The sequence below is a fragment of the Microbulbifer maximicatervae (SeqCode) genome (assembly GCF_052467695.1).
Window position 1 is genome coordinate 4,167,287 of the sequence record NZ_CP174320.1, and the last position, 57,671, is coordinate 4,224,957.

Annotated in this window: 37 protein-coding genes (1 of these 37 cut by a window edge); 16 read left to right on the forward strand and 21 right to left on the reverse strand. The window is 49.6% G+C overall.

The window, feature by feature from the left end:
• Positions 1-16 precede the first annotated feature (16 nt).
• The 13 genes from ACJJI8_RS18325 to ACJJI8_RS18385 form a co-directional block, all read right to left on the reverse strand.
• Positions 17-3,427 (reverse strand): ABC transporter permease, encoded by a 3,411-nt coding sequence (locus tag ACJJI8_RS18325; RefSeq protein WP_444933281.1) that lies wholly within the window; start codon positions 3,425-3,427, stop codon positions 17-19.
• The gene (locus tag ACJJI8_RS18330; RefSeq protein WP_444933282.1) at positions 3,424-4,311 is read right to left on the reverse strand and encodes an ABC transporter ATP-binding protein; all 888 of its coding nucleotides are present in this window, start codon (positions 4,309-4,311) and stop codon (positions 3,424-3,426) included. The genes ACJJI8_RS18325 and ACJJI8_RS18330 overlap by 4 nt, the downstream gene beginning before the upstream one ends.
• A 76-nt stretch (positions 4,312-4,387) precedes the next feature.
• Entirely contained in the window at positions 4,388-5,494 is a 1,107-nt protein-coding gene (locus tag ACJJI8_RS18335) for a Gfo/Idh/MocA family oxidoreductase (RefSeq protein ID WP_444933283.1), read from the reverse strand.
• Positions 5,484-7,757, reverse strand: coding sequence for a class I SAM-dependent methyltransferase (locus tag ACJJI8_RS18340; RefSeq protein WP_444933284.1), 2,274 nt, complete (start codon positions 7,755-7,757; stop codon positions 5,484-5,486). Before ACJJI8_RS18340 ends, ACJJI8_RS18335 begins: the two co-directional genes overlap by 11 nt.
• A 9-nt stretch (positions 7,758-7,766) precedes the next feature.
• Positions 7,767-8,918 (reverse strand): class I SAM-dependent methyltransferase, encoded by a 1,152-nt coding sequence (locus ACJJI8_RS18345; protein WP_444933285.1) that lies wholly within the window; start codon positions 8,916-8,918, stop codon positions 7,767-7,769.
• Complete coding sequence (locus ACJJI8_RS18350) at positions 8,915-10,015, reverse strand: saccharopine dehydrogenase NADP-binding domain-containing protein (RefSeq protein ID WP_444933286.1); 1,101 nt, start codon at positions 10,013-10,015, stop codon at positions 8,915-8,917. Before ACJJI8_RS18350 ends, ACJJI8_RS18345 begins: the two co-directional genes overlap by 4 nt.
• 4 nt (positions 10,016-10,019) lie before the next feature.
• Complete coding sequence (locus ACJJI8_RS18355; RefSeq protein WP_444933287.1) at positions 10,020-11,765, reverse strand: ABC transporter ATP-binding protein; 1,746 nt, start codon at positions 11,763-11,765, stop codon at positions 10,020-10,022.
• Positions 11,762-13,570 carry an ABC transporter ATP-binding protein gene (locus ACJJI8_RS18360; RefSeq protein WP_444933288.1) on the reverse strand — a complete coding sequence of 603 codons (1,809 nt, stop codon included), beginning with the start codon at positions 13,568-13,570 and terminating at the stop codon, positions 11,762-11,764. The genes ACJJI8_RS18355 and ACJJI8_RS18360 overlap by 4 nt, the downstream gene beginning before the upstream one ends.
• The gene (locus ACJJI8_RS18365) at positions 13,571-19,144 is read right to left on the reverse strand and encodes a non-ribosomal peptide synthetase (protein WP_444933289.1); all 5,574 of its coding nucleotides are present in this window, start codon (positions 19,142-19,144) and stop codon (positions 13,571-13,573) included.
• A gap of 48 nt (positions 19,145-19,192) precedes the next feature.
• A complete protein-coding gene (locus ACJJI8_RS18370) occupies positions 19,193-25,831 on the reverse strand; it encodes a non-ribosomal peptide synthetase (RefSeq protein ID WP_444933290.1) in 6,639 nt (2,212 codons plus the stop codon).
• Positions 25,809-27,224, reverse strand: a complete 1,416-nt coding sequence (locus ACJJI8_RS18375) for an isochorismate synthase (protein WP_444933291.1) — start codon at positions 27,222-27,224, stop codon at positions 25,809-25,811. Before ACJJI8_RS18375 ends, ACJJI8_RS18370 begins: the two co-directional genes overlap by 23 nt.
• The gene (locus ACJJI8_RS18380) at positions 27,221-27,550 is read right to left on the reverse strand and encodes an isochorismate lyase (protein WP_444933292.1); all 330 of its coding nucleotides are present in this window, start codon (positions 27,548-27,550) and stop codon (positions 27,221-27,223) included. Before ACJJI8_RS18380 ends, ACJJI8_RS18375 begins: the two co-directional genes overlap by 4 nt.
• 317 nt (positions 27,551-27,867) lie before the next feature.
• Positions 27,868-28,605, reverse strand: coding sequence for a thioesterase II family protein (locus tag ACJJI8_RS18385; RefSeq protein WP_444933293.1), 738 nt, complete (start codon positions 28,603-28,605; stop codon positions 27,868-27,870).
• A gap of 121 nt (positions 28,606-28,726) precedes the next feature.
• Here ACJJI8_RS18385 and ACJJI8_RS18390 point away from each other — a divergent pair, with 121 nt between their 5' ends.
• Positions 28,727-30,331, forward strand: coding sequence for a (2,3-dihydroxybenzoyl)adenylate synthase (locus ACJJI8_RS18390; RefSeq protein ID WP_444933294.1), 1,605 nt, complete (start codon positions 28,727-28,729; stop codon positions 30,329-30,331).
• An 84-nt stretch (positions 30,332-30,415) separates the two neighbouring features.
• On the opposite strand, the gene ACJJI8_RS18395 is transcribed toward ACJJI8_RS18390, so the two are convergent.
• Positions 30,416-31,174 carry a putative outer membrane beta-barrel protein gene (locus ACJJI8_RS18395; RefSeq protein WP_444933295.1) on the reverse strand — a complete coding sequence of 253 codons (759 nt, stop codon included), beginning with the start codon at positions 31,172-31,174 and terminating at the stop codon, positions 30,416-30,418.
• Between the two features lie 962 nt (positions 31,175-32,136).
• On the opposite strand from ACJJI8_RS18395, the gene ACJJI8_RS18400 reads away from it, so the two are divergent.
• The 4 genes from ACJJI8_RS18400 (at position 32,137) to ACJJI8_RS18415 (ending at position 37,512) form a co-directional block, all read left to right on the forward strand.
• Complete coding sequence (locus tag ACJJI8_RS18400; RefSeq protein WP_444933296.1) at positions 32,137-33,354, forward strand: CaiB/BaiF CoA transferase family protein; 1,218 nt, start codon at positions 32,137-32,139, stop codon at positions 33,352-33,354.
• Between the two features lie 118 nt (positions 33,355-33,472).
• On the forward strand, positions 33,473-34,663 hold the full coding sequence (locus ACJJI8_RS18405) for an AMP-binding protein (protein ID WP_444933297.1): 1,191 nt from the start codon (positions 33,473-33,475) through the stop codon (positions 34,661-34,663).
• A 61-nt stretch (positions 34,664-34,724) separates the two neighbouring features.
• Positions 34,725-35,696, forward strand: a complete 972-nt coding sequence (locus ACJJI8_RS18410) for a methyltransferase (RefSeq protein WP_444933298.1) — start codon at positions 34,725-34,727, stop codon at positions 35,694-35,696.
• A gap of 463 nt (positions 35,697-36,159) precedes the next feature.
• Complete coding sequence (locus ACJJI8_RS18415; protein ID WP_444933299.1) at positions 36,160-37,512, forward strand: lectin-like protein; 1,353 nt, start codon at positions 36,160-36,162, stop codon at positions 37,510-37,512.
• A gap of 272 nt (positions 37,513-37,784) precedes the next feature.
• Here the strand turns inward: ACJJI8_RS18415 and ACJJI8_RS18420 are convergent, their stop codons facing one another.
• The 4 genes from ACJJI8_RS18420 to ACJJI8_RS18435 all read right to left on the reverse strand — a co-directional run bounded on the left by ACJJI8_RS18420 (position 37,785) and on the right by ACJJI8_RS18435 (position 41,918).
• Positions 37,785-39,032 (reverse strand): DUF418 domain-containing protein, encoded by a 1,248-nt coding sequence (locus ACJJI8_RS18420; RefSeq protein WP_444933300.1) that lies wholly within the window; start codon positions 39,030-39,032, stop codon positions 37,785-37,787.
• Positions 39,033-39,343: 311 nt separating this feature from the next.
• On the reverse strand, positions 39,344-40,171 hold the full coding sequence (locus ACJJI8_RS18425) for an SDR family NAD(P)-dependent oxidoreductase (RefSeq protein WP_444933301.1): 828 nt from the start codon (positions 40,169-40,171) through the stop codon (positions 39,344-39,346).
• Positions 40,172-40,393: 222 nt separating this feature from the next.
• Positions 40,394-40,951: a hypothetical protein gene (locus ACJJI8_RS18430; protein WP_282932883.1), complete on the reverse strand. Its 558-nt coding sequence runs from the start codon at positions 40,949-40,951 to the stop codon at positions 40,394-40,396.
• 73 nt (positions 40,952-41,024) lie between these two features.
• Positions 41,025-41,918 (reverse strand): hypothetical protein, encoded by an 894-nt coding sequence (locus tag ACJJI8_RS18435; protein WP_444908217.1) that lies wholly within the window; start codon positions 41,916-41,918, stop codon positions 41,025-41,027.
• A gap of 199 nt (positions 41,919-42,117) precedes the next feature.
• On the opposite strand from ACJJI8_RS18435, the gene ACJJI8_RS18440 reads away from it, so the two are divergent.
• The 8 genes from ACJJI8_RS18440 to ACJJI8_RS18475 all read left to right on the forward strand — a co-directional run bounded on the left by ACJJI8_RS18440 (position 42,118) and on the right by ACJJI8_RS18475 (position 52,909).
• Positions 42,118-42,519 carry a hypothetical protein gene (locus ACJJI8_RS18440; protein WP_444933302.1) on the forward strand — a complete coding sequence of 134 codons (402 nt, stop codon included), beginning with the start codon at positions 42,118-42,120 and terminating at the stop codon, positions 42,517-42,519.
• Between the two features lie 193 nt (positions 42,520-42,712).
• Positions 42,713-44,251 carry an efflux RND transporter periplasmic adaptor subunit gene (locus ACJJI8_RS18445; RefSeq protein WP_444933303.1) on the forward strand — a complete coding sequence of 513 codons (1,539 nt, stop codon included), beginning with the start codon at positions 42,713-42,715 and terminating at the stop codon, positions 44,249-44,251.
• Positions 44,245-47,379 (forward strand): efflux RND transporter permease subunit, encoded by a 3,135-nt coding sequence (locus ACJJI8_RS18450; RefSeq protein ID WP_444933304.1) that lies wholly within the window; start codon positions 44,245-44,247, stop codon positions 47,377-47,379. Before ACJJI8_RS18445 ends, ACJJI8_RS18450 begins: the two co-directional genes overlap by 7 nt.
• A gap of 263 nt (positions 47,380-47,642) precedes the next feature.
• Positions 47,643-49,031 carry an ATP-dependent RNA helicase DbpA gene (gene dbpA / locus ACJJI8_RS18455; protein ID WP_444933305.1) on the forward strand — a complete coding sequence of 463 codons (1,389 nt, stop codon included), beginning with the start codon at positions 47,643-47,645 and terminating at the stop codon, positions 49,029-49,031.
• A gap of 339 nt (positions 49,032-49,370) precedes the next feature.
• Complete coding sequence (locus tag ACJJI8_RS18460; RefSeq protein ID WP_444933306.1) at positions 49,371-50,018, forward strand: hypothetical protein; 648 nt, start codon at positions 49,371-49,373, stop codon at positions 50,016-50,018.
• A gap of 92 nt (positions 50,019-50,110) precedes the next feature.
• The gene (locus ACJJI8_RS18465) at positions 50,111-50,401 is read left to right on the forward strand and encodes a hypothetical protein (RefSeq protein ID WP_282932890.1); all 291 of its coding nucleotides are present in this window, start codon (positions 50,111-50,113) and stop codon (positions 50,399-50,401) included.
• A 565-nt stretch (positions 50,402-50,966) separates the two neighbouring features.
• Positions 50,967-51,851 carry a homocysteine S-methyltransferase family protein gene (locus tag ACJJI8_RS18470; RefSeq protein WP_444933307.1) on the forward strand — a complete coding sequence of 295 codons (885 nt, stop codon included), beginning with the start codon at positions 50,967-50,969 and terminating at the stop codon, positions 51,849-51,851.
• Between the two features lie 488 nt (positions 51,852-52,339).
• Positions 52,340-52,909, forward strand: coding sequence for a DJ-1 family glyoxalase III (locus ACJJI8_RS18475; protein WP_444933308.1), 570 nt, complete (start codon positions 52,340-52,342; stop codon positions 52,907-52,909).
• 460 nt (positions 52,910-53,369) lie between these two features.
• Here ACJJI8_RS18475 and ACJJI8_RS18480 read toward each other — a convergent pair whose 3' ends face one another.
• Both ACJJI8_RS18480 and ACJJI8_RS18485 read right to left on the reverse strand, forming a co-directional pair.
• Entirely contained in the window at positions 53,370-54,074 is a 705-nt protein-coding gene (locus tag ACJJI8_RS18480) for a hypothetical protein (RefSeq protein ID WP_444933309.1), read from the reverse strand.
• Positions 54,075-54,201: 127 nt separating this feature from the next.
• Positions 54,202-55,200, reverse strand: coding sequence for a GlxA family transcriptional regulator (locus ACJJI8_RS18485; RefSeq protein ID WP_444933310.1), 999 nt, complete (start codon positions 55,198-55,200; stop codon positions 54,202-54,204).
• A gap of 108 nt (positions 55,201-55,308) precedes the next feature.
• Here ACJJI8_RS18485 and ACJJI8_RS18490 point away from each other — a divergent pair, with 108 nt between their 5' ends.
• Positions 55,309-55,611 (forward strand): putative quinol monooxygenase, encoded by a 303-nt coding sequence (locus ACJJI8_RS18490; RefSeq protein ID WP_444933311.1) that lies wholly within the window; start codon positions 55,309-55,311, stop codon positions 55,609-55,611.
• Positions 55,612-55,639: 28 nt separating this feature from the next.
• Positions 55,640-56,440 carry an alpha/beta hydrolase gene (locus tag ACJJI8_RS18495; RefSeq protein ID WP_444933312.1) on the forward strand — a complete coding sequence of 267 codons (801 nt, stop codon included), beginning with the start codon at positions 55,640-55,642 and terminating at the stop codon, positions 56,438-56,440.
• A gap of 43 nt (positions 56,441-56,483) precedes the next feature.
• On the opposite strand, the gene ACJJI8_RS18500 is transcribed toward ACJJI8_RS18495, so the two are convergent.
• The gene (locus ACJJI8_RS18500) at positions 56,484-57,353 is read right to left on the reverse strand and encodes a LysR family transcriptional regulator (protein WP_444933313.1); all 870 of its coding nucleotides are present in this window, start codon (positions 57,351-57,353) and stop codon (positions 56,484-56,486) included.
• Positions 57,354-57,493: 140 nt separating this feature from the next.
• On the opposite strand from ACJJI8_RS18500, the gene ACJJI8_RS18505 reads away from it, so the two are divergent.
• Positions 57,494-57,671, forward strand: the 5' portion of a protein-coding gene (locus ACJJI8_RS18505; RefSeq protein WP_444913131.1) for an S-(hydroxymethyl)glutathione dehydrogenase/class III alcohol dehydrogenase. It continues 953 nt past the right edge of the window; only the first 178 of its 1,131 coding nucleotides appear in the window; it begins with the start codon at positions 57,494-57,496; its stop codon lies off the right edge, out of view.

Here is a 57,671-nt window from a genome sequence, read left to right on the forward strand (position 1 = left end):
TCTATTACTTAGGCTATTAATTGATATTCGATACTTCAGAACTCTCAGCCAGTAAATTCTGTGCAGGGTCCCGCTGATAGGAAGGCCAGATATCCAGCGCTAGAACTTTCTCCGAGGGCAGACGCTCAATCAGCGTTTTTCCATTGATGACCTCAGAATCCAACTCATTGATATCGGCTAGCAAACGGTAGCTGGCCGTTTGTGCGACCGGTTGCCATCCACCCTTCTCCCAGCGCCAACGCTGTCCGTCCAGGCGTATTTGACCGGACTCCAGGTACTCGACCGTCAGAGCTGATGACAGAGGAGCCCCGAGCATATTTTGTGTCCGTGTCTCACCGACATAAGCGCTCAGTACATTTTCAATATTCTTCTGCTGCTTGATGTCATCGAGTAACGCGGACAGGGACTCAGGAGATTGCAGAAGCGTCCAGTCCAGTGCAGCCACCGGCGCGTAGTAGCGAGTCCAACCGGAAATCGGTGCGGTGCTTAAGCGCTCAACGGGTACCTCACTGCCAGCCAAGTCTCTGGTCGTCTTATCGGAGTATCGAACCAGCACATCATCAAGCACTTCAATGCCGTCGATTTCCGCTACACAAAGCAGGCCAATCGCTCCAGAAACTCCATCGCGGAGCCACGCGGAGCCGGCAATACGTCGTAAGTCCGAACTTTCCAGTAAATGCTGGCGGGCCAAGGCTCGGGCGATATCGACCCGTCGCAGCCAGCGCCCTGTACCTTCATCGGCGATATCCCAATGAGGCCCCTCGGACAGTTGCAGCAAATTACCGCTGGCCCGTGTCTCTCCAAGTCCTCTTGGCCATTGGGCAATCCGTTTAATTTCGATATCAGTACCCAGCCGCTGGCTCACGCAGGCCTGCATCTGCCCAACGTCTTTAGCAATGGCGGAAACCATATTTGAGCGATCGGAATCATGGGAAACATCAAACCCATCGAATACCGCTAGTTTCGTATTGGGTGCCCATTGAATGGAGAAATCCAAGGGGCCATGAGTGCTCCCCTGCTCACTAAAGACATTTTTATCATCCCTTTGGATTTGGATCTGCCAACGCCAGTCCCCCGATGGGGCCGCGCCCTCAAGGGTTGTGGCCAGTTGTGAAGCCGGCAGGCTGAACTCAGGGTTCAAGCCCAGCGCTTCACGTTCCGCTGACACACGCAAGATACGCTCGGGGTCAACACCGATACGCGGAACAATATCGCTCGCTTGTAACCAGACTCCACTGGCAGTCAGCCCTGAGGGCTCTCCCTCTGCGGACCACCCCGGCGCCGTCATTTGCCACAACAGTTTGATGTTACAACTCTGTTCAGAGCAGCCTGATATTGGCAGCGACATATGGTCGTAACGTTGATCCGGTGTGACTTCACGCCCGCCCACTAAGGCCTTAACCAATACAAATCCGTGGGGTAATTCAAACTGCAAGCCCTGCCCTTCGACATGAACTTTATGCAATAACCACTCACCTTCTACTGTTTGGTTATCCGGGTTGATATTGATATTCAATTCACCACCGGACACCTCAAACCCACTCGCTTTCGGCAGCCAATAAGATTCCCAGAGGGCATCTTCTTGTTTGAGTTGCTCTGGTGATTGATACCCGCCCTGCACTACCAGCCTATCTCCCAATACAGAACCGAGACCGAGAAGAAATAAAGCGGAACAAGCCACCAGGGCGCCCTGAGGGGCCATAAGACGTGAACGTATCAGGGCAAAACCCTGAGACATGCGGCTATCCAGTCCACGGGGAATCAAAAGAGCAGCCAGGCCGATCATCAATAGGGCAAGCGCAACTTTAAATCCATCCAAGGCCAATAAATAATCGATCCAGGGTTCCCAACCACTGAGTGCTGACAGTTGAATATGAGCAGTGATACCCACTTCATAGGGCGGGTAATGCACCAGCTCCAGCTCATGATTGAGGACCAGAATAAAGGTCACAAACATTGACATGGAATAGGCAAAGCCCGCATGGCGGAACAATGCATGCACCAAAAGCACCATCATCGACAACTCCAATAAAGGAGCTGTCACTATCAGCAATTGATAAGTGAACGCCTGTACGATATCGACAGATGCCGGAGCGGTGAGAAGCACAGCAATAATGCCCGATAGACCCGGCAACAGGGCCAACAGCACCGTCATGGCGAATACGGTAAGGGCAACGCCAAATAATCGTGTGTAGTCGGGCGCGGGGGTTGCAGACAGCATGTCGTCAAACCCGGGCACCTGATCCCTGCGGCACACCAAGCCAGTCAATGCGGCGATTACAAAAGCAATAACCAGGAAAATAACATCCTTGAGAAGCGGCAATAGCATTTCCAAGCGCGGTGCCATAGGCCCTTCAGCGTGCCAGATGATCTGGGTAAACGAGCTAGCCACCCCCATTATTACCAGGACCGCAACACCGACCCACCAAGCGCGACTACTCCATACGTGAAATAATCTCCAGCGGGCTTCCAGCATGAGTTGACGCAGGGAGCGGCCAACCGATGCGGTATCGGGCTTAGATGAAGAGAAATCTTTAACCTTGCGAGTGGCTGCCTTTTTAGCGGCCTTCGTCCGGGCAGGTTTGGCAGCCCCTTCCAGTACCAGTGTTTCCCTTCGCAAGTATTTCAGGCAAGCCGCCAAGGCAAGCAAAGGAACAAGACACCATAGAATTCGATTCAGTACCGAACCCAAAGTAAACGGCAATAGCGAGGTTGATTTTTGCAGAGGTGTCCAGGAAGTAACCTCCGTATAAACGAAAGTAAATAGCGAGGGGTCCATTACCGCAGCCAGCTGCGGATTAATATTGCCACCCCGAAGAACGATCACAGCAAACATCCACAACATCATTAAAGCCGCTGCGAGTCCAAAAGGACCGGCCAGGCTGCGGGTTCGCAGCGTAGCGACAAAATACAGAGCGCCAATACCGATGCTCGCGGGAATCTGTAACCAGATCCATGCAAATCCAAGGGCTTTCCAGGGCGCTGGGCCAATCGCTGTTTCGGGAAGCAAGCCCATCCACACCAATACCGGCGAGACCAAAAACCCTACCAGCGCAGATGCACTTAATATGGCTCCTATTACCGCAGCGCCAAGAAACCGCCCCCAAAGCATTACGCTCAGGGAATTCGGTGTTGTATAGATCACTTCATGCAGACTGGCTTTGCGGTCCCGCAAAATAGGCTGCGAGAAAACCCAGGCCCAGGCAAAAAACTGAAAGAACATACATCCCGCACCCATCAGGTAAATGAGCGATGGGGAGTTCCGGGGGATATCTGTAGCCCCCATTTTTTGCATATAGTCTGCATTCACCAGATTCAATAGCAGGTACATCACCAGGCCCCAAAAGGCCAAAGCCACAATGCCGCTGCTAAAACCGGCCCTTATTTCCAGCTTTGCCTCATGGGCAATAAGCGCCAGCTTGTTCATGCAGCCTCCCGCTGGTCTTTTACCTGCTCAATAGCCAGATGATAAATATCTTCCAGGCGAGGCGTGTGGGCAGTAAAACGAGAGTCTGCGGGTTTTTCCCCGTGAACGATTACCTGGGTACCATCGGGTCTGGCAATATTGTGCAGGGATGCGGGAAGTGATTCGCCACGGGGAATCAGTGCTTGCCACATCTTGCCTATATGAGGGTCTGTGACCTCCGGGGCTGTGCCCTCAACAACAATACGCCCAGAGGCCAATATGGCCAGGCGCTGGCACAGGTTTTCGATATCTTCAACAATATGAGTAGAGAGCAATACAATGGCATCCGCCGCGACATCCGCCAAAACACAGTGAAAGCGATTGCGTTCAGCCGGGTCCAGGCCAGCGGTTGGCTCGTCAACGATGATCAGGCGCGGCTCGCCAATCAATGCAATGGCAATACCAAAACGACGCAGCATACCGCCGGAATAGGTTGATACGGCTCGATCGGCTACATCGGCCAAATTGACCTGCTCCAATAGCCTATCCACTTCACGGCGTCTTGCGCTTGTTTCGGTGAAGCCTTTGAGCCAGGCAAAACGCTCCAGTAATGACCGCGCTGCAATTCCAGGATAGCCGCCGATATGTTGCGGCAAATAGCCCAGTTTACTGCGCATAAAGTCCGGCTTTGCCAGCACATCCACACCATCCAGCATGATCCGACCACTGTCCGGGGTTTGCAGGGTAGCCAAGGTACGCATCAAACTACTTTTCCCGGCACCATTAGGCCCAAGTAATCCGTACATGCCGGGGCCAACTTCCAAGTTAACGCCGTTTAACGCCTTCACCCCATTTTTATATGTCTTAAAGAGCCCTTCGATGATCAACCCTGATTGATTTTGCATCTCTCCTCCTAACCCCGTTTTATAAGTAAAAATTCCGTAATCACTTTTTTTGTGCTGTTCGTGTTTTCTTAAAACTCTAGTCGCAAGCCTGACCGACAATATCCGCGAGTGCCTGAACTGATACCGGCTCCGGTTCCCCTGGCTGGATCAAAGTCGGCATACCGATTCGGGCCGTTAAATCACTCCACGCCATTGAGACACTCAATGCCCATTGACCACTTTGCTTGCGCTTCTCGGGTTGTGCGATATCAGTACAAAGGGAGTGCAGAGCCTCAATAACCGCCTCCGGCCAAGTGAGGGCAAAAATATCGTGGTAACTACGCATTTCCGTATCGCCCAGGGTAACCATGCTGGGAACGGCTAGCCGCTCTGTACCCTCACCCTTTAAAATAAGCCGGCCGGTTTGGTCCCTTGGTGAATGCAACCTGGGATTCCAGAGCACGGGGCCGTGAGTATCAGTCAAAGTCAAAACCCCAGCCTCGCCACCTATAGCAAGCCGATGTAATAGTAGGGAATGATTATCAGGGTCCTGTGGATGAACCTGATTCTGAATACGCAAAGTCATGGGCACACCACCAAAGGTAGCCGACAGACTTTGAAAAGGATGGCCCTCTGGTTGCACCGGCTCGCTATAAGACCAGGGGCGAAGCCCGCCCACTGCACGACCAATAACATCCAATAGCGGATAGGCCATCTGGCTGTTGCAAATAGCATCGATCATTTCCAGGCGCTGGTGCCGACGCAAGTATTCTGCCGCAGCCAGGAACTGCCTGGTGGGGCGCAAATTGGGGTAGAGGGTGTTAACGGCATAGGCCGAATTTCCCTGCTTTGCAGCTAGCAGGTTGGCGGTAATTTCCTTGGTGTGGACCGGATGCTCCTGCAATACATGAATGCCTCGTTTAAGAAACGATTGTGCTATTTCAGAACCCTCGCCCCCGGTTGCACCAGAACGCACAACAACACACACAATATCGATATCATCGGGGACCTGCTCTGCCTCGGTATAGAGCGGTACTCCATATTGCTCGGCACAGCTCCTGGAATAATCACTGCCACGAGCCAATAATCCAGAGAGTTCAAAATATTCTCGGCCGGGTAATCTGGACGATGTCAGGGCTTCGAGATAAATACGACCAAAACCTGTCCCTGCAACGACAACCCGCTTGCGGTTATCAATTCCCATTTGACTCTCCTCGGTTTTCAGCCATGGACACGGCCCATTTCTCTAATTGGTCCTTATCTATCTGCCCCTCAAGAGTCAAAGGCAATTTGTCCAAAACTTCGATATAAATTTCTGACTTAAAGTGATCGAGATATTCGGCCAGGCAATCTGCTGACAGTCGCATTTGATGTTGCTTGGCTCTACAGGCAAAGAAGCGGTGCCCCTGCCTGGACAAAGGGTGTTCGGAGACAGGAAAATCCATGACCAGCTGTAAGCCGGCGGCATCCATGGCGTTGTGCCACTGGGAAAGTGACAGGAAGGTTGCACCGGTATCTATGCGCTCATCGACGGCATCCACCAACATAAACGCCTGTGATGCCATTACCCAAAACTCCTCACTGGTTGGCTCCGTCATAATGAACCAACCACCAGGGCGCAATAACTCGGCTGCCCTGCGCAATGATGCATCTGTGTCGCGGGCGGCGTTAAAAACACCGCCGGCAATAATTACATCGAAGCTATTGGGGGAAAATCCCTGGCTGCGCGGTGAACGATCAATATCAAACAATCCACGGTGCAACCAGGGGCGCTGCTCCTGATCCCCATGTTTTGCGAAAAAGCTATCGAGAAAAGCCGCAGAGATATCCGTAAACTGGTATTCAAAGTTGATATGGCCACTGACACCGTCCAACACTGGCAGTAGAGCCTGGGTAGTCGACCCAGTGCCAGCGCCAACTTCCAGTATTTTCAGAGTCTGTTGCTGCCCTTCCCAGTTATTTAAGATGGACTTCAATAAAGCTCTTACTGAATGCTGCTGGTACCTGGCCGCTATACCCTCCCGGTAAAGCGCACTCGCCAACTCAGTGCTACCACGGGGGAACAGCAGGTGCACAGCCTGGACTTTGCCCCGAATCAGATCCGGTAATTGTTCCGCGTTAGCGCGGGCGTAATTGATCGTTTTACTGGCTCCAGACAGCATCCGCCATTCCTGTTCCAGCCGAGTCCATGCTAGAGCCAGGGCAGCATCACTGTAGCTGTCTGGATCTACCTCAAGCGACCAATACTCGCCATCAGTACGAAGTAACTGCTGCTCCTGCAAAACCTTGATCCAGCGCTTGATCAAAGCTCGGTGCTGCTGAGCCACCGGAGGGGCTTCAAGTATTTCCGCTAAGCTGTGTACTGAATGTCGATCGCAAAACAATCCCAGGTGGCTGAAAGCATTCAGCATGGATAGCAAAGCAGTAGCGTTAAGTTGTTCCGTTACCTTTACCGCATGTTCCAAATCAATATGGGCAAATTCTGCATCCAGCTCGGTATTAATTCGCTCGAACAACCCTGCCATATCAAGGTTACTGGCCTCTGCCTGCATTTTGGGCTGCGCAAAGACCGCCCAGCGATTCTCTCCAGCAAGGGGAATTGTCACGGAGCTGGCGACCGCAGGGTGTTTCGCAACACTTTCAACAAGAGTCGCAAGCTTTTGGGTCTGGGCTTGCTGGGCCTTTGCAACAGGTTCTATACCTTTATCGGTACAGACCCAACCGGAAATATCGTTTGCCAATAAGCGTTGAATATCTTGCAACAGAGATTGTGATAGCAAGACATCGGTTTCATACAAAAGGCATTGCAGGCTTTTGAGATTGGTCAGGGCTAATGCCGGGTGTGCGACCAAGCCTTTTAGCAAAGTTGCCGTCAATACCACTCCGGAAAACCCTGAACGCTCCAGAGCAACCAGCGCTTTAGCTGGGTTGATAGCGGGGTCCTGCAATCGCACAGGTAGCCCACAACTCCATGCTGCGAAAATACCAAAGCGAGCAAATTCATTAAGCGGAGAAAATACGGCGACCTTTCCCTGAATAGGCCCCAAAGCTTCTTGCTGCGCTTCGAGTAAGGTAAGGTTTGTCTCCACGGTGGTGTTTTCTGCCAGCAATACCGAAAACTCACCTCGATGGCCTTCTAACGCATTCGGGATTTGTACCTCTAAGGTCAAGCAATCCTTCTCTGGGTTCGCCTCAGGCACAAGTTCAAACCCGATGCCCAGCCTTAGTGCCACCAAGTGCATCAGCAGAGGCAATCCATTCCCAGAATTATCAGCTTGCCAGAGTAGTGTTTTGCCTCGCTGTGAGCCCTGTTCTGCAAGCTGCTCACTGAGCTTTGCAACCACGGAACCAGTCCAAGTCAGCACCTGACTGCCACTCCAGTCACAGCCTTCAAGTGATAATGCGGAATCTTCACCCAACTGTTCCAAACCACTTAAAATATTTGCTGCTATTGCTTCTATTTTCATCACAGTCCCTTAAACCGCCCTTGCAACAAATAAGGTTTGGCCGGCTACTGATAGCGGCGATGTCGAGGGTGCCAGGAAGTACTTAATCTCAAAGCCTGCGCTTACCAGCTCTTCCTGCCAGGCTGCGCTATCGATAAATACCTGATCCGAGCCCCCTCGCCGATCTTCACTGCCCAAAAGAGTCCCGGATTCAGCAGGGGAAAGCAGAAACTGCATAGCCGTTAACATGGCGTGGTTATCCCGAGTGGATTCGCTAAACAATAGCCAGCCACCAGGGACAAGCGACCTGCGAATACGCTTTAGCATTTGGCCAATATGAGCAGCGTTGTGCAAAACATTGCCAGCCACAACGATATCGGTACTTGCCGGCGCAATTGACTGCGCAGAAAAATCGACATTGATATTGAGCAGGCTGCAACGCAAACCGATGTGATTGCGAAATTTTTTCTGTGCAGCATTGGTAAATACTGGCGATACATCGGTAAAGCGATAATTAACCGGCCTTCCGGCTAAAGTATCTAAAATTGCCGAAGTGGTTAGGCCTGCACCTCCCCCCAATTCAAGCACCCTGAGCATAGGCCCAGGCTTGACAGCCTGTTTTATGATGTACGCTGCGGCATAATTGAGATACGTCGTAAACCAGTTGTTCTGGTAGGCAGCCAGTGCCGTTAGTATTTCTCCATTCTCAAACAGCAGTTGATTAATGGAGACTTGATCCCGCACCAATTCAGACAAATGCCTCAGGAGCTTTTGGTGTGACTCGGCCATTTCAGGGGGGAATCCCAGCGCACCGTAGGCCTCCGGTAATTTATCTGCTCCAACTGCACTCTCAGGAATTTGCTCCCAGGAGTAGTTGCCATTACTGAGCCTCAAAAACTCTCGTTCAACCAAGGCCACCAGCCAGCGGCGAACCAGCCAATGGTGTCGGCAGGCGGTACCTAGCGTATTAATAATTTCCTCACTGCCGCGCCCAACACTCTCTGGAGTCAGCACTCCGCTGGAGGAAAATAACTCCATAATCGCCCGCAGGCTGATAAACTCAAGCCTCTGCATTGCAGCCGGCAGTTTTGCCAAACCACTGTCTGTAGCAAGCTCAGCGGGTAAAGCTGCCAGCCCAGCCTCATGGGCGATATCGGCGGGTGGAGGTGTTAGGTTTTTCAAATGGCTCCCTCCTCAAGGCACACCATATCTTCAATACTTGTTTCCAGGGTGGTTAAAAAACTCAATGCCCCAATCTTCGACATGCGTTCCATCGCCAATGCCGGCGGCAATACTTGGGCGCAGTAATGACAACCCGGTGGGATTTCATCGCGAAGTACAGCCATAGTGGTGACTGCGGCTACCGCTGCTGTTAGATCTGCATTGCCAGTGCCCCGCAACGCGGCTGTGCGCGTGCGCTCTTGCTCGTTGTATTTACCGGTAAGTTGCAAAAGCATCAGCACATAGGGATCGCGCCCCGCCAGATCCAATTCGCTAGCCCGACACAGGGCTGCACGCGCTTCATCGCGGCTCAAACCATGGGCAGTATTAAAGGCGGATAAAATATAAGAGCCGCTAACCGCGTTATACCAATCACCATCAGAGAGGGATAAATCCTGAGCCAGGCGCTCGCCCTCGCTATTTAAATACGGAAGCACAGTGGTAGATTCAGGAAAAAAGGGCAGCTCGACATCGGAACGGCGTTTCAATATTCCATTCACCCGGCGTCCATTGCGCCAGGCTGCCAAGGGTTTACTGTGCTGTTCATTGGCACCTTGCAAATAATCATCGGCGGCGACATCGGTAAATCGATCGCGCAAGCCGAAATAGCTGATCAGGCTCTCTACCTGTGAAAACTCCTGCTCTGCCAGCCAGCGTGGTAGCAGACTACTGAGCCCCGGCTGTAAGCCGGCTGATAAAACTGCGGTCAGACCATGGCTCTGGTAATAGGATCCATCGAGTTGCTCATAGAGGGCTTCATCGCCAGCAACATCGATATAGGCTGCTCCCACTTGTGCCGCAGCTTTGGCAACCCTGTCGCCAATTAAATGTGAAGGTCCTGCACAATTGATCAGAACCTCGCAGCCAGATACAAACTGATCCAGTGAGGCTGCATCCAGGTAGTCCACCGTCTGATAAGAAATTACCGAATCACTGGATAGCGGCTGTTTATGTGCGTTGCGACCACCGATACGCATAGCACCCAACTCGAGGGACTGTAAATAACCGGTAACCGCTGCACCCACATCGCCATAACCACCTAAAATCGCAATTGTCATAGGCTTACCTCATATCGGACTCAACCAAACGCCAGCCAGTAGCTTGACTGCGCTGTTGCCAAAAATGTGCATACAGACCCTGCTGTGATAACAACTTGTGGTGATTGCCAACTTCAGCCACCGCACCTGCTTCAAGTACGATGATTTGATCCGCGTTCATAACGGTGGATAATTGATGGGCGATCACAATGACAGTGGACCCTTGTTTTAATTGCTCCAGGGAACTGTTCAGGTACTTTTCATTGCGCGGATCGAGTGCTGCTGTTGCTTCATCCAGCACAACAATAGGTGCAGCTTTTAATAGGGCACGGGCGATAGAAACCCGCTGGCGTTCGCCACCAGAAAGTGCAGCGCCCCCCTCACCTACCTGCGTCTGCCATCCCTGGGGCAAGCGCTCAATAATCTCGTCTACTCCAGCCAGTTTCGCCACACGTTCCAGGGCTTCCTGACTGGCTTCGGGGTGACTCAATCGAATATTCGCCTCCAAGGTGTCGCTGAACAGATACACATCCTGCATAACGATAGAGATCGGCCGCATCAGGTCTTCTGTGCGCAGTTGCCGCACATCCACCCCGCCCACTTTTACCTGGCCCTGGTCGGTATCAAAAAAACGCAACAACAAACGGGTGATGGTGGTTTTACCTGAGCCTGATGCACCGACTATCGCTGTAGTGGTACCCGGAGAAACTCTAAAGGAAAGATCCTTCAATACCGGTTGCCCCGACTCGTAGCTAAAATTCACATTTGAAAATTCAACCAACCCACCCTGCTCGGTAAAAGGCTGAGATCTGGATGGCTCAGGTAGCGACTGCTCAAAAAAAATAGCGGCCAGCCTGCGTAAATCATTACCGGCCATGCGCAGCAGACCACTGCGCCCGGCGAGTTCGGCCAGAGGACCGGTAAAACGGGCCGCCAAAGCTAGCAAAGCTACCAATTCAATTGGGGGAAGTTGTTGATTGAGCGTGAGCCAAATACCCACGGCAATCACTGCGGCAAAGGCGAGTTGCACCGTAAATCCGCCGGCAAACAAGCGAGGGAAGGTCTGCTGCAACATGGAGCCCGCCGCTCTGTTTTGCCCGGCTATCGCCTCTTCCAGAGGGGGATAACCACTGACGTTTTTACCAAATGCCCTCATTACCGCCTGGTTGCGCGCAAACTCCACTACCCGGTTGCTGGCGCGAGCACCAGCAGCATCCACTTCCGTTTCCATGGCGCCGATCCACTGGGAGGACCAACGATGGCCGACATAAATCAGGGGCACAAACAACAAAGCGGTCAGCCCCAGTCGCCAGTCAAACCACAACATTGCCACCCCCACTGTCAGCGGAGTGACAACACCGCTGACAACAGGGGGCAACAGGTGGGCAAAAACGTTAGTCACCATCAAGGTGCCCCCGGTTGCGCTGCGGGACAAACGACCGACTTTTTCTGCACTGAACCAACCGAGGGGAAGTTGAGAGAGGTGTTCACCCAAGCGATTGTGCAGGGTTTTCAATACCAGGATGGCCAGTGCAGCCCCTTTTACGGTTTGCTGGTAACGGGCAATACAAGCAATCAGAACTACCGATAACAGGGAAAGCAACCAATACCCAACCGCCTCCATCTCAGATGCCAACAGTGCGCTGAGCAGAGGTACCAGAAGCGTCACCGCGATTCCCTGCAACACGCCATAGGCGAGAAGCCATACTGTATAAGTGCCAACTTCACGGCGATGCGCGGGTCCGAGAATGGCAAGCAAACTGCGAATCATGATGAGACCCCGCTAATAACCTGAGCCCCACCATTCATTGCTTCTTCGTTTTGTTCAGCACTGTTGTACAAACGCCATAATTCCGCGTAGTGCTTGCCCTCTGCCAACAGTTGTCGATGAGTTCCGCATTCAACCAGGCGGCCACTGTCCAGGACCGCAATCTGGTCAACGCCGGCGATGGTGTGCAGCTTATGGGCAATCACCAGTACCGTGCGATTACGCACCAAACAAGATAATGCCTGTTGAATCTGGGCTTCAGACTCCGGATCGGCGTGAGCTGTGGCCTCATCCAAAATCAACACAGGGGCATCTGCTAAAAGCGTGCGCGCGATACTTAAACGCTGTGCTTCTCCACCAGAAAAAAAGGCATCCTTGCCAATAACCGCCTGGTAACCTTGGGGGAAACTTAAAATTTTTTCATGGATGCAGGCACTGCGCGCTGCATCTACCAACTCCTGGTCACTGGCACCCGGGCGCCCAAGGCGCAGGTTATCTGCCACAGTGCCACCCAATAGCTGAGTCTCTTGAAGTACAAAACCCACATGTCGATATAAATTGTCCGGATCTATATCACGGACATCGACGTCTCCCAGAAGTACAGCACCTTGGGTCACGTCATAAAAACGGGGAACCAACTTGGCCAGGGTGGATTTCCCGGCACCGGAACTCCCAACCAAAGCTGTGATCGAACCGGGGCGACAGCGCAAAGTAATATCGCTTATTACCGGCCGATCCTCGGCATAGGCAAAACTGACTTGCTTAAACAGTAACCCTGCATCTTTGGGCTCTTTGGGTTCAGAGGTAACAGCCAGAGGCGCAACCTCCAATAGTTGGTCAATCCTGGCTGCGGCTGCTTTGGCTTTTTGTTGGGCGGTTAATCCCTGGCTCAAGGTGAGAATCGTCTGAGGAATCATTACCGCGATCAGTGTGGTTGCAAGAACATCGATTGGCTGAATGCCTGTATTCACTACCAACCAAGCGCCTCCGGCCAGACTCACCAACATGATGACCGGCACCGATAGGGCCAGAGAGGTGACTGCCTCCAGACGCACAAGCGGTGTAACCCAGCTTGTATAACGGCGACTAAAATCTTCCACGGCCTGTTGGTAATTCCTGTGGGCGCGACCGGTTTGCGAGAAAACCTTGACCACCGCAATACCGTGGACAAATTCAACAATCGCAGCACTGACCCGGCCAAAGTCCTTATCCAGCTGCTGCATTTTTTCCCCGAAGCCACGCATCATCCAGGCGTAGGACACCAGGTAAATTGGCAGGGTAGCTACCGCTAACATAGCCAAGCGCCAGTCGAGCCAGAATAAATAGCCCAAGCCCGCCAGCGGCATTGCAAACGCAGCGGCCAACTCCACCTGATGGTGCGCAACCATATGGTGAAGATCATCAAGGTCGTCTTGCACCGCTTTGCGCACCGCGCCGGAGGTGTGTTCGCTGTACCAACCAAGGGGCACCTGTCCCAATTTCCGCACCAGGGCCCGTCGCAGTTCCGCCTGCATACGCTGGTCGGCAATATGGGTTAACCACAAACCGATCACGGTGCAGATCCAACCCATCGCCAGCCCGGCAACTATCGCGAATACAACGGGAATAATCGCATCGGCGATATCACTGATATCGGGCGCCAGGAACAGGCGAGCCAGCTCAACGATACCGATAAAAGGAATCAGTGAAGTGAGCGCACCACAGGCACCAAGCGCCACCCCTAGCCACACGAGGCCACGAAATGGACGCATCAGTTCCCGCAGGTTGGACTTTCGCAAGTTGGAATTTGGCAAAATGTGCTCAGCCATCTATTCGCCCGCTTTACCGCGCTGTAACGGTTTTGCCAAGTGCTCAACGACAGTGGCAACCTGCGGCGGCTCCATCACGCTGAAGTGATTGCCCGGCACATCGATTAATTCAAAATCACCCAGACAAACATCCTGCCAATAAGGCGCAGCCATATGGCCTACGCCGGCAGTGACACCGAAGGATTGCTCCTCCTGGCAGCGCAAGTAGGTCATATCGCCAATATAGGGAGGCAGGTCAAAACAGGCAGCGCGCATACTGTGTCGGCACACCCGGAAAAGCCCCGGTATCATCGCGGCTTCAACCGGCACACCCGCCTGGGCAGAGGCCATCTCGGTATAATCGGCAAGGCGCTGTTCCTGGGTGAGTTGAGAGCGCTGCCGCACGGCTTCCGCTACCGCTTTAAGCCCGGCATCACCATCGAGTTCTGCCATCGCACCGGCGGGAACACGACCGTTGTGTTTCTGCATTAAGGTCTCGATCGCGCGGGAAATATCCTCGCTCTCGATATGCTCACCAAATACCGCTTTTACCGGGTCGAGATTCAGGTTGGGGGCAAAAATCGCTTCGAAAGCCAGCTCTTCATCGGTATCGACAAACATTGGGATACTGTCTATCAGGCTCAGGTCAATCACATCGATGCCGCGCTCCAGCAATCTCCGCGAAACTTCTGTGGCCAGCAGGCCGCCCAGGCAGTAGCCAATTAACTGGCAACGCTGGTAGCCCTCGTCGATGATTCTTTGGGCGTAATCATCGGCGGTGCGCTCGATTAACTCTTTGGCATCAATGGACAGATACGTTTCTGTATTGGCAACAGCAATTCCAATGACCGGGCCCAGATCCTGGGCCGCAAGCGCTTTACCCAGGTGCTGGAAATAATCCAGGGTACCCAGGGCCGCATGGAACATAATCCGCACCGGCGCCTCTTCTTTGGATGCCCCTTTACCCTCGCCTATATGACTGAAAGGAACCATCAAGGAGTTGCTGCCCTCGCGGGTAGTTGCCACCAGGTTGTCGCTATCCGTGTCTGCCTGCTCATCTGCAACGGCACCCGGCTCAACTCTCAGTGCTCTGGCCAATGCCGCAACCGTTGGTCCATTGAGCATGTGGCGCAACAAGGCGTCGTAAGTGAAAGGTTTCGCTTCCGGAATTTCTTCCAGCAATCGCCCTGCAACCCGCGCCATAATCAGCGAATCACCACCGAGATCAAAAAAGCTATCCTGGCGTCCGACATTATCGAGACTCAACGCATTCGCCCAGAGTTTGCACAGAGCGGTTTCCAGTGGGTCCATTTGCTCTGAGTTCCCAGCCTCTTGCATATCACCCGTCACTGGGCGCCAACCAGCCAGCTTTTTGCGATCGATCTTGCCATTGGCGGTGAGCGGTAGCTGGTCGAGAACTTGCAAATGTGCGGGCACCATATGTGCGGGCAACCGATTCGCTAAAAAGTCCCGCAGTGTCCTGGCACTCAAATCCTGTCTGTCAGTTTTCATCTGCGCGGCCAGTAGATTCATGCCGAAGGCAGACAAAGGATGGTCATCTTCAGGCAGGGAAAGAATCTGTCCGGCGCCATTGGCTTTCAACAGCGACTGCCATTTCCCGATAGAAAGGAACTTGGTCGCACCACAAGCGCGATCATCACCCGCCGGGTCCATCATAAAGCCCTGGGTAAGTAAGATATGGGCGTGATCCACCGTTGGCTCAGTCAGGATTAACCAGCCTCCGGGTGCCAGTAACTCCACAACACTGGCAATGGCCGCCTCTGGATCTCGGGTGCTGTTGAGCATACCTGCACATAAAATGACATCTGCGCTATTAGGAGCCAAACCCTGGGCGCGATAGTCGGTATTGAGATCCATTAATCCAAAGCGTACCCAAGGCCACTCTTTAAATTGGCGGCGAGCCTCAGTCAGGAAAAATGCGGTCATGTCAGTGAATAGATAATCGACGTCATATCCATCCAACATAGGAATAACAGAAGCGCTGGTAGCCCCTGTGCCCGCACCCAGCTCAAGAACCCTTAACCCTCTATCGCTCTGGGCGGCAATGCGGTTAATCAATGCGGCAACGGCGGCATTGTTATAGCGAGCGATAAGATCATCCCGATAGAGGGACAAAGCCACCTGCTGGTCACCTTGGGGGAACAACAATTCAAACGGATTTTGTTGATTCGCTAATAACTGCGGTAATAATTCGACATGATCCCGGTGATATTGCAGGAACTCCCGATTACAAAATCCGTATTCAATCCCCTGCTCAACTCGCTTCCAGGCGGCATCAACAATGGAAGCATCGATTTGTTGAGCAAGCGTATATTGTCCACTTGAGCTGCTGAAACTGAGCAGCTTTGCGTTAACGAGAAGGTCCAACCAACGACGCACTAACCAGTGATGCTTTTCGTGTACTTTAGCTAGGAAGAGAACTTCTTCTGCACTATATCCCTGCTCACAATTTTTAAATGCCTCTAATTCCACCAGACCGTGAAGCATCGATAACAGCGATGCATTTTCAAGTGCCTGCACATAATCGCCGACACTAACCGCTTCTGGCTCACCAGCCTGATAGTGCGCAAACTGACGTACTGAATTCACCAGCTCGGGATCAATAGTCGCCGGTTCTGCATCATCTAAGCGACGGCTTTCCACAAAACCTAACAGATTTAAATCCCCTCGCGAGTCTCCCTCTTTCTTTTCAATCACCGTCGCCGCTGTTGACACTGCGGGGTGGGCCAGCAATGCAGACTCCACTTCTCCCAGCTCAATACGGTGTCCGCGAATTTTTACCTGTCCGTCTTCACGGCCCAGGAATTCGAGTTCACCACCGGGTAAATAGCGGCCCAAATCGCCAGTGCGGTAAAGGCGCTGACCGTCCACCGGATGAGAGAAGAACTTCTGCTCAGAGAGTGCCGTATCACCGAGGTAACCATCGGCCAACCCCAGGCCAGTAATCATCAGCTCACCCGCCACCCACACAGGGGCATCGCGCAACTGGCTATCCAGCACCCGGAAGCCCTGGTTCGTCAGCGGCACGCCATAGGGAATACTGCTCCAGGCGGGATCGACTCGATCAATACGGTGGTAGTTGGACCAGATTGCAGCTTCTGTAGCCCCACCCATGCCGATCAGGTCCAGTGCTGGCACATGGCGCCTGATATGTTCCGGTAAAGTAACCGGAATCCAATCTCCCGATAGCATTGCCAATCGCCATTCGGACAGCGGCCGAGGCTCTGTATCCAGATAGGTGGCCAGCATTTGCAACTGCGCGGGGACAGAGTTCCATAATGTCACCCGGTGCTCATCCATGACCTCCGCCCAATGTGAAGGGTCTGCGCCGCGGGCCGGATCGGGCAGCACCAAAATCGCACCGGCTGCCAAGGGGCCAAAAATATCGTAGACCGACAAATCAAAACTGAGTTGGGCCAAACCCAAAATACGATCGCCCGGGCCCACTTCGAAGCGGCGATTAATATCCAGCACCGTATTTAAAGCGGCCCGATGATTAATCATCACACCCTTGGGCTCGCCGGTAGAGCCGGAGGTGTAGATAACATAAGCCAGCTGCTCCGGGTCGCCATTACTGGCTACCGGGATCTCGGTTTCAGGTGCCAGGGTATCTACACTGATCACCTGTACTTCTGATGGCCACTTAATTTGGCTGGCGAGGTCGCTGAGGGTCAGGACGTATTCCGCCTCTGCACTAAGCAACAATTTATTGAGGCGTATTTCCGGTTGTGCCGCGTCCAGTGGCAAATAGATACCACCAGCCAAGAGCACACCGAGGGTCGCCGCTATTTGCTCTCGTCCTTTCGGCATTGCAATGGCTATGCGGCCCCCCAGTTGGAAGCCTTCTTTGCTCAGCGATTTGGCGATACCCGCTGCTTTTTTCGCCAGGTCGCCATAGTTCACACTGCCATTGCTATCAATAATGGCGGTAGCTTCCGGTGTCGCCGCTGCCTGGGCAAATACGCCCTGATGCAATAACTCTGAAGGAACTGGTCCATCGGTTTGATTAACCTGATACCTTTCCTGTTGCTGCCACTCGGGTAAAGAAACCGGAGACTGGCCAAGCCATTGCCCGTCGCCGCCAGCGGCGAGCTCATTCAACAAGCCGGTAAAGGCCGCGAACATATCCTCTACCAGGCCCGATGGGAAAACGCCCTGGCGCACGTCCCAGTTGATTTCCAGGCCTTCGGCATCATCCCTTACCTGGCAATCCAGGGTGACTTGCGGTGTCTGGGTAATTCCCCTGCCGGACTTTCTACCGCTAGCGGGTTTTTCGCTATCTCCCAGGCCAATAGCACTGGTAAATACCACCGGCATCAATGCGGCCTCGGGTCCTCGCGCACGGGACATTTCCCGCAGTACTTCCACACCGGAGAACAAGCGGTGATCAATATCACTGAACAACTGTTCGCCAATGCCTGCCGCCCAATCGCGAAAGGTTTTTCCATTGGAATCACCAATCGCCAACACACTGACCGAAGTAAAATCACCAATCAGCTGGTTAACCTGAGGGTGTAAGGGCAGCCGATTCAATAAGGTAAGATTCAGGCTAAAGCATGGCTGGCGGCTCCACCGTTGCAATACCGCTCCATAGGCAGCCAACACGGCAACCGACGCGGTCAAGCCGGCAGTTCCTGCTCGCTGCTTCAGTGTCTGCCAGTGCGCCGTGTCCAAGCGGTAGTGATGGCGATTAAAACGTACAGATTCAGTCTCGGAAGCAGGCGGTAAAACCGGTAACTCAGGTGCGGGTGGCAATTGCTCCAGGCGATCCAACCAATAGCGACGATCATTTTGGTAGCTCTGGCTGTCCAATAGACTTCGTTCGGCCAGGAGATAATCGCGAAAATCAATCTCCAGTGGCGGCAGGGCTGCACCGGGGTGAGACAGTAGAAGGTCGAGTTCATTAAATAAAATGCCCGCACTGGCCCAGTCCGCAATCAGTGCATCCATAGAAAAATGCACTATATGGCCCTTATCTGTACGACTATGGCGCAGCTCGAACATGGGCCAGTCACCAACGGGGTAGTTGCGGTGGCCCAGTTCATCTCTCACCGATTCCAAGGCAAGCTCCAGGGCGTCCTTGTCCAAACCGGTGAGGTCCTGGCTTTTCATTTCGTAGTGCGGCACTTGGGGGAGAACCCGCTGGTATCCCTCCTGCTCGATAACCGCCCGCAACATCGGGTGACGTTCAATAAGTTGGTTCCAGGCTTCCTGTAAACCTTTTGGATTTAATCCCGGGTACTCCAGCTCCAGGTAACCGTGACAAGCAACGCCGCCGTAGCCAAATGCATTTTGTCGACCCAACAGGTAGGCAGTCTGCACATCGCTTAAAGGGAAAGGTTCATGCCGATTATCTTTATCGGCCTCAACCACCACTCCCAGGTCCTGGTCGTTGCCAGCGGCTGTTTGAGCAGCGCTCAGTATTTCGATAATTTGTAACTTGTGTTCCCGCAGCCTCTGCTTGTGCTGCTCCGACAGCAGGCCTTTGGCCGCGCGAAAGCGCAGTTGTTCAGACTCGGTCCAGAGTTCCACCCCAAGCCCTTGTAATTCGTCGATCAGTTCCATAGCCGTCATGGGGTTAAAACTCCGTCCAATCGCTGAAAAATAAAATTGCCAACAAGCTCATATCACACCCTCTTCCACCGTATCGGGATCAACATCCACTAGCGGTTTCATTGCACTTAGGGCACCGGCAACATCTGCCAGTCTCGGAGAGGCGAATAAACGTCTGAGGGGAAGCAGCAAGCGGTGTTGCTGTTTTAAGCGGTCGATAAACCGGGTGGCCAATAAACTATCGCCACCCAATTCAAAGAAATTTTGATCGCGGTTTATCGCTGGCAGGTTAAGAAGTTCCTGCCAGATCAGTGCGACCAGGCGCTCGTTATCTGTTGCCAGCTCAGCCGCTTTTTCCTGTTGCGGTTTTTCCACCGCATGCACGAGCTTTAATACTGAAGCCCGATCCAATTTGCCGTTTGCACTCAAGGGCATTTCCGGCAAGGTCACAATGAAATCCGGGACCATATAAGACGGAAGATGGTGGCGAAGGTACTCGCGCAAGTCATCAGTACTAAAAGTTGGTGGGCATTCGGGTGCGAGCACAACGGCAGCGACCAGCTGTTGTTCTTCTGTGGTTAGCACCAGCGCGCGCTGCACAAACATCTGACGATTAAATACGGTTTCGATTTCACCCAGCTCTATGCGATGGCCACGGACCTTCACCTGGCTATCGGCGCGCCCCAAAAATTCCAGGCATCCATTCGGCCAGTAGCGTCCAAGATCCCCTGTGCGATACCAGCGCTCACCATCGACCGTAACAAAGCGCGCTTCGGTCAACTCGGGAGCCGCGCGATAGCCCATGGCGACACCATCACCACCGATCCACAGCTCACCCGTTGTCCAGTCAGGGCAGTCGCGCCCCTGGGCATCCACCACCCTGAATTTCTGGTTGGCCAGGGGGTATCCGTACGGGATCGAGTGCCAGCTTGGGGCAACGTCTATAACTTCAAAACTGTTGGACCAAATAGAAGCTTCCGTGGCGCCACCCAGTGCGATAAAACGGCATTCGGGCTGTACTTGTTTTAAGCGCTGGGGTAAATCCAGGCCAATCCAATCGCCGGAATTTAATACCAAACGCAATTTGCCAGGCGGTGTACCTGCACCGACAGTGAGTAACATATCCAGTAGCGCCGGTACCGTATTCCAGATGGTGATGCCGTAGTGACATACCCGTTGATGCCAGCACTCGGCATCCCGCCGGTCCTCTTCATCAATCAATACCAGCGCACCACCGACAGATAGCAGTCCGAAAATATCGAAAACAGAGAGGTCAAAATCCAGGGCTGAAATGGCCAGTACACGATCATTTTCATCAACAGAGAAACGTTCGTTGATATCCGCAATGGTATTCCAGGCGGCACTGTGACTGACTTCGACGCCCTTGGGTTCGCCCGTGGAGCCGGAAGTGAAAATGATATAAGCCAGTTGCTCAGGTTCTGTTGCAATAGGCTCAGAAATCGGTTCACCAATAGGAGTGAACTGTTCGGCCTGATGAATTGCACTTTGGTCGAGTACCACTTTTACATCGGCACGGCGCAACATTGACTCGCGCCTGGCCTTCGGTTGATCGATACCAACAGGCAAATAAGCAGCTCCCGCTGCGAGTACCCCCAAAACAGCGGCAATCTGGTCGGGTCCTTTCGGCAGGTTAACGGCCACCACCTCGGCAGATGAAACCTGACTTTCCAATAACCAGGCAGCGATACGCAAAGCACGCTCTGCCAGGACGCCATAACTCAGGGAATTATCGTCACCCCAATATAAGGCGATATTGTCGGGATTCGCTTTTGCTTGCTGGAAAAATCGCTGCGACAAATTATCTGTTGGGTCAATTGCGGTACGCTTTTCAAGCTGGGTTCTCAATTCCCGTTGAGACTTGGGTAATAAATCAGGCGGTGTGGAATCCCATTCAGCGTCACCCGTCCATTGGAGCAAGCCGATATAGGCCTGGAACATTTCCGCGCACATCCCCTCAGGGAAAAGCGCTTCGACCACATCCCAATTTAAGAAAACGCCTCCCTCGACTTCGACCACCTGGTGATCCAACCAGACTTGCGGCGTTTGTGTCAGGGCCCAGATGGGTTCCCGCAGAGGCCCATCCTCCGGTGCCGCTGTGCCACCGGGAATACCCAGTGCACTGGTGAAGACCACGGGCATTGTGGCTTCCGCGTCGCTCTGTCGGCGGGCTAATTCCCGCATCAAGCTAACACTGGAAATATCGCGATGTTCCAGGGCCGCGCCAACTTCCCCTTGTATTTTTTTCGCTCGCACCAACCAGCTGTCACCGGCCTCAGGTCGGTAACCCACCAGGGTCAGGGAGGTGAAATCCCCCATTACCCGATAGATATCTGGATGAACTTCACGGCGATCAAACAGGGTAAGGTTCAAACTCAGGTCAGGGCGACTGCTCCAACGACTAAGCACCTCGGCAAAAGCTGTTAGAAGCAGACTTGATGGAGTGATTCCCTGCTCAGCCGCGCGCGCAACCAGGTTTTGCCAGGTCCGCTTATCAATATGCTGTTGATGGCGCACAAAGTGCGGGCGCTCAATGGATGCCGGCTCCCGCACTATGGGCAGCTGAGGCGCGGGAGGCAGCTCCGATAATTTGTGTTGCCAAAATGTTTTTGCGGCAGCCAGGGGACCTTCGGCAAGATCACTATCAAATACTGCGGTAGTTTGCGGCAATACATTGCGCACATAATCGCGGAAAGAGAGTTCGATAGAAGGTAGATGAGTTTCAGGGCTCTGATAGAGGATATTTAGCTCACGATAAAACAGCAGAATACTGAAGGCATCGAGAATCAAATTGTCCAAACCGATAGCCAATCGGGTATTGCGCCCACAGCGCACCGCACGGACATCAAACAGTGGCCAGCTGCTGGGCTCAAACACCTGCTCCGCGCACTCCTGTCGCAGTTGCGCAAAAGCAGAAGTTGGATCGCTGTCTACGTCTGTAACATCAATGGAAAATCTCGGCACATCGGCAAGGATGCGCTGACGACCTTCACTGTCGAATACAGCCCGCAGCATTTCATGGCGGGCAATCATCGCATTTAGTGCAGACTCCAAACGCTCCAGATCGAGATCAACAACGTCGTATTCGCGATAAAAATGACAACCGATACCACCCAAAACAAATTCCGGGTCCCTTCCCAGCCAATAGGCCCGCTGGACATCGGTAGGTTCAAAAGCGGCGTACCGATTGGCCTTATCCGATTGCCAGGGTGTAGCAACAATTTCGGTAGTGCCTTTGTTTGGCTGTGGGTTCTCAGTTGGATCTTGAACTAATGTCGCAGCAAAGTCGGCCAGGCTGGGCTGGCTAAATAATTCCGACAGTGTGACACCTACGAAGCCAGACTCGCGCAGGTCTCGCACAACACGGGTTGCCAAAAGGGAGTCACCCCCAAGTGCGAAGAAATTATCATCCCGTGCTATATCATCAACATCGAGGAATTTGCACCAGGCGGCAGCCACCTGCTGCTCTAATTTACCTCGCGGCGGGTTCTGCTTTGCCTGATGTTGCGCTATGGATTCATCGGCAAACTGCTGTAAACCGCCGCGATCAATTTTGCCATTGGCCGTAAGGGGTATTTCAGCGAGACAGCAAAGCTCACTGGGCAGCATGGCGCTGGTCAATCGCTGGGTCAGGAATTCCCGCAAGTCGCTCAAGGGTTCCTGCAATTGCTGCAAATCAACAAAGCACTTTTCTGAAGCGGTGCTGGATTTCGCCACTTTGGGCTCTGGAACTACAACCGCCACCACACCTCGCTGGGTCAGCAGAGCGACCGCTTGCGCAATCGCATTGTGCGCAGTCAGCGCGGCTTCAATCTCGCCGAGTTCGATACGGTGTCCACGCACTTTGATCTGGTTATCGGCGCGGCCCAAAAATTCCAGGCAACCATTTGGCCAGTAGCGGCCCAGATCTCCGGTACGATACCAACGTTCGCCTCCGTCTGTTACAAAACGTGCTGCGGTGATTTCAGCAGCACCTCGGTATCCAAGGGCAACGCCCGCACCACCGATCCACAACTCCCCTATCACCCAGTCAGGGCAATCTCGGCCCAGGGAATCCACCACTCTGAATTGCTGGTTGGCTAAGGGGTAACCATAGGGGATGGATCTCCAAGAGGGATCGACTTCTTTTACTTCAAAATTGTTGGACCAGATAGAAGCCTCGGTGGCCCCACCCAAAGCGATAAAGCGGCAACTCGGATTTACACGTTTTAACCTTTCCGGCAGGTCCAGGCTGATCCAGTCTCCGGAATTTAATACCAGGCGCAGCTCTCCCGCTGGAGTATCACCACCGGTGGTTAATAGCATATCCAAAAGGGCCGGTACTGTATTCCAAACAGTAACGTTATGTTGACACACCAGCTGGTGCCAGCGCTCTGCATCCCGCCGAGATTCCTCTTCAACCAATACCAGTGCACCACCTGCGGACAGCAGCCCAAAAATATCGTAAACGGATAGGTCAAAATCCAAGGCTGATACTGCGAGCACACGATCACTTTCGTTAACAGAAAAGCGCTCGTTAATGTCCGCTATGGTGTTCCAGGCACTTCCGTGGCTAATTTCAACTCCCTTGGGCTCACCGGTAGAGCCAGAGGTAAAAATGGTATAAGCGAGATCCTTTGTCTCACCCACTACGGGCCGGGATAAAGGGGCAACACCCGAGAGCACAGACAAGTCATCAATAACCAGCTTGGCCCTGGCAAGCTTGAGCACACGCTCCCTGCGAAGCGGTGGCTGGTCTATTCCCAGCGGCAGGTAAGCCGCTCCAGCGGCCATTACCCCAAGAACGGCAATAATCTGCTCCAGGCCCTTGGGCAATAAAATCCCGACCATATCACCGGGCTCAACCCCCTGAAGTTGCAGGTAAGCTGCCATTGCCAGGGCACTGTGGGCCAAGTCCCCATAGCTAATTTGCTCATCGTTCCAATACAAAGCCACGGCTTCCGGGCGGCTTTCAGCATTGTTAAAAAACTGCTCGTGTAATTGGTGGGAGTGAATTTTTTTAGCCGTGGAATTTACCCGCTGGCGTTGCTGCTTTTGCTCAGCTGGCAGTAGTGAAGGTATTGGCTGGTCCCAGAATTGTGGGTTGTCGATCAGGCGCTCCAGGAGCTGCGTAAAGGCTACAAACATGCCATCCAGGACACCGGGCGCAAAAGCGGCTTCCCGCGCATCCCAATTCACGGACAGGCCGCCTTTTAGCTCCATAACTTGTACGTCCAGCCAAACCTGTGGCCCTTGGGAAATAATCCAATTGACATCTCCAAAGGCACTGCGAACTGACTCGCCAAATAATTCTCCCAACCCAAGCGCACTGGTAAAGACAACCGGCGCAAACACCGTTTGTCCCTGTTGCCTGCTGAGGTCACGCAGCACCTCTACGCCGGAATAACTCCCGTGCGCTACATCCTGACGGAAGTTGTGTTGTAAACGCTGTGCACGCTCAACGAAGGTCCCACTCTGGCTGCCCTGCCAGGCAAGCAAGATCGAAGAAGTAAAGTCTCCTACCAGGGAGTTGACATCCCGGTGCAGGGATTCCCGGTCGAACAGGGGGAGATTCAGCAGGAAGTCTGACTCTTCGCTATAGACCGTAAGCACTTCGGCAAGCGCCGCTGCCAGGGTCATGGACAAAGTAATTCCGTGACGGCTCGCAAGTTCCGCCAGCTGGTTTTTCTGGTCAGCAGACAAGCTATAGTGACGCCGAACAACTCGACGAGTGTCTTTAGACTCAGTACCTATCGCGGTTGGCAACTGAGGGGCGCCGGGCAAACCTGCCAGGCGATCCTGCCAGTGTTCTTTGGCCTGCTGCTTCTCAGCTCGGCGCTCTTCCTTTGAGTGAAGAGCGCTGCGGTCAGCCTGGTAGCGCGGATAACTGTAATTAAGCGGAACCAGAGACTGCTCTGGTTCCAGGTAGAGCTTGGCCAAGTCATTCAGTAACACGCGCAGACTAAAGGCATCTGCAGCTACCATATCCAGATTAATATGTAGGCGTGTGCCGCCAGCTTTTAATTCCGCAGGTAACAATGAGAGCTGTACATCAAAAACCTCGCCCTGCGATATATCCAGCTGCCGATGGGAGAGTTGCTCCCTAACAGCGATAAGACTCTGCTCCGCTTCTGCGGCAACCTGATGCCTGAAATCATGAACCTTTAAACCGGGCCAGCTCACTTCTGCGGGAATCTGCTGTCGACCATCATCGAGGATTTGAACACGCAACATTCCATGCCGCTCGAATAGGGAGCGCACAGCCTGTTCCAATCGATCAGGTACTACATCCTGGCCATCAAACTCATGATAAAAATGTGCGGCAACGCCCCCTAAATATTGATTCGGGTCTCGTCCAATCCAATAGGCATGTTGCATCGGTGCCAAATCAAAGGGAGTGCCTTCATCAAAGGCTCCCGGCACAGATAAATGTTCACTGGTACTTTCTTCAGTTCCAGTAGCCAACTGAGGTAGAGAAAGCCAGGCTTCCAATTGAGGCACTGCAATAAGATCAGCAAATTTTACTTTGATCTTTTTCTGCCTTAATTGACCAGCTATCTTCATGATTTGTACTGAGTTGAGCCCCAGTGCAATTAAGTCAGCCTGCGGATGAATGCCATTAATATCGGCATCAATAGACTGACAAACTAAATCCTTTAACAAACTGGACGGACTGATTGGCTCTGATTTATTCTGCGGCTTCGGCGACAAGAGATACGCTCCTTATTGCGTCTCGGATAACACGCATTTTGATGCAACTTTCATGATACTCGTGGGTAGGAAGGGAAGCCTCAACCAGGCCGCAACCGGCAAATAGCGTTACCTTGCCCGGAGTAATAAGTGCAGAACGCAGTGCAACAGCAAACTCCCCTTCCCCCTCGGCATTGAGCCAACCAACAGGTCCGGCATACCAACCGCGATCCAGGCCTTCATTTTCACGGATATACTTCAGTGCTTTTTTCCTCGGCAGGCCTCCCACCGCAGCACTTGGGTGTAAATCCGATAAGATATCCAACAGATTTACGCCATCTTTCACAAAACCTTCCAGCGGCGTAAGCAAATGCTGAATTTGCTTTAATTTGCAGAGTTGGGGCGGTTCTGGTTCCGCTACGTTGTGGCAGTATTTGCGCAAAATAGAAAGGAGATGTTGGACAACCAGGTCGTGTTCAAATCGGTCCTTCTCGCTGTCAAGCAGAGATATCCCCAATCTATAATCAGTTGCCGGGTCTTTTCCCCGAGGTGCGCTACCGGCCAAAGCCACTGTGCTAATACGCCCGTCTTTACCAGCCGCTAAGCGCTCAGGCGAAGCCCCAAGAAAGCAACTTTCCCTCCGAGAAAAGGCAAATAAATAGGCATCGGGGTAAGATTCTTGTAAATATTCGAGAATACTTCCCGGGCAGCAATCCGCGCTCAGTGATTCAGAACGAGCGAGAACTACTTTTTGAAACTCGTTGCGCTTGATTGATTCTACCGCACCAACTACACGCTGCTGCCAAGCCATTTGGCCTGCATAATTTTGGCTAAAATCAGACTCCACCGAAAACAAATTGTCATTCGCAGAAAGGTCAGAGCTACGAGACAAAATATGCTGCCACTGCGCCTTCACCCGCTCCGCAGCCTGATTGCATTCCGTTTGATCGGTAACGATAAAATTCATTACCAGATAACTGCGATCCCCTTCACTGTAAAGGGCCAACTCGGGCAACGTAAGCGCCCCTGCGGGAAAGTCTTGCCACAAGGATGAGGAATCTTTTTGGCTATCAAAAGCAAACCCACCACACAAAACCGGCCGATGCCCCCCGCTTACCACAGCGGAGGACAGTAATTTTTGCCAATTGGCTTGGATTTCAGACCAAGATTCCCCTGGGGCACAACTAAATTCACAGGCAGAGCCAAAGGTCACAGCATATTCATCTCTAGAGGGCACACCCCACAGAGACGCGAACCTTTCATGCTGATAGCCGGTGGCAAACAACCCTATTGGGTTGCGTCTATGACATGGAGATGAAAACGATACCAGAACCTCTGGCTGTCCCTGGCTGACCCAGGACTTGGCTTCCTGCAAACAGGCTTCCAGGCCAGCATATTTAGAGCGGCCCTTCATACACCTTCCTCAACGGGCAAGCCGCGCTCAGCGCGCCAATGCAGCTTTTGCTGAGTGATAAACCAGTGAATAATCCCGGTAAAAAGCTGCTCTATATAATCTGCGGAAAGTTGTTCTTTCTCAGCCCAACGACGGCGGTCAATCAACATATCCGCAACCCGGTCTGGAGCAGGAATACTCGTTTCATCCGGCTTGAACTGGGCTGCTGACAAAACATACCCCATACGCCGCTGCAACAGCCTGATGATCTCGCGATCAATGGAATCGATACCTTGGCGGATCTCATTCAGATTTTCACACTCCATTGGTAGCTTCGTTGCTTGCATAGAAACTCCATCACCTAAGCAGTTCATCTTCCCATTAATAATGAAACGTTATAACATATCATTTGCGAAATCAACGGGATGTTTGTTTTGGATTTGGGCGTCAGGGTGGAGAGAGTGTGTGCTACTTGTTACTAAAGAGAAATAATTCGAACATCACCAAAAATAACGATCTTGGATTAATCGAGGTAGAGATCCACTATCTATTGAACGATGGAGAATATAGAGCCGCTCAACAGCCCTACTCTCCCGACAATTAATTTCGATAGCGTTACAAGAAACAGAAAGATTTTATACGGCCAACTTAACTTCACATACAGTTAGGCCAAGCGGAGCTTCTGAACAATATGGCCAACCACCAGATCGGGGCATTCTGACAGATAAAAATGGTTACCTGCGTATTCGTTCAATTGGAACTCACCATTGGTCCACTGCTGCCAACCCCGAGCTTCGACGGTACTCAACTCAGGATCATCCCGTCCTAGCATCGCGGTGATGGGGCAATCTAGAAGTTGGTCCGAGGACATCTTGCTGGTTTCGATCAATCGATAATCCTGGCGTATAGCAGGAAGTAGTAGAGCCCTTAACTCAGGAATTTCCAATAACTCAGGAGAGGTGCCGCCAAGCTCAATGAGTTGTTGGCACAGAGATTCATCACTTAACTGGTGTATGTTTCCACTCTTTTGAAATTGTGGCGCTTCGCGCGCAGAGACAAATATGTGTTCAGGACCGTGCAATTTTTCGCGATACAAGGAGAGAGCCAATTCATGAGCAACTGTAGCTCCCATACTGTGCCCAAATACTGCCCAGGGTTTATCGATGACAGGTTTGATAGCCCTACTTAACAAAGCAATTAAAGTTTGCATATCTGCGGGCATAGCTTCATTACAGCGTTGCTCCCTACCCGGTAAACATACGAGAACCAATTCTATGGAATCTGGCAATAATTTCGCCCAGGGCCGGTAAAGTGATGCTGTACCACCAGCATGAGGCAAACACAAAAGTCGGATAGCCGCTTTAGGTTGAGGGCGAGGGATTTGTAGCCAAGCGCCGGACATAGATTTATCTCAATAAGAAATTTGAAGCCGTGAATACTAACTGTTAATTCTTAATTTAGAAATCTGAAGAAGATTCAAAAAATCACCCGCCTGCTCCACCCAAACATTTCAGGAGACCAGCATGGAAAATAATTTACTTAATGGTTACACGCCTCACCCAAAGGAACTAGAGGCTTTCTATCAGCAACAAGGAATTTGGGATAACCAACCTATTTGGGAGCTGATCACACGTAATGCGAAAAACTTTCCCAATCGATGCGCAGTTCGGGACCTATCGGATCAATTAACTTACGCAGAATTGGTTAACGAGGCCGATAGTATTGCCGCAGGCCTGGTGGAACAAGGCTACAAAGTTGGGGAGCGGGCAATACTCCAGTGGAGCAATCAGGTCAGTTTTATTACAACCCTGCTCGGCTTATTTCGAGCGGGACTGGTTCCTGTACTAGCTTTGCCTGCGCATCGCCAAAATGAAATATGCCATTTTGCACAGGTCTCGGGTGCCAGTATCTATATCACTTCAGGAGCGGAAAGTGATGCAAGCAGTCACAGCATGATAGAACAAATTGCTTCGCAATCTCCGACTTTGCGAGGCATATACAGTTCTGATGAAAATGACACATTCCCCTCCCTGCCCAGAACAGAATGCCAAGGCTTCACCCCTGTTCCCGTAGACCCCCACGCCCCAGCTCTATTCCTCGTTTCCGGTGGCACTACAGGACTTCCGAAACTTATTCCACGCTCCCACAATGACTATCGCTACAACATTACCTGCGCTACGGCTGCTTGTAATTTAGGAAAAGATGAAATCTATCTGGCAGTACTCCCCGCCGCCCATAATTTTCCATTGGGTTGCCCCGGCATTCTGGGCACGCTATCCATGGGTGGGCAGGTAATATTCACCAAAGATGCAAGCCCGGACTACTGCTTTGAGCTGATAGAGCGTTACGGCGTAACCGCCACAGCCCTGGTCCCAGCACTGGCTCAAATCTGGACTGCAGCGACAGAATGGGAAGATGCTGATTTAAGCTCTCTCCGCTTACTTCAAGTTGGTGGCTCAAAGCTGAGTCCAACTGACGCCTATGCTGCGATAGATGCTTTTCCCGGTGCACTACAGCAGGTATTCGGAATGGCCGAAGGGTTGATTTGTTACACCCATCGCGAAGATAACAATGAAACCATCACCAATACTCAAGGAAGACCTATGAGTTCCCTCGATACTCTAAAAGTGGTTGATGAGTACGGGCAGGAAGTGAAAGCCGGAGAAGAAGGAGAACTGCTTACTCGCGGCCCCTATACACTGAGAGGCTATTACCGTGCAGAAGAACATAACCGACGCGCTTTTACCCCAGATGGATTCTATTGCAGCGGGGATCGTGTACGCATTCTGGACAATGGCAATATTGTAGTTACTGGACGACTCAAAGATGTTGTAAATCGGGGCGGGGAAACATTTGCATGTGACGAAATTGAAGAGCATCTACTCGCCCACCCCAGCATCCAACAAGCAGCTATCATTGCTTTGCCAGACCAAGAGATGGGAGAGCAAGTTGGAGCGACTATCGTATGTACGGATAAAGCGCCAAGCTTGCAAACGTTGCGCGACTTCTTAACCGAAAGGGGCCTGGCCAGCTTTAAGCTACCTGAGCAGCTTAAAGTGTTATCTCGTCTGCCGGTTACCGCAGTCGGGAAAGTTGATAAGAGGAAGCTCTTAGATCTTATCGATTAGTACTATTTGAGAGATTGAGCACCCATATTCATGAAAGTATGGCTTTAACCCATACTTTCATTTTAAATGAACAAGAAGTATAAATCAGAATATAAAGGATATACCAACTTGCAACACATTAAGGTTCCTTAAATCAAATTCTATATGGTCAAAGTCATTCATATAATACTCCCCCACCTTACCAACATTATGCAGCATGTATTCGGCACTTATACGGAAAGAGTTATTAAAGTTGTATCGCGCACCTAGACCTACATGGAAATAGCTTTTACTGAATTCATTTGACCCATAATAGTTACCACCAGCGTAAAATTCATCCATAGTATATGACCAGTCCAGCTGCGCAAAACTATAGCCCAACAACAAATACATGCAGGACCTGTCGCAATACCAAGATAAATCCAGAGTTCCTGTAATTGAAAATACATCCAAGCGATGTTTCTGATTGACCTGGTATCGCTCAACAACTGTAACTTCGTCATCGATATAATCGATATTTTCTACCGATATCGATCGCCCTAAATTTGTTCTGCCATAGCTAAAGCGAAGTTCAAACGGGTAGCCATTGAAGTCGATCCCGATATCGACGCTGCCCCAAGGCTCACTTCCTGAACTTGAGGTTTTGTAGTAACTATATTCGTAAAAATAATCGTAGTAGAAATATGGGTCATAAAATACACCCACAGTACGATAATCCTGCTTAACCTCCAGCCTATTAACTCCACCATTCAGTGAAATATATGGACGAAACCCCCACGGGTTTTCTAGACTACCATAGTCAGCAGCTATGGCCTCCATGGAAAAAATAAGTGATCCAATAATGACAGCTGAGTGCAGGCGCATAGTAACCTCCTTGTCGCTTTACACAACTCAAGACCCTAACAGAATCCAATACATTGATTTGTCGATATGACTAAAAGTCCTTTACAGCGGAACAAAAAACAATTTGTCAAAGCTCCCATCTTGATATCGACAAATGGTGTTCTTATGCAATGAAAAGCTATGGATTCAAAGTAAATTTGTACTCCTATAAATTTAAAAATAGCAGTTACTCCTAACTTCCAGGGCTCAATTTACTGCCAGGGTAGCGAAAGGTGTTAGCAAAGTGATGAACGGGCATAAACCAACAATGTAAGAACGAAGCCGTTAGATTTATACACGCCGTTTAAATACTCTGAATTTCAGATATAAACAACAATCAAAAACGATACTCTTATATTATTCATACTTTGATGCCGAGCAACACAAGGAGGAGGGCTGAAAATCAGGACACTCCGCGATCCCTTGCCGTTTTATGTCATTTGACCAACTATTTTATGCTGGCATAACATTTACCTCAGCATCAAGATTCTTTGTGGCAACCCCGGTCAATGAATACGAAATTGCGTCCAGGGTTGTCACGCAAAACAATATCATTTTGGCGGCGCACATTTATCGGCTATCGCATATAACTCCACCCTACTGATATGAAAACGATCCATATTCACATCCTTAAAAGCCATTAACTGGATCTCAAAGAGTCTAGTTTGCAATACCCGGTTGTGCGTTGGTGGCGCATACTTAGACTTACTACTATGTAAAAACTATTTCTCGGATCGGGATACTATTTGTCAGTCAAACCTAAGAGGAATAATTAAACACTCAATGTCCGCCGTAACTTCAATAGATCCTAATAACCAATGCAAACTTCGTACTCTCTTTTCCCACATCAGATTTACACAGTGATCTATAAACTAATACCCACTTGTAACTAAGTGGCAAAACTTGGCCGGCCAATAATTTTGTTTGCGCAAATCAGGTATATCATGATGCTCCCTCTCCACGGAAAGCGTATCCTTTCATTCGAAACCTGGGGCGCAGGTTCCTTTCATGGCACTTTACTAGCTTTTCTGGGCGCAGAAGTAGTCAATATTGAAGACCCCAAACAAGGTGGGAATCCACTTAGAAAAATGGGATCTATCTATCTTGATGAAGCTCGCGAAGACAATGAGACAAGTGAATCGACGCTCCACAACAAGAAGAGCTTGGCCCTCGATATCAGGGCCCCCGCTGGCAGGAAGGTATTCTTGAAGCTTGTGAATAACTCACATGCTGTTATCGACAACTTTCGAGGTTCTTTGCCCGAAGAGTTAGGCGTTACCTATGCTGACCTCAAAGTGGCGAACCCTAAAATAGTTTGTACTCATCTCTCAGGGTACGGCAGAGACAACAATAGAAAACACTGGCCAGGATATGATTTCCTTATGCAGGCAGAAACTGGTTGGATGTCAGTGACTGGAGAACCAGGATCTATCCCAACCAAAGTTGGCGTGTCAGTAGTGGATCTCCTGGGGAGTGTCTATTCAGCCCTCTGTACCGTTTCAGGGTTACTGCGGACCGAAGTCACAGGAAAAGGCGGTGATTTTGACACTAACTTATTCGATATCGCGCTAAATTGCCTCTGCTACCAAGGGTTATGGTTTCTTAACGAGGGGATAGTCCCAGGGAAGCAACCTCGCTCAGCCCACGCATCCCAAGCACCTTGCCAATTAGTAAAGACAGCAGATGGTTGGTTTTATGTGGCCTGCTTAACCCAGAAGTTCTGGGAAATGCTTTGTCACGAACTAGGCTCCGATATATTACAAACTGATGCCCGCTTTTTGACCAATGAAAGCAGGATGCAAAACAGAGAGCTGCTGACAGAAGCTCTGGACCAGCACTTCCAGAAGAGAACAACAAAAGAATGGTGCGCTCAAATGGAGGGTAAAATCCCCTGTGCCCCGGTCTATGATATCGCCGAGGCGCTTAACAACCCCTATGTCCAAGATAACGACAAGACTGTATCAATTCCTTATACACGCAGTACAAGCCGTGACTCAATACAATTTATAAACGCCCCCTTCTCTATTCCCGACACTCCTCCAGTGCCTTTCCAGCAAGCACCACTTTACGGAGAGAACACTCGAGAGATCCTTGGTGACCTGGGTATCCCACAAGATGAAGTGGAGTCCCTGGCAAAAGCTGGCGTGATCTATTGCTGCTGAAATGCATCGGTACTGATGAGGATAACTCCCAATTGGCCAGACCACCCTCTACCTAGGCGCCCTGTTACTACAATTTCCTCAGTTCCACCCGATACCTCACCACCCCAGGAAGACGGGATTGAACGGGAGCTACCTTAACGCTATGAACATTGGCCACCTGGATTGGAATGCCATTCTCGCCCACGCCCGCAGTCTTTCACTCTACGGTGGACCAGATATACCTGTTTCTGCCGTATGTCTCGATGACATTCCCGTTTGTGGCCCCGTTGAACTGAAACATATCAGCCAAAATGCCGCGCAGGAACACGGAGCCATTATCATGTCTAGCGGCGGCACAACTGGAAAGCCGAAGCTGGCCTATACACCTTATCACCAGGCAATTCAAAGATTGCTCAAGGAATGGCGCCCGCTCAGCTCTCAAAGTGTTCTTCTTAATCTCTTTAATCCTGGGCGGCTATGGGGTGCACACTACTTTATTCAAACACTGGCAGAGGCTTCCAAATGCACCATTGCACCTACAGGCCCCTTTATACCCGGTGAGGTGGAGAATTGGCTGGAACTTCTACATAACATCGATGTGGACTCACTTGCTGGCGCACCCACAGGACTGGCAGATTTTGCCGAAGGTATACTAGATTCAGGCAGCCAACTCCCAATAAAGACAATTATCTGGATGGGGGAACCTTGGACCAAAGCAAAGTTGAAGGTCATACGTAAGGCTTTCCCTGATGCTGGGCTGTGGTGCGACTATGGATCGGTAGAAACCAATAGCATTGCTGTCAATTCCCCTGAGTGTGATTTGAACATATATCACCTTTTAGCGGACCAATTGATCGAAACTGACGATCAAGGCGCCCTGCTTACCCGTGTAGGTACAGGGTGGACAGTACCGATAGTGCGTTACCGGTTAGGTGACCTAATCCAAAAAGCAACTTGTCCCTGTGGTCGCCCTAATGGCCTATCTATTCAGGGGAGAGCAGATGACAATGTCGGGTTATGCAGCGCCCTTCTGGACCTCAATAAGATCATAGAACTCACCTATGAATGTGAAGGCGTCGAAGAAGTTCAACTACTTCTCAGCGGCGACACACAAACAAAAAAGTCTGCCGATTCAATAGTCATTCAGTTCACAGGCACGGCAAGTGCCAACAGCATCTGTGAGCATATTTTGAACAACATTCACAACCTCGCCTCTGTTGTCAGACAGTACCCTCAGTCCTTCACAGTACAAAAAGCCGAGCGACTTAAGCGTATCGAACGCACCAACAAAGTTCCCCGGGTTATTTGGAGAATGAGCGATGGGAAATAGCGGTAGAACTCAAAGCATAACTCCCCCTAGCGCATCCGACGGTCCTATGTGGGACCGTCTTATGGGAAACTATAATTTTGCCTGCCTGATGGTTTCTGCAAGGTTGGATATCACCGGGCTAATTGAACGCGGTTACGATTCCTGCGAAGCACTCAGTAAGGAATTGCAGCTCAGCAATAAAGGAATGGGCTTCTTTCTGTTGATTCTGAGTCATTTGGGGTATATCTGCTTCGACAAACAACAAGTGAAAAATACAGAGCTGGGGAAATGCTACCTCTCCAAAAATAGTCACTACTATTGGGGGGAAGTCTTACTCGATCCTTTTCAAATCTATGACATCAATCACCTGGATAAAAAGATACTCACCAGCTTACAAAGAGAATATGAGCTGGAATGTAAAGGTCGCTCTGTAACCGACATGTGGCAAAAAAATGACATGGACGATGACTCAGCAGCAGCTTTTACTCATCTGATGCATTCGCAGGGGTTTGCCTCCGCAGTTGAGGCTGCTTCCTGCGGTATTTTTGAAAACGCTCAAACCCTACTCGATGCCGGTGGAGGCTCTGGAACCATTGCTCTCGCCTTCTGCGATACCTATCCTGAGCGCAATGCGCTGCTCTTCGACCTGCCGCCGGTTTGCGATATAGCAGCATTGTATATAAGTAAGTTCAAGAAAGACCAGCAAATCCAGATAGTTAAAGGGGATTTCTTTAGAGACCCATGGCCTGAGGGGTTCGATGGCATTTGCTTTAGCAATGTGTTGCACGATTGGCAGTATGCTACATGCCAAATCTTGATCGACAGAGCCTTCGCACTTTTACCAAAAGGTGGGCAGGTATTTATTCACGATATGCTCTTCGATGATACTCGTTTAACGCCAAGCTTGTTCTGCTTTCATTTGTTTATGAACCACGGCTCCCAACTATACTCAGCCAAAGCGCTTTATCGGATGCTTGAGACAGCAGGATTTGTAAATCCTCAATCATACCAGGCACTCGGCTATTTCTCGGTATTATCGGCCAGAAAACCCTAGCCCTACCCTTATTACCCTATTTTACTTATATGCTATCTATCGCTACTTCCACGAGCAGTTCGCTTTTTGATTACCATTTCGTCACCGATTGACTATTAGGGTATTAGCTAGAAAGTGTTTAACCTTTAAATAATAGTAAATAGTTTTTGATTTAAGCATTATAAAACTATAACTTTGTGAGTTGCTTCTCGTTAATACATTTAAAGTGGCTAACAGGTTATATCTTTTCGATATCATTGCTTTTGCACTCTATTGACCTTCAGGGGTTTATACTTAAAACATTTGAAGATTATTGAAGTTCCTGATATCCGACCTCACAAGGGAGATGGGTAGAAATAAACTTCATACGTTTAGAGACGCAAGTATTGCTGCATGCGATTACTTTTATCTCGGCAGTCGTAATAGAGAGCGCAATTAAATCTGTTTAAAAAATAACAAACTCAGGCGAACAGTAGGAATAATAATGAAAAAAAACTATTCATGGCCACTCTCGAAAGGGCTAAAGAAGATTTGTATCGCTCTATTTAGTTATATAACGTTGATGAGTACACCTCTATTTGCAAAGACCGATCCCTATTCAATGTTGGTTCAATTCAACCTCTATTACGATTACGAGACAGAACAAGGTACCAATGACCACGCAAAATATGCACTCGAGCTACAACGGCGCCTGACTTACTCAACACCAATTCGCTATACACAAGTCCTTGCAACACACAACAGTTATAACTCTGATGCCTATGGTGCTATCTGGGTAGGCTCTGAACAATCTGCCAGGGTTAAAGACCAAATTGATATTGGTGCTGAAATTATTGAGCTGGACCTGCATCAGTTCAGTGGTGAACAATATTTTTGTCATGGCTCATTCTATTGTAATTTCTGGCTTGATCCTCAACGCGTTCCTATCTCTACTGTATTGGGAGATTTGAGGGATTGGGCTTACAAGCAGGATCAATATGGCACTAACCGTACAGTAATCGTACATATCGAAAATGCGGTATCGTCCGGTGCCCAGGTAACTTTTAAAAATCATCTTATAGATCAGATAGGCCTGGAATACATTTACACACCCCAAGACTATAGAGAGGACTTTCCCAATGGGATTGAAGTCACGAGCTATAAACGAACCTCACTCCCCTCTCAAGAGTTATCACGGGAGACAGTCCGTAAACATGATGGTGTAAATGGAAAAAAGAGATTCGTATTTTTCTGGACAAAAAATGACAGCAATATTAGGGATGATAATGAGTCATTCGATGTAATATTCGATGGATGGGGTGGACTGGACAGACACTGGAAGAGTGGCGATGACGATTCCCTGGATAACTGGGATGACGGCATCAACACCGTAGAACACTATGATGTCAGTGCTACAGACAGCAGATTTCAAAATAAAGGACTATGGTCTTGGGGAGAGGGAGAACCCAATGATCATGGTAACGGAGAGGACTGCGCTGTTATCAGAAGCGACGGGCGCTTTAATGACCGCCAATGTGATCGTTCCTATTCATTTGCTTGTAAGAGACGGTTAAATGGCGAACTGCATGTAAACGACTTAAAAGATGATGGCGCTATCAATTACCCTGTTATGTGGTCACTGACTACGAGTAAGTCTACCTGGTCGAATGGAGAAAGTGAATGTCAGGCACTGGGTACTCAATGGCACTTCGATGTGCCTCGCAATATGATGGAAGCGCTCGCATTGAAAAGTAAGCTGGCAGCTGCCAGTGAGACAGCAGCCTGGATTGCTTATACTGACCAGGATAGTGAAGGTACAATTGAAGGTGACTTTATAATAACAACTGTAGATTACTAAAAAGATATTGTAGGGTTCTTTGGCTTTAGGTAATTAGAGATCTACTAACTTTCAACTTGATCTGACAGTTACCCGCTTCTTAGAAGAAGCCCTGTCAGATCAAGTTCAATCATGCCTATTTTTAATGTGAAAACATCTTATCTTTACGGCCCATCATCCTATAAAAATATTTAAAAGACCTCACAATAAAAAATCTGTGGTACAGGTAACGAGCTACCGATGACTCCTATTCTCAAGGTTAACAGCAGCCCGCCTAATTTTAGCTATGAACTCTATAAGCGCTGTTCGGTCGCTGGTACGTCCCTTTCCTTTATCATAGGTGCAAACCTGAAATATGTTAAAGTTCGCCAAAACCACTCTAGCGGCCCCATACGAAATGCCTTGAGCCAAAGATCCGAATAGGCCAGCTGAAACAGGCCCAGCAGCACACAGACCCCAAGTACTTCTATACGTGTCAGCTCACCATACAAGCCCAATCCAAAGCCATAAAAAATATAAATGCAAATAAATGATTGAGCCAAGTAATTGGTAAATGCCATCCGTCCAACACTTTGGATTTTTCCTTTGATCCATAGGTGCTTACCTAACTTGAACCAAAGGCAGATCAATCCGATATAACCGATACTGGTAAATGTGGACCCTACCAAATTAAAAATGGCACCATAGGTGAAGTAATCATCCATACTCCAGTCATGACTATAGTTCCAAATAAGCCCTATACCGGTCAATGTCACACCAATAGCCACCCCAGCAATAGCTAGTTTTTTGTAGGCAGACGAACTGGCTTTGCCACGTAGGATATCCAACTTAAACAGGCCCATTCCCAGCAACATCATAGCGGCAGCTTTTAAAACAATGGAGAGACTAAAGTAGGAAATAACGATTGCTGATTCCGGACTAGAAGCTAAATTACCAGCAACTAATCGACTCCCGACCAGATCCCAGAACCCTCCTCGATATATTTCTATATCTTGCTGGATCTGCGCTGTATCAGGGGCAAAAATGGCTGCCGTTGCATATCGAGCTTCTCCTGTTAGGGGTTGTATAAAAGCTCCTGCCAGATATGAGCTATATGCTGACAAGGCAAGAGTAATCACCCCCAATGCAATCAGCCAGCTTCCGCGCAACTTGCGGAACAAATAGGCAAACATGGCTATAAATGCATAGATCATCAGGATGTCGCCTTCCCAAATGAAGATGCCATGACAAAGGCCTATCAATAACAGCCAAAAATTTCGACTGTAATGAATTTTTGCAGCAGACTTATTCTGCTGCTTGCGTTTCTCAGCTAATAGTATGATCCCCGCGCCGAATAGCATGGCAAAAAGCCCCATGAACTTTTGATCAGCAAACAAATGGAAAAAGCTAAAGAGAAACTCATTCAAAGGGCCATTTGGCAAATAGGCCTTCGGATTCAAATAAGCCGCCATAGGCATAGAGAAATTTATCATATTCATTAAAGGAAGCCCCAACAAAGCGACTCCCCTTAACAAATCCAGCTGTGATATTCGATCCTGCATATAAGTCCTTTTAAAACTAAAATACGTTGCAGATGTAAAGAGGTGGAGATTACAGGAAAAGAGGAAGAAATCGCTATATTTTTTCTGATCGCAGGTACCAACTAGGACCTTTCTAAGGAAGCTTTGATAAATGGACTTCTAGCCACCCCCATGGGATGAGAGCATGCATTTGAGAAAAAACTTCTCGCAGCGAGTTCCATGGCGCTTCAGATTATATGCTGCTTCGTCAAAGGTGGCTAGGTACAAGATCTTGACGAATAGCGGAATACTACCAAGTTGGCTCGAAATTAATCAGAAGTTCCCTAACTAAGCTAAATATCAATTAACGTATTACTATCCAACATCGCCTTCGCCTGCTGAAATGCAGTTTCGGGTACATAAGGATGGGAGAAAATCCAAAACTGCCCGCTTTCTATACCACTAGTAATGATATCAGCAGCTTTTTCTGGCTTCATACCTTCAGAAACCACCTTGACAACTTTGGCTTTAACTTTTTTCTCGACTTCAGACTCAGGGTGAATTACCGCTACACTTGCAGGCCTATTACGTGAAGAGTCGAGAATATTAGTTTTTATAGCACCAGGACAAAATACAGAAGTTTTTATAGGCGAGTTAGCCAAACGAAGATCCCGCTCTAAACTTTGCATTAAACCTACAACACCAAATTTTGAAACATTGTAGGCCCCTAAGTACCCTATACCATATAGGCCGGATTCCGATGCTACAGACAATATATGGCCCTCGTCATTCTGTTCGATATGAGGGAGAAATACATGAATACCGTTAATAGGCCCCCACAAATTCACCGATAAAATCCACTCCCACTCATCCATAGAGGTTTCTGCTATAGCCCCCAAAGGACCTATTCCGGCCACATTACAGAGCAAGTGTACCTTATCAAAGTGCTTTAAAGTTCTATCGGCGATGTTTTGCACATCCCCAAGTTTAGATACATCTGCTTGTACGCATATACACTCAGCACCTTTTCGTGCTATCAACTTGGCTGTTGATTCGAGATGACTTAGGGTATATCCGGCTAATACCAACTTCATTCCTTTTTCGGCTAAACGTATTGCTAAAGCCCGCCCTAGTCCACTGCCCGCTCCTGTAACAACAGCAACTTTATCAGAAAAATCCATAACTTTCCTTTTTACAATATATTCAACATGACTAGGAACTTTAGATTCAACAAATCCTTAAATAGTTGATATATAGCTATTCACAGCAATAAAAATTGAATAAATTGAACCTCTACCAATAATCTGAATAACTGCCAGGAATCTTATCCTTTAGCCCTTCAGTTAAAGTCTGTTGTGGCCATTTAAGCCACTTAAACTTTAATTAAGCTATAGATTAACAACCTAATGAACCGGGTATTGTATTTCTTTGGCAATCACCCACATTTTATAATCTGCAGGCATTTCAGATAAGTAATCGAGAGTTCGATAAATAAGATGTTTCTCCATTTCATCGACTCCAGAAGACTTGCTCCAGCCTTCTGCTGCTAACCGGTACATAAAAGTAACCAAAAGGAATTTCTGCTTGCTTGATAACCCATTTCCATGACCATTGATCATCATATGCATAGAAACAAGGTCATAATCCAAGTCAAAAATTGACTCATCAACCTGGACGGATATCTGGGCCGAACGACCCGATACAGAGTTCCCCCGCGCAATCACCTGCATTTCATCAAGAAAGAAGGAGACATGAGCACTATTAGCGGCAGAGCTGTTTTGATAGCGCCCTCTAAGTGCCAAGTCCCTTATCTGACGATTTGAAATTTCACCCTTTAGCCAGAGTTCTGTCATCTGGGTAAACGGGTCGTAGTCCTCGCTCTGGACTATGTACTCATCTGCAAAGGGGGATAAGGAATAGAAAAGCGCGACAAGCCAAAAACAGATCCTTGTTACAGTCATTACAACTACCACTCGAAGTGAAGACCATGCCACGCGGTCGATTATGACGGGAAATCTATTAAATTAAGTATAATCAAGAATTATTGTAGGAACATTGATCGGGAGGACACTTGCACTCATTTACGGGCGAATCAACCGGGGGCTTAAATTCCACATTGATCTTAGCTTTTTTAGCCAGCCTTTTCTCTTGAAGCCTTTCCAAAGCCTCCTTCGTCATTGCGTTTATCTCCCCAGAAAGAAATTTATCAACAAACATTTCGGCTTCTTGATCCAGACTGTAACTACTACGTCCCATTCCCTCTCGTGAGTTATATTTCGATAAGCTATAGGTCAGTAATATCTCTTGAGCTTCACTATCAAACTTACTGAATAGATCTATGATCCAATTAGTTTCCAAGAGGTGTTCAAGAGCTTCAAGATTACCTTGAAGCTCTAAATAGATAGCGGCAAAGTCCTCACCTCCTTGAAGGATCCGGCCTATGTAACCAGCTTCCTCTTTGTGGAAATAATCTAATCTTGCCTGGATGTTTATTTCTTTGATGTCATTGGCGATAACATAGCGACCCAACTTTTCCACTTCAGCCACAGTCATACCAAGCTCATAAAGCTCCTCCTGATTCGTCTTTAACATATACCAAGAAGAGAGTACCCCTAGCAGTCTAAATGACGTCAGCCACGCTCGTTGCTTTCCTAAATCAATCTCGTACCACGCGGACTTTCTCTCAAGCCCATACTTACTGAGGTATGACAAGTCCTCCCCTCTATTAGCAGCTTCCCTAACAGCCCTCATTCTTTGCCAGGCAGCCCAGTTCCGCTCCCTACTCAGCACCCATTCACTGTTAATCTCTTCATTATGTTTATAGGTAGTCGCAAATAACTCCTCGAGAGATGTGCGTTTAGAATCTGCAAAAGAAGGTGCCGCCAATAAGAAGATCAGAAGGAGGCAAACCGGGGGAGTTAATTTCATAGAGACACCTTGTGGTGCTGTTGTAGTCGCATTTATCGAAGGGAATCTACTAACTATCGTCAAGAAATCTCTGCCGAAGGGTTAACCTGTGCCGTAATTACCCCTAGTAGAAGAAAGAAAAACTTGGAAATACCTCTTGGTCACATAGCGAAAGCAACCTTTGTCGAGCAACCGGCCTCTGGTGTATGATTTATCAGTAATGAAGAACTATTCGTCCACATTTCGCGCCAAGCTGATAGCCATGGCGGCCCTGCTCCTGCTGATGTTGCAGGTACAGACCGTGCTCGCCTGCGAAATGATGGAGGACCCCAAGCCATCAGCGGAATGTTGCTGCGATGATATGGCTAAGGGGTCAGACTCAGGTGATGACTGTTGTGGCTATGACGCCCAAGTCTCCCTGAAGACTTCGCTGGACGACCACCAAGTTGCCGTCACCGCCGCATACTTGAATCTGGAACTTCCCCATTTGGCGCCACCGCCAACTTACCAGTGGCCCCAAATTCTGGCTCCGCCATTCGGTACGCCTGAATTATCTCCTACTGCGACAGAATCCCACCCCGGCAACCGAACCTGGCTTGCCACTTTGCGCCTGCGTATTTGATCACTCCCTTTCTCTCTGACTAGCGAAATATGCCCCCAGCCCATGCTGGCGGCTTCAGAAAGATTGTTCTAGGAGTGAACCTTTTGATTTCCCAACAAGCTATAGCGGCCATTGGTGGCCTGCTCGTTGACCCGTTTATTGATAATGTGCTTTGCGCGCAGATGCCCCTTTCCTTCACTCAGGAGGGTGCCCTATGAGCCAGCAAAAAACATTGAACTTAATCGCCCTTACCCTGATGTTAGCGGCTACCGGCGCGGCCTTTTATTGGAAGAAAATTTCTGCACAAGCCGAAGCTCCAAATGCCGATTTTGTGCAAGCTGGCCCCTTCCAGATCGCCGTGTCTGTCGACCCGTTGCAACCCCAAGCGGGTAAAAACCAAATTCGAATTGAAGTTCGTAATGCTGACAATGAGCCGATATCTGGAGCTGAAGTTCGCGCGGTAGCCGAGATGCCCGCCATGGGCGCCATGCCAGCTATGCGTGCCGTCGCCGATATCAGTGAATCCAGCCCCGGTATCTTCACCGGTGAAATTGAGCTGGCCATGGTGGGCTCCTGGCCCATGGTGGTAGATGTAGCGACAGGCCATGATAAGCATGTCGATCTTGCCTTTGATATGAGCACCAATCGCAAAGGCCTGCGCCTGAAATCTGCGCCTGAGGCCTCAGATACCGCCTATTACACCTGCTCAATGCACCCATCGGTGAGAGCTGCTGAAGCCGGTAGCTGCCCTATTTGCGGTATGAACCTGCAGCCTGTGAGCCACGATGAACTGAAAAGTGGCAGCATTGTAGTGGATAGCGGCCGACGCCAGGCCATTGGTATCAAAACCGGGATTGTCGAGCGGCAACCTTTCGCTCTCCCCATACACCTGCACGGCCAAGTCACCTATGACGAGACCCGCTTGCGGGATATCAGCCTGCGCTTCGACGGCTGGATTGGTGAGTTGGATGCAGATTTTGAAGGCAAGCAGGTTAAACGCGGCGAAGTACTGTTTTCTGTTTACAGCCCGGAGTTGCTCGCAGTCCAAGACGAGTATCTAAAGGCCCGCCGCCGTGGCGATGCCCTGGAGAAAGCAGCACGAAGGCGTCTACTGTTGTGGGGTCTCTCTGAAGAGCAAATCGACTGGCTGGTTGAACAGCAAAAAGCGCAGGACTATATCCCGATTTTTGCACCCGCCAGTGGTGTGATTATTGAGAAGAATATTGTCGCGGGCTCTGCGTTTGAAAAGGGCGACAACCTGCTGCGTATAGCCGACCTCAGCCAGGTTTGGATTGAAGCCCACGCCTACGAAGATCAGCTGCCGTTGATAGAAAAAGGTATGCCGGCCAAAGTGCGTTTAACCAACGTCTACCACGAGGAAATCCCAGCCACCCTCACCCAGATTGATCCCTTCCTTAATCACAACAACCGCAGTGCACGGCTGCGTGTGACCTTGCCCAATACCGATGGTGAACTGCGCCCGGGACTGTTTGCGGACATCATGTTAACCGCCAAACTGGGAAATCTCCTGGTGGTACCCAGGGATTCAGTATTGATCTCCGGCAAGAAACGCATTGTCTTCCGCGACCTGGGCCAGGGTCGTCTTGAACCGGTACAAGTACGCACCGGATATGGCGACAGCGACAGGATTGTTATCCGCTCTGGCCTCCAGGCCGGAGATAAAATTGTCACCTCTGGAGTATTCCTGATCGCGGCGGAAAGCCGCCTGAAGTCGGGGGTGCAGCAGTGGTAAATTCCGAACCCAAAGGGCTGATTGCCCGAATTATTGGGGCCTGCGCCGGTAAGCCGGGGATCACTTTGATTCTTGTAGCGATCGCAGCCCTGGCGGGATACCGGGCGCTAACCAGTGTCCCCCTGGATGCTATTCCGGACCTGTCCGACGCCCAGGTGATTGTGATGACAGACTGGCCGGGGCGCAGCCCTGACCTGGTCGAGGATCAAATCACCTACCCGCTTTCTACCGCAATGTTAGGACTGCCCAAAGTCAAATATGTGCGGGGCCAGAGCTTTTTTGGTCTTAGCTTTGTCTACGCCATCTTTGAAGACGGCACCGATATTTATTGGGCCCGCTCACGGGTTCTTGAGTACCTCAACCAAGTAGCCGACCAGCTCCCAGAAGGTGTTCAGCCAAAGCTTGGCCCGGATGCTACCGGAGTGGGCTGGGTATTCCAGTACGCGCTGGTTGATCGAAGCGGTAACAACGATCTGCAAGAACTGCGTGCGCTGCAGGATTTCAAGTTGCGCTATTGGCTCACTTCTGTCGAGGGCGTGGCCGAAGTGGCTTCCATTGGCGGCTACGAAAAGGAGTACCAGGTCCAAATCGACCCCCATCGTTTGCAGATGTTTAAGGTTCCGCTCGGCAAAGTGGTCGAGGCCATTCGCCGCAGTAACAACGACACCGGAGGACGAGTACTGGAGATCGCAGGCCACGAACATATGGTGCGTGGCCGGGGCTATATCCGCAGCGTTGACGATCTCGAAGAGGTGGTGATCGGGGTCAATGCGGCGAAGATTCCAGTGACTTTGGATCAGGTAGCGGATATTACCCTGGGGCCTGCAATGCAGCGCGGTATTGCCGAGCTGGATGGCGAGGGCCAGACCGTAGGTGGCATCGTAGTAATGCGCTACGGTGGAAATGCCCTCAAGGTTATTGAGAGAGTTAAAGAGCGTATCGAGCAAATCCGTGCAGGCTTACCGGAAGGCGTTGAGCTGGTAGTAACTTATGATCGCTCACAATTAATTAATAGCGCGATCGACAATCTCAAAAATACTCTGATTGAAGAGATGCTGGTGGTCGCCGCTGTGATCGCTATTTTCCTACTCCACGCCCGCTCAGCGTTGGTAGCTGTAATCACTCTGCCGATTGCAGTTTTACTGGCCTTTATTCCACTGTCCCTACAAGGGCTTACCGCCAACATTATGTCACTGGGAGGTATTGCCGTAGCCATCGGTGCCATGGTGGATGCGGCAGTGGTAATGGTGGATAACATCCACAAAAAGCTGGCAGCCGATGGGGATAAGGAGTTGTCTCCAGGCGAGAAAAGAACGCTAATCGTTCGGGCAATGCAGGAAGTCGGACCGAGTATTTTCTTCTCCCTGATTATTATCACGGTTTCATTTCTGCCGGTATTCGCGCTGGAAGCTACCGAAGGCCGCCTGTTCAAACCCCTCGCCTACACCAAAACCTACAGCATGGCTTTCGCCGCCCTATTGGCAATCACCTTGATTCCAGCTCTTGCTGTACTGCTAATGCGCGGCAAAATTCGCAACAGGGAAAACCCGATTTCCCGCGTTTTAGTCCATACACTACTGCCAGTGATCCACTTCTGCGTGCGGCAACGCAAAGTTGTAGCCACTCTCGCGATATTAGCTCTGGTTTCTGTGGCCTACCCCATTAGCAAGCTAGGTGGTGAATTTATGCCGCCGCTCAATGAGGGCAGCATCCTGTATATGCCTACCGCCCTACCCGGCATGTCGGTTACCGAAGCGGGCAAGGTGCTGCAACAAATGGACGAGGAACTGAAAGCTTTCCCAGAAGTAGAGCATGTCTTTGGCAAGATTGGCCGCTCCAATAGCGCCACCGATCCCGCACCGCTCTCAATGGTAGAAACCGTAATCACCCTGAAGCCTAAAAATGAGTGGCGCCCCGGCATGACTTGGGACGACCTGCTGGCGGAAATGGATGAAAAGCTGCGCTATCCCGGTATGCCCAATATCTGGTGGATGCCCATCCAAACCCGCACTGAGATGCTCGCCACCGGTATTCGCAGCCAGCTCGGCATCAAAGTGTTTGGAGATAACCTGGAGGAGATCGAACAGACCGCTTTGGCCATCGAAGAAGCACTGCGCAGTGACCAACGTACTTCGGAACAAACCCGAAGCGTCTTCGCCGAGCGTCTAACCGGCGGTTACTTCCTGGACTTTGATATCGATCGCGCACGGGCTTCCCGCCACGGCTTGAATGTACAAGATATCGAAGATGTGATCGCCGCAGCTGCTGGTGGCCTGGCCGCAACCCAGACCATCGAAGGCCGAGAACGTTACGATGTGTTAGTGCGCTATGCCCGCGACTACCGGGATACCCCTGAACAGCTTGAACAAATCCTGGTCCCCGCCTCTGATGGTTCCCAAGTGCCCCTGAACCAGCTGGCTGATCTGGACTTCCGCACTGGCCCGCCCATGATCCGCAATGAGGATGGGCAGTTGGTGGGCTTGGTATTTGTCGACTTGAAGGGCGATATCGGCGTTGCAGATTATGTTAATCGCGCAAAGCAGGTTGTTGCCGACCAGGTTTATCTGATTCCTGGGCAACGTATCGCCTGGGCCGGCCAATACCAGTACCTGGAGCGCGCCAAGTCCCGCCTGCAATGGTTAGTGCCCCTGACCTTGTTGGCTGTGTGCTTCCTGCTATATCTACATAGAGGCAGGCTATCCGACACCCTGTTTGTACTCACCGCCATGCCTATGGCACTGATCGGCGCCTTCTGGCTGTTATACCTGCTCGACTACAAACTTAGCGTTGCTGTATGGGTCGGCATGATTGCCATGGCTGGTCTCGCCGCTGAGATGGGGTTATTAATGCTGCACTACTTATCTGCCGCCGGAAATAACTCTGAGCGCGGCAATACTGCGACTGTTGCCGAAGCGGCAGCTGGCCGTATTCGCCCGATGCTAATGACCAGCCTGACACTGTTAATTTCATTGATACCAGTCATGGTTTCCGATGGCACCGGCGCAGATGTTATGAAACGGATCGCAGCACCAATGGTGGGCGGCACCATAACCACACTGCTGTTTGTGTTGTTAGTGATGCCCGGGGTTTTCTATCAATGGAAAGCCCGCGAAGGTAAGCAAAGCTGACGTTAGTAAATTGGGGCACCGGGTTTATGCTACCCAGTGCCCCAGTTCTCATTTCACAAGAAGATAATCTGGATAGAAGAGACTTTAACGGGAACAAGGTGATTCATAGGTTTCTTCAGGGTTAACTGTTAAAATTCCATACAAATTTTGTATTGCACAAACTGCAAAATTGCAGCGTTCACAAAGGCTAAGTAGGTGACGATCACTTTCCCTACTACTTGTGTAATACGCGTATTTGACATTTAACGACTCCAGGATTCACCTTGACTGCACCTTTTTCCGATCTCTCCCTAAACCCCGCCCTGCTGAAAAACCTGGCGTCACTCAACTACAAGTCCATGACCGAGGTTCAGGCCAAAACGCTTCCGATCATTCTTGACGGCAAGGACGTTATCGCCAAGGCAAAAACCGGTTCCGGTAAAACGGCCGCCTTCGGTTTGGGGGTGCTGCATCGGCTCAATGTCAGCCGCTTTCGGATTCAATCGCTGATTCTATGCCCAACACGGGAATTGGCGGACCAGGTTGCGCAGGAACTGCGCCGACTGGCACGGGCAATTCACAACATTAAGATTCTGACTCTCTGCGGCGGCATGCCTTTCGGCCCTCAAATCGGCTCCCTGGCCCATGGAGCCCATATCATCGTTGGTACTCCAGGGCGTATCGAAGAACACCTGCGCAAAGGAACACTCTCCTTAGAGCATGTCGATACGCTGGTCTTTGACGAAGCCGACCGAATGCTCGATATGGGATTTCAGGACGTTATCGATACCATTCTGGCGCAGGTGCCAACTGGCCGGCAGTCGTTACTATTCAGCGCTACCTACCCCGATGAAATTGAAAAGCTCAGCGCCCGAGTGATGCAAAAACCGGTGATGGTTAAAATTGATTCTGCCCATAGCGACGAGGTGATCGAACAACGCTTTTACAGAACTGAGAGTTTCGAGGATCGCCTGGAGATGACTCGGCGTGTCCTGCTCAATGATAAACCAGTCAATACCCTGGTTTTCTGCAACACCAAACGCGAAACCGATGAAGTGGCCGATGATCTGAAACAGGCTGGCTTCAATGTCCTCGCCCTGCATGGTGATATGGAGCAGCGCCAGCGCAATGAAACCCTGATTCGATTTGCCAATGGCAGCGCTTCAATTCTGGTGGCCACTGATGTGGCTGCACGAGGTCTTGATATCGACAAGCTGGATGCGGTTATCAACTTTCATATCGCCAAAGACCCGGAAGTTCATACCCATCGCATAGGGCGGACAGGCCGCGCCGGTGAGCGCGGTTGCGCTTACTCCTTTTTTGCTGAAAAAGAGGGCCACAAGCTGGTTCATATGGACCTAACCCAGGACCCACTATCCGATCCAGATACACCGCCACCCGCCAGCATATTAAGTGAACCCCCTTTCCAGGCACCGATGGCCACTCTTCAAATCGATGGCGGCAAGAAGCAAAAGGTCCGCCCTGGCGATATCCTCGGTGCCCTAACCGGCGGCGACCGCCCGATTAACGGTAAAGATGTTGGCAAGATCAACGTACTGGATATGACTGCCTATGTTGCAATTAAACGCAATGTGGCATCACAAGCACTTAAGAAAATTGAAAACGGAAAGTTGAAAGGACGTAAATTTCGAGTGCGGCGTATTCGAGGGTAAGCCGAGTGAATATCCCCTGGCGGCGCCGGGGGATTGCCCTTTTACGCCCGCTTCTGGTTTATGGATCCCCTGACCGTTATTTCAAGAGCTGACAATAAATATAGAAAAATCAGATGGAAATCTAAGGGTTACAGAGTGATATAAAATTAGGATAGTGGTCAAAGTAATCGTTTTTGCAGTTTGCACGCCGTGACAACTAAGTTTCACCCAATGATTTTTAACAATATTTTCGTTTTAGCGAAGAAATTGATTCTGAAATAACAATCGGGATAATAGTGATCTGTATGATTAATTTATAAATGTTAGGCACTAAGTCCGAAGTAAAATTAGGTTTTTCGAATGAGTATCAAGGTTGATGAAGCTATTTGGGTGAGTATTCCCCAAGACTCCCGGGAAGATTCTCTCAAATGGCATGATGGAAATGGAGTTCAGTTGGTGCTTCATTCTATAGGATTTGACGAAGCTTTGTATTCACGATTGACTAACGAAATGTTAGCGCGAAAATATTATAGGGATAATTTCGCTGAACAAGGTATAGGTATTGTTCAATGTGACTTAGTGACGGTTAGTGGCCAAAAGGCTGTTAAGACAATCGGCAAGAAAATTGTGCAAGGTCAGCCTGCCCTATATATTGGCTCATTGGCAATCCCTATGTCAGACCGATCTTTTGTTTTATCCCTGTATTCACAAGAAGCTGGTATTACAGGTATGAGAGATACTGTGCTTTTCAGTAAGTTGTCATCCGAGAGTGATAAGTTAAAACCAGATCCTGATTCGGGAAAGATGATTGGGTGGGCACAAGATCCCTATTTTCCGAAGTACGATGGGCCTTGTCTTCGAAACCTGTCTGAATCAGAGGATTATGATAATCAGTTTCCAAACCACCCATTAACAAAAGTACGGAGCCGAATTGGTGAATTGGTTGCTTCGGTAGAAGTCTTGGTGAGAGAGCCCAAAAGCAACAAACCATGGTGGAAAGTATGGTAGCAATATTGCCTAACAAAACGCTGCTTGGGACAAAACCACGCTGCACTCCGATTTGCCCAAGAACATGGATTTATGCATCGTAGAGAATTAAAATGAATACATTAGAGATACAAGAGAAGAAGAAATTCCCTAAGGAAATCGCAATTGCGTTAGCTATAGTCGCTACACTAGTTTCACTTGCACCAATTGCCATTGTTCAAAATGAGAAGGCTGTCTTACTTGCAATATTTGGCCTTGTAATGAACTTCGCTCTTATACCTTCCATTTTCCTATTGTTTGGTGGTATCCAGAAATTACGTGATAGGCAATTCAACTTGTGGAGTGCGTACTACCTTGGGCTCTTTGTTGCCATAGTTTTGGCAGGACAGAAGCTGATAGTGTAGTGGCCATGTATAACAATGCCCGACAATTCAGTTCAGGTCTTCGGCCCTCCATGAGATAACTTACCCGGTGTACGTTTTGCTCAAGTCGCTTCATCTGGCCCTTCACGGGGCAGATCACCCTGTACACTTTTCACACAAAATGCCCGCTAGCACTATTATGAATCCGTTGAAATTACGAGTACTTAAACGAACTTGCTCAGAGTGTAAGAGTAGGACTCTGGAAATTCCATTGTTCTCGACAACTTTAATCTGCCGGAACTGTGTATCTATCTTTAAGGTTCGTGGCTGGTTCAGATTTGTGCAGATTATTGGAGCGGGCTTCCTATATTTTTTGATACTTCAAGCGGCTCTAGCGCTTCTAGAAGATGCAAGATTAAATCAAATTAGCTTTGTAGTGGTGACATTTTTGGTGGCACCTTTAGTCACTTCAGTTATATTAAAAACTTCGAAAATGTATCTCGCACCCTTGGAGCTAACTGGAGTAAAAAGCAAGGTGCGAGGTAATTCATAACAAGTCAATTCACTTCGCGCCTTCGGCATCCGACAGCTTACACTGAGGAGCATCATGCAAGGAATCCTTTCAGAGAAATTGATTCTTACTGAAGCGGCCATACTCGAAAGAGTCAGGCGTAACAAAGATATAAGCCTTTGCAGCCATGTCGATCATGCTAAATTAATCTATAGCAAAACTGGTGCTGAAAGCCTTAAACGAATCTACTGTGAATACATAAACCTTGCAATTGATGCAAAACTCCCTCTTTTGCTTGCAACTCCCACATGGAGGGCCAGCTCAGAGAGAGTTTCTCTAGCCAAGGCGCCTACGTCTATCAATGAAGACGCTGTTAATTTTCTTTCGAATATCTTGCCAAAAGAGGGAAATGTATATGTAGGAGGCCTAGTCGGCTGTAAAAATGACTGCTACAAACCAGAACAAGGCCTAACTTACAAAGAATCTATTTCTTATCATCGTTGGCAAATTGATAAGCTCGGAGCCTCTAATGCTGACTACCTCATGGGAGTAACCCTACCAGCTGTACCAGAGGCACTTGGCATTGCATCTCTAATGTCAAAGCACTCTAAGCCATATTTTATTAGCTTTGTCATTGGCTCAGATGGTCGCCTTTTAGATGGCCATACCATTCAAGAAGCAATTTCACATATTGATCATCAGATTTCGCCTAAACCTTCTGGGTACTTTATTAATTGTTCTCATCCTTCTTTTCTAAACGCTTCAAGTCAATTACCTGACAGACTAATCGGCATACAAGCCAATGCTTCATCACTAACGCATACTGAACTAGAAAACAGCAAAACAACGCACTCCGACAGCATATCGAAATGGGGTAATCTTATGCTTCACTTAAATCAGAATAGCGGGTTCAATATATTAGGCGGCTGTTGCGGTACTGATTCAAGACACCTGGAATACATCATAAATAATCACAACTAACAAATTTAGCCCGCTTCTTTCCGCTTACGACTACCCTGGGCAACCACTCTCTTGGAGTGGCTATCATTGCAAACGGCATTAGCAGGACTGCTGGAATTATGAATAGGGGAAAGGGAGCAACACTGAGGCTCACAGTTGCCTGATCGCCTCAATTCTAGTGGCCACCGATGTGACAGTTCGCGGTCTGGATATCGCCAAAGGTCTACCCTGAGGATATCGTGGGTGCCCTAAAGGTGGCGATCGTCCGTTAAACGGTAAAAATGTTGGCAAGTTCAACGTGCTGCACATGACCGCCTATGTTGTGATTAAGCAAAATGCGGCAGTACAAGCACTTAAGAGCATTGAGAACACAAAGTTGAAAGAGCATCTGGTGCGACATATCAGAGGGGCTCTTAGCTCACCTACCAAAGTTGTAGGTCAGCTCAAAGAGGTAGGATTAGCCCAGAAAGCCTATAAATAGGTTAACCCCATCGTTTGGAGCTGCGATCGTGCCCAAAATACTAATTCCCGTCGCCGATGGTAACGAGGATATAGAAACCGTTGCCATCTACGACATTTTGAGCCGAACGGATGCAGAGCTGGCACTGGCATCGATTATGCCGAGTAGACGTATAACTACCCTACGCAATCTTGTTATTGAAGCCCCCTACTCCATAGAGGATTGCTTGGACTCCACGTGGGATCTAATAGCCCTACCAGGCGGCAAAGAAGGTGCCGAGCAAATGCATAACTCAGCCTCCCTAATAAAGCTTATCCGAGAGCAACTTGAGTCGGGCCGATGGCTAGGGGCAATTTGCACTGCTCCGGTGATCGTTCTTGGTCGGCAAGGGTTAATCACCAATTTCAAGGCCACTTGCTACAAGACTTTTCGCAGTGAACTTAGTCAATATGTGAAGGAAACCAGTGATCAGAGAGTGGTGGTCGACCGGAATTTGGTGACCAGCCAATCACCCGGGACCGCTATCGAGTTCGCTTTTGAACTCGTCACCTGCTTGTTTGGGGAAGATCTATCACAGTCAATTGCGGAGACAGTGAATGTTTATCTACCAACTAAATAAGCCTACTTTTTGCCTGCTTTATTTAACTCTGTAGAACTAATAAATGCTCGGGTACTGCCTCAATACTATCGCCTGAGGAGAAGACTTAAGGAGCCTCTGAATAACTCCGTGACACCTCTGGCATGCAGAGCGGCTCACAATTAAGGCGCGGCTTCGCAGGAATGTCTAGACCTTTCAAGAAGTCGCAACGCGGAGTGTGAATCGCTCCGCAAGCCCCGAAGGGCGGGCCTTGAAGGCCACAGCTGCTGCGTTGCAGCTCTTGCAAAGGACTAGGCCATTCGCGGCGAGCTGCGCCTAACATCTGCAGCCTTCAAGACCCGCAGAGGGATTACGGAGTTATTCAGAGGCTCCTTAATTAAGGTATACCTCTAATCTGAACGTAATATACCTATAGTATTATGATGCTACCACGCTGGATAGGCGTAAAAAATTGCAAGTAACTGAGCGTTTTGCATTCATCTTATTCACAGCTTTCAGCACCGTCAGGCAAAAGACCTGGATCAGGTGTATTGCGTTTCCCCTTATATTCCGATAATGCTCGAATATACTCGGACAAAGGTCTGCATACCTTTAGATCCCTTGGATAGCTCCTGGTACACACCACTGACAATGCCGACTTTAGTTCCATTTCGGCAGATGCAGTCTGCATGGAAATTAAACTAAGGCCCGCCTTTGTCGCAGGCATTTCAGAATCTTCCAAAACCATCTCTTTGAGACGACATATATCTTGTGTAGACCTCATTTTCCCCAAGCTAAGAGCAGCATAAGCTCTTGGGATTTCTATACTAGAGCCTAGCATTGATCTTACATAATTTAGGTACTTATAATCCTGGTCTCTGGCTTTTTTCCATATCAATTCAGCTAAGAGTATCTTGACTTCGTGAGACTTTACTAAATCTTCATTCCACCCGTTTTCCTTCGCACCCTTATAGTCAAACGCCTCTATTAATTCTTGTACCTGCTTATCATTAAGACTTTGATAATAACGTAAACTGACAAGAGCGCTTAAGGCTTCTTCAAGCTCTATATCAGGGTCACGCAGAACATTTATAATGCCATCAATTCTTTTTTCGAATTTTCCAGCAGACGCCCCCTGGGATTCACCCATACCTGCGATCGGAAAGATGGATGCGAGAACAAAAAATATATAAACAATAACTCTCATAATTTCTCAATTTTTATTGCGTCAATAAAAGTCTAGCAGACCAATATTTTTTATCTTAAGGGATTCCATATTTCAACCGAGTCCATTTCAGTAATCGCCAAAAGTACCCAACATGCTTACAAGAAAATCAGCTTTTCTGATATTTCTGCCTAAATTGACTGGGACTCATCCCCACATGCGACTTAAATACACGTCGGAATACTGCATCATCGGAATAGCCTAATTCATGCGCAACACTGGCAACTTTATTGGCCGAATTAAGTAAAAGGCTGCGTGCGTACTCCATACGGACGCTATCGATAAATTGTTTGGGTGCTTGCGCTGTTAACTGTTTTAGCCGCCGGTGTAATGTTCGCTCGGATATCGACAGTTCTTTTGCAAGCAACTGGCTGCCTAACTGTTGACCAAAATATTGACGAACCACATTTTCAGCATCCACCAGAAACTGATCTTTTGATACCTGGTAGCCTTTTGGTACATGCAAAGTTTGCGAACGCGGGTGGGAGTCCACAACGGCGAGATCAGCAACTTTGGTAGCGACTTCATCGCCAGCTAGCATCTTGATCACTTGTAGAGTCACATCTACCCAAGATAAAGGGCCACCCGCTGTCACTATATTTTCATCTACTAATAGTCCACTGGCCCATAGAGGGCAGGCATTGCTAAAGCGGGATTTCAACTCATTGTGTAACCACCAGGTGGTTGTGCATTGTCGTCCATTTAGCAAACCCGCTTCACCCAGCGCCAAAACGCCACTACAAGAACCCGCGATAATCGCCCCGCGCCTATATTGAGTTCGCAACCATTCGCAAGTCGGCTGGTCCAGTAACTTTTCAGGAGGCACACCAAACTGGTTGGGCATAAATCCGGGGACTATCACGGCATCGCAACTGGATATTTGTGATACCCCATGGCTTACAGCAAAGTGGCTGCCCTGCCCGTCTATAATGTCGGCGCCATCAGCACTGGCGACTAGGGTTTCGGGGGACCAGGACTGTTGATAGGCTGGGTCCAGGGAGTGCTGGCTTTCAGATAAGCGGAGGCCACCCAGGGCAAACATATCCTGAACGCCAGCCAAGGCCGACGGCAAAACTCCTGGCATAGACAAGATGACTATCTGGGCCATAAATCCTCAAAGTGGCGAATTTTGTCTGATCATTGTCTTTTTGGACACTGATAGTCAAGCCTAAGCTTCCCCTAGGATACTCATCACCAAACAACGTGAGAGAAAACAATGACTGAAGCAAAGCTGGCCATCGTGGCACTGATCGACGCCAAAGCAGAGAAGGCTGATGAAGTAAAGGCGCTGCTCACCTCAGCCCAACCACTCGCTGTGGAAGAGCAAGGAACCCTGAGCTGGTATGCCGTACAAATCAACGCTACGCGATTTGCTATTTTTGACACGTTTAGCGATGAAGACGGCTTAACTGCACATCTTAACGGCAAGATCGCTGCAGCATTGCTTGGCAAAGCGGATGAACTGCTCGCGTCAGAACCACAAATTATGACTGCGGATATCCTCGCATCTAAAGTCTAAGGAAGCCTTGAAAAACCGGGAGCCGGCTTTGGATAACTCTATCGTCTTTATCCACGGAACCAATGCCGGCCCCTGGACAATGGAGAACTTCCACCAGTATTTTGAGGAGGAAGGATTCTATTGTCACAGCCCAAGCTACCGCTACCATGAAGATCTAAAGTCAGAACAAAATCAGCAACACCTTAAAGGACTGAGTATTGCCGACTACGTTGATGACATCAGGGCATTTATACAATCTTTAAATCAAAAACCTATACTAGTCGGCCACTCCCTGGGCGGTGTTATTGCACAAAAATTGGCGACTATGGATTTGGCACGGGCAATCGTATTGCTTAACGGAAGCGTAAACTGGGGAATACTGCCCACCACAGAAGAAGAGCGTGCGCTGGGCAAGTTGTTTATGGCTGCGGGTGAATTTTGGAATGATGTCCTGTTACCGGATTTCGCGACAATGGCGAAATTCGGGTTGAATAAACTTAATCCAGATGACCAGCACAAGGTCTTCGATCGGTTAGGTCCTGAATCTGGGCAAGTCCTATTTGAATTGTTCTTCTGGATTTTTGACAACAATAAAACAACCAGGATTGACTATCAAAAAATCAATTGCCCCACTTTAATAGTTTCAGGAACCGATGACCTGGCAATTCCCCCTTCCACAGCACAGTTAATCGCGGAGCGGCAAGGTAAAAATACCACCTTCTACCGGGCGGAAGGTTATGGTCACTATTTAATGCTGGAGCCAAAATGGAAGCGGATTGCGGAATTCTGCAGCACGTGGATAAGCCAACAATTTCAAAAAACCACCTCCACTAGCAATAAATCACTGTGAACCCTTTACTACACTAAACCCTTAATCTGCCTCCTCCCTTTTCTCAAGTGAGATACTCGGCTAGATAATCAATCAGCAGCCTGACTTTCGGCGCGATATATCGATTGCCGGGGTAAACTGCATATACCCCTTCATCCCTATCTTCGAGATCACTTAAGAGTGTGATTAATTTTCCTTCAGCGATATATTGCTCGACGTAATAATCTGGCAACTGCACAACCCCCAGGCCTTTAAGCGCAGCATCTAAAAGCGCCCAGCCGCTGTTGTAACGAAGGCTACCTTTGACCCTAAGGTTTTTTTCTCCTTCCCTGGTACTGAATCGCCAGTAATCCAGTGTACCCAGCAGGCAGTTGTGACTGTTCAATTCAGACAAGGAATGTGGGGTCCCGTGCTCTTCAAGATAATCCGGTGAGGCGCATAGATGAATTCGCCGATCCGCCAACTTTCTTGCCATCAAGGTTGAGTCCTGCAACTTACCCAGGCGTATGGCGATATCGTAACCCTCATCTATAAGGTCAACCTGGCGATTGGTGAAATAGGCATTGACCTCAATCTTGGGGTTTTGAATCACAAAATCATTGATCAGTGGTGCAACCTTCTTTTCAGCATAAGTGACCGGTGCCGTCAGTTTGATTTTGCCCTGTGGGTGGCTCTGTAATTGAGTTACTGCTCGTTCCGCCGCCTCCAGCCCATCGAGCACCCCCCGGCAATGCTGGTAAAACAGCGTACCTTCTTGTGTCAGTGACACCTTGCGCGTGGTTCGATATAGCAGTTTGACATTCAAACGGCTCTCCAAAGCACTGACCTGGCGGCTGACTTTAGCAGTAGAAATAGCCAGCCGCTGCGCTGCGAGGGTAAAGCTCTCGCTTTCAGCAACATAAACGAACTCCGTAATGCCTTCCCAGTCTTTCATTATTGCAAATATGTAAAAGTAAGTTTCAAAAACACCCAATTATAATCAATTCTGCAATCAATATAATGGCTCCCCAGTCGTCACAGCGGGGCCAGCCAACTTCAGGCCCTGAATGACATGGTTTAACAGCGAGTAATCTTATGTCTGAACAATTTATCAAGTCGAAGGCCGCCATCGCTTGGGGGCCTGGCCAACCGTTATCGGTCGAAGAAGTGGATGTCATGCTGCCAAAGGCTGGTGAAGTATTGATCAAGGTCATTGCATCGGGAGTGTGTCACACCGATGCTTTCACCTTGTCTGGCGACGACCCGGAAGGCA

Bases quoted from the DNA above. Each gene is read 5' to 3' on its own strand.
- ACJJI8_RS18325 (WP_444933281.1), bottom strand. From the start codon at position 3,427: ATGAACAAGCTGGCGCTTATTGCCCATGAGGCAAAGCTGGAAATAAGG.
- ACJJI8_RS18330 (WP_444933282.1), bottom strand. From the start codon at position 4,311: ATGCAAAATCAATCAGGGTTGATCATCGAAGGGCTCTTTAAGACATAT.
- ACJJI8_RS18335 (WP_444933283.1), bottom strand. From the start codon at position 5,494: ATGGGAATTGATAACCGCAAGCGGGTTGTCGTTGCAGGGACAGGTTTT.
- ACJJI8_RS18340 (WP_444933284.1), bottom strand. From the start codon at position 7,757: ATGAAAATAGAAGCAATAGCAGCAAATATTTTAAGTGGTTTGGAACAG.
- ACJJI8_RS18350 (WP_444933286.1), bottom strand. From the start codon at position 10,015: ATGACAATTGCGATTTTAGGTGGTTATGGCGATGTGGGTGCAGCGGTT.
- ACJJI8_RS18355 (WP_444933287.1), bottom strand. From the start codon at position 11,765: ATGATTCGCAGTTTGCTTGCCATTCTCGGACCCGCGCATCGCCGTGAA.
- ACJJI8_RS18360 (WP_444933288.1), bottom strand. From the start codon at position 13,570: ATGGCTGAGCACATTTTGCCAAATTCCAACTTGCGAAAGTCCAACCTG.
- ACJJI8_RS18365 (WP_444933289.1), bottom strand. From the start codon at position 19,144: ATGACGGCTATGGAACTGATCGACGAATTACAAGGGCTTGGGGTGGAA.
- ACJJI8_RS18375 (WP_444933291.1), bottom strand. From the start codon at position 27,224: ATGAAGGGCCGCTCTAAATATGCTGGCCTGGAAGCCTGTTTGCAGGAA.
- ACJJI8_RS18380 (WP_444933292.1), bottom strand. From the start codon at position 27,550: ATGCAAGCAACGAAGCTACCAATGGAGTGTGAAAATCTGAATGAGATC.
- ACJJI8_RS18385 (WP_444933293.1), bottom strand. From the start codon at position 28,605: ATGTCCGGCGCTTGGCTACAAATCCCTCGCCCTCAACCTAAAGCGGCT.
- ACJJI8_RS18390 (WP_444933294.1), top strand. From the start codon at position 28,727: ATGGAAAATAATTTACTTAATGGTTACACGCCTCACCCAAAGGAACTA.
- ACJJI8_RS18395 (WP_444933295.1), bottom strand. From the start codon at position 31,174: ATGCGCCTGCACTCAGCTGTCATTATTGGATCACTTATTTTTTCCATG.
- ACJJI8_RS18400 (WP_444933296.1), top strand. From the start codon at position 32,137: ATGATGCTCCCTCTCCACGGAAAGCGTATCCTTTCATTCGAAACCTGG.
- ACJJI8_RS18410 (WP_444933298.1), top strand. From the start codon at position 34,725: ATGGGAAACTATAATTTTGCCTGCCTGATGGTTTCTGCAAGGTTGGAT.
- ACJJI8_RS18415 (WP_444933299.1), top strand. From the start codon at position 36,160: ATGAAAAAAAACTATTCATGGCCACTCTCGAAAGGGCTAAAGAAGATT.
- ACJJI8_RS18420 (WP_444933300.1), bottom strand. From the start codon at position 39,032: ATGCAGGATCGAATATCACAGCTGGATTTGTTAAGGGGAGTCGCTTTG.
- ACJJI8_RS18425 (WP_444933301.1), bottom strand. From the start codon at position 40,171: ATGGATTTTTCTGATAAAGTTGCTGTTGTTACAGGAGCGGGCAGTGGA.
- ACJJI8_RS18430 (WP_282932883.1), bottom strand. From the start codon at position 40,951: ATGACTGTAACAAGGATCTGTTTTTGGCTTGTCGCGCTTTTCTATTCC.
- ACJJI8_RS18435 (WP_444908217.1), bottom strand. From the start codon at position 41,918: ATGAAATTAACTCCCCCGGTTTGCCTCCTTCTGATCTTCTTATTGGCG.
- ACJJI8_RS18440 (WP_444933302.1), top strand. From the start codon at position 42,118: ATGAAGAACTATTCGTCCACATTTCGCGCCAAGCTGATAGCCATGGCG.
- ACJJI8_RS18445 (WP_444933303.1), top strand. From the start codon at position 42,713: ATGAGCCAGCAAAAAACATTGAACTTAATCGCCCTTACCCTGATGTTA.
- ACJJI8_RS18460 (WP_444933306.1), top strand. From the start codon at position 49,371: ATGAGTATCAAGGTTGATGAAGCTATTTGGGTGAGTATTCCCCAAGAC.
- ACJJI8_RS18465 (WP_282932890.1), top strand. From the start codon at position 50,111: ATGAATACATTAGAGATACAAGAGAAGAAGAAATTCCCTAAGGAAATC.
- ACJJI8_RS18470 (WP_444933307.1), top strand. From the start codon at position 50,967: ATGCAAGGAATCCTTTCAGAGAAATTGATTCTTACTGAAGCGGCCATA.
- ACJJI8_RS18480 (WP_444933309.1), bottom strand. From the start codon at position 54,074: ATGAGAGTTATTGTTTATATATTTTTTGTTCTCGCATCCATCTTTCCG.
- ACJJI8_RS18485 (WP_444933310.1), bottom strand. From the start codon at position 55,200: ATGGCCCAGATAGTCATCTTGTCTATGCCAGGAGTTTTGCCGTCGGCC.
- ACJJI8_RS18490 (WP_444933311.1), top strand. From the start codon at position 55,309: ATGACTGAAGCAAAGCTGGCCATCGTGGCACTGATCGACGCCAAAGCA.
- ACJJI8_RS18500 (WP_444933313.1), bottom strand. From the start codon at position 57,353: ATGAAAGACTGGGAAGGCATTACGGAGTTCGTTTATGTTGCTGAAAGC.